Here is a 41,393-nt window from a genome sequence, read left to right as displayed (position 1 = left end):
GGGCCGGATGGCGGGGTCCGGGCGGCGGTGTTCAGTCGGCGCCGAACTCCGCCCTGAGCCTGGCGAAGGCGGCGTCGGTGCCCTGCAGGGCGCGGTCGATGTCGGCGTCGGTGTGGGCGGCCGACAGGAACCAGTTGTGCCAGGGATGCAGGTAGACCCCTTCCCGCAGGCAGGCCGAGGACCAGAACATGCCCTTGTCCAGGGTCGTGTCGCCCTCGAAGGAGAGCCACGGGATCTGCACCGGGCCGGTCTGGTTGACCACGAACCCGTGGGAGGCGGCCTGCGCGGCGAGGCCCTCGCGCAGGCGGGTGCCCGCCCGCTCCATCAGCGCCACGCCGTCGATGTCGCGCAGGGTCTCGATGGTGGCCTTGGCCGCGGCCATCGGGGCGGCGTTGAACCAGAACGAGCCGGTCGAGTAGATCGTCTGGGCCGGGCCCCGCAGGGAGTCCACTCCGGTGACGGCCGCGATCGGGTGGCCGTTGGCCATGGCCTTGCTGAAGGCGTACAGGTCGGGGCGGACGCCCAGGGTCTCCCAGGAGCCGCCGAGGTGGAGCCGCCAGCCGCCGCGCACGTCGTCGATCACCAGCGCGGCGCCGATCCGGTCGGCCAGGGCCCGCAGACCCCGGGCGAACTCGGGGGCGGCGAGCTCCTGGTCCTCGAAGGAGTCGTGCTTGAAAGGCGTCACGATGATCGCGGCGACGTCGCCCTCGGCCCGGGCCGCTGCCTCCTCGGCGCCGGCCAGGTCGTTGTAGGTGTACTCGATCAGGTCGGCGCGCTCGCTGGGCGTGGTGCCCGACAGGCTGGGCGTGCACCAGGGGTCGGCCCCGTGGTAGGAGCCGTGGGCCATGAGCACCTTGGTCCGGCCGGTGGCGGCCCGGGCGACCATCAGCGCCTGGGTGGTGGCGTCGGTGCCGTTCTTGGAGAACATCACCCAGTCGGCCTGCGGGATGGTCTCCACCATCAGTTCGGCGAGCTCCACGTAGACCGGGCCCGGGCCGTTGAGGCAGTCGCCCGCGGCGAGCTGGGCGGTGACGGCGGCCTCCACCGCGGGGTGGCGGTGGCCCAGCACGACGGGGCCCCAGGAGCACATGAGGTCGATGTACTCGCGGCCGTCCGCGTCGAGCTGGCGGCACCCCTGGCCGCCGACGAAGAACTGCGGGTATCCGGGGCCGTGCAGGGCCGCGTTGAGGTGGCCGTACATGCCGCCGGGGACGACCCTGGCAGCCCGCTCCCGGAGGTTGGCGTCGATGGACATGTGTGTCGTCCTCATCAGTGTCGGCGAGTCGCCTTGCGGCGGGCTCGGTGGTTGGTAGCCGTACGGCGGGTGAGCGCCTGTGTGTCCCCTTTCAGGTGGGGACAGTCGCGGTYCTCAGGTGGGGGCAGTCGCGGTTCTCGGGTGGGGGCAGTCGCGGTCGGAGAGGCCGGGAGCCGCGTGCGGCCGGCACGTCGCCCGGCGTGCCCGGCGCGTTTCGAGGGCCGGCCGGGCAGTGCGCCCAGGCCGCCTGCTCAGCCGCTCGCCCGCAGCTCCGACGCCCCGTCCAGACCGGCGTCGGAGCCGAGTCCTCCCGCGACCCGGGCGGCCACCGCGGTGCCGAGCCCGGCGGCGGCGAGGACCTCGCGGCCGTCGACCAGGCCGGCGATGAACCCGGCGCAGTAGGCGTCGCCGCAGCCGGTGGTGTCCACCACCGGGACGTCGAGGGCGGGCACCCGCGTGATCCCCGAGGCGGTCGCGATCAGGCTGCCCTCGCCGCCCAGCGTGACGAGCACGGCCCGGGGCCCCTCTTCCAGCAGCGTGAGCGCGGCCCGTTCCACGTCGTCCGCGCCGCTCATCATGAGCGCCTGCTCCTCGTTGGGCAGGAAGTAGTCCACGTGGGGCAGAAAGCTCCGCGCTCCTTGCATCAGATCCGGCATATTGGACAGTAGGTCCATCGTGATGATCGTGCCCGCCTCCCGCGCCTCGGCCAGGAGTGCGAAGAAAGCCGGGTCGTGCAGGCCCCAGGTCACGTCCATGCCGCCCAGGTGCACGACCCGCGCGCCGGTGACGCGCCCGCGGTCGAGGTCGGCGAGGGACAGGCCGAGGTTGGCGCCGGGCACGTGGAAGGACGGGCGCCCCCCGTCCGGCCGGATGGGCAGGATCGAGGCGGCGGTCTGCTCGCCGCCCTTGCGGACGATCCCGGTGACGTCCACCCCGCGCCGCTCCATGATCATGACGAGGAAGTCGCCGAGCTCGTCGTCGCCGACCGCTCCCACAGAGGCGACCGGGACGCCGATCCTGGCCAGGGTCACGGCGGTCCCGGCGGCCGCGCCCGCCGCGGTGATGCGGATCTGCTCCAGCAGGTGGGTGTCCTGTCCGGTCGGGATCGATTCCACGGGCCGGGCGAGCACGTCCACGATGTGCACCCCGAGGGTGACGACGGTCATAGCGAGTCCTCCTCATGTCTTCAGCGGATAATAGACGGGCGCCCGAATACCATGTCAACGAGAAAGCAGAGGGAGGGGCCGGATGCCGAAGATCGTCGACCACGGAGAGCGGCGGGAGGAGGTCGTGGAGGCCGCCCGCCGCATCATCCTGCGCGAAGGCATCGAGGCGGCCACGACCAGGGCCATCGCCAAGGAGGCCGGCTACTCCAACGGCGTGCTCACCCACTACTTCGCCGACAAGGACGACATCATGCTGTCGGCGCTGCGCTCCTCGCACCGGCGCATCGTCGAGCGGCTGCGCGGCAAACTGGCCGGGCGCGGCGGGCTGGCCGCGCTCCGTGAGCTCCTGCTCGACAACCTGCCGCTGGACGACGAACGCACCCGGGAGAGCGGGCTGGAGATCGGCTTCTGGAGCCGGAGCCTGACCAGCCCGGCGATGCTGGAGGCGCAGCGTGCCGAGGCCGCGGAGCTGCGCTACCTGGTGCGCAGCCTGCTCGGCGCGGCCGCCGAGGCCGGGGAGATCACCACCGGGGAGGACCTGGGCGACGTCGCCGAACGGCTGCTGGCCCTGGTCGACGGGCTGAGCGTGCGCAGCCTGCTCTATCCCGACCGGCTCGGCGCCGAGCGCCTGGAAAGGCTGCTCGGCGCCGAACTGGACCGGCTTCAGACCACCAGCGCGTAGAGGCGGTCGGCGAGCCCTCCGGCGGTGGGCCGCTTGGCCGCGTCCCCGATGCAGACGTGGACCAGCTCCGACAGCTCGGGCTCCAGGCCGGCGTGGACCGACGGCGGCGTGCTGTAGACCTTGCGCAGGGTCAGCAGCGGGTCGTGGACGGGCAGCTCGCCGTACAGGCCGGCGCCGGTCACCGCCCAGTGCAACGTCGCGCCGAGCGACCACACGTCCCCGGCGGGGGTGGGCGTCTCCCCCTGCAGCAGCGCCGGGTCGGTGAACTCCACCGAGCCGATGTCGCCCATCCCGGTCACCGTCGCCCCCGGCGTCAGCACCTGCGACAGGCCCAGATCCGAGAGCTTGCCCCCGGCGTCGGTGAGCAGCACGTTGCCGGGGCGGATGTCACGGTGCACGATGCCCTCCTCGTGCAGCGCCTGCGCGGCGGTGGCCACGCAGGCGATCGAGCGCAGCGCCCTCTCCCGCGACGGCGGCTCCGCGGGCCGGCCCAGCGAGCCGGCGGGGAGATACTCCATCGAGTAGTAGAAGACACCGCCCTGCTGCCCCGCGTCATAGAGCGTCACCAGATAGGGGGAGCGCACCGCGGCGAAGGCCTTCAACTCGCGGGTGGCCCGCCGGAAGGCGTCACCTCCGGTGCCCCCCACCACCTTCACCGCGACGTACTCCGCCTCGACCGGTAGCCGGCCCGGTTTCCTCGCCAGATAGAACTCGCCGTGATTACCCGCCCCCAGCGAGCGGACGAACTCGTAGTCGGCGATGCCTTCCACCAACGTCTCCCCTCCATGCCTCACGACGCTCGCGGCGACATCCCACACGCGGTAACGTCGCCCTGGTCATTCTCGGGGCTTTTCTTTACTTACGGAAAGCGTGCTCGAAAGTGCTCCACGTAGATCTGCTCCTGCTCGATCTGGTGATCGTCCTCGCCGCCGCGCGACTGCTCGGAGCGGTGGCCCGATGGCTCGGCCAGCTGCCGGTCATCGGCGAGATCGTGGCGGGCATCCTGCTCGGCCCCACCCTCCTCGGCCCGCTGATCGGCGACCGGCTGTTCGGCGCGGAGATGCGCCCCCCGCTGCAGGCACTGGCCAACGTCGGGCTGGTGCTGTTCATGTTCGTCGTCGGCCTGGAGCTGGACCAGAAACTGGTCAGGGGCAAGGGCCGGATCGCGGTGACCGTGGCGCTCGGCTCCACCGTGGTGCCGTTCGTCCTGGGCTGCGTGCTCGCGCTCGGCATCGCGGGCGACCACGTGGGCGGCGACAGGACGCTGCCGTTCGTGCTGTTCATGGGGGCGGCGATGTCCGCCACCGCGTTCCCGGTGCTGGCACGCATCCTCACCGACCGCGGGATGCAGCGCATCACGCTCGGCGGCCTGTCCCTGGCCGCGGCCGCGGTGATCGACGTGCTCGCCTGGACCGTGCTGGCCGTGGTGGTGGGCATCGCCGGCGCGGGTGACGCCGAGGGGCAGTGGAAGGTCCTGCTCGCCGTCCCGTACGCGCTGGTGATGTTCCTGGCGGTCCGGCCGCTGCTGGCCCGGCTGGTGCCCGCCTACGAGAAGGCCGGACGGCTGACGCCGAGCCTGCTGTCGCTGGTGCTGATCGGCCTCATCGGCTCGGCCTGGGCCACCGAGTGGATGCACGTGCACTTCATCTTCGGGGCGTTCGTGTTCGGCGCGGTGATGCCCCGCGAGGGCGCGGAACGGCTCAACCACGAGATCCTGGAACGGCTGGAGCAGCTCGCCGTGCTGTTGCTGCTGCCGATGTTCTTCGTGGTGGCGGGGCTCAACGTCAACCTGCGCGCGCTGGACCTGTCCAGTCTCGGCACGCTGGCCGCGATCCTGGCGGTGGCGGTCGGCGGCAAGCTGCTCGGCTCCTACGCGGCGGCGCGGGCGCAGCGGCTGCCCAACCGGCCGTCCTGGGCGGTGGCCGTCCTGCTCAACACCCGTGGACTGACCGAGATCGTCATCCTCACCGTCGGACTGCAGAAGGGCGTGCTCGACGACGAGCTGTACTCGCTGATGGTGGTGATGGCCCTCGTCACCACCGCGATGACCGGCCCGCTGCTGCGCAGGATCTACCCCGACCGGCGCGTGGCCCGCGACATCGCCGAGGCCGAGCGCGCCGCCCTCGGGGTGGCCGTCGCCCACCGGGTGCTGACCGTCGTGCCGGGCTCTCCCGCCGAGCAGGCTCCGCTGGTGGAGCTGGCGTCCGTCCTGGCCCGGGCCGCGTCCCCGTCGGAGGTGGTCCTCGCCCACCTGCGGCCCTACCCTCAGGGGCGCCTGGAAGTGGGCAGCGGCCTCTCCTCCGAGCTGGCCGAGCTGGCCGAGACCCTCCACGACCTGGAGGGTCTCGCCGGCACCGTCCGCGCCCACGGCCCGGAGGTCAGGGTGGTGAGCCGGTTCAGCGGCGACGTGGCGGCCGAGCTGCCCGAGCTGGTCACCGGCGCGCAGCCCGATCTGGTCGTGCTGCCGGCCGATGCCAGCGGCTACGCCGGGATCCGCGACGGCGCCGTCTGCCGCGTGGTGACCGTCTCGCCGGCGGCCGCCTCCGGCCTCCGGGGCTCCCCCGCCCGGACCGCCGCGGCCTCCCCGGACTCCTCCGATCCCGCCGGATCCGCGGCGGGGCCGATCACCGTGCATCACGGCTCCGGCGGCGACGCCGCCGCCCATGTGGCGCTGACCCTGGCGCTCCTGCAGGACCGCCCGCTGGTCGTCGCCGGCGGCGGCCGGGCCTCCGCCCTGGCCCAGCGGCTGGCCAGGCTCGGGGTGGCGGCCACCTCCGGCGCGGTCCCGGCCGGCGCACTCGTCGTGGCCCCCGACGCCGGCACCGCCGTGGACGGTGCCCACCTGCTGGTCCGCGCCGAGCAGGACGCCGACCCGGTGGACTGGGCGGCGGCAGTCTCCGCGCTGCGCGCCCCGGTCCCTCACCCCTGACCGGGGCGTCGCGGGGCCTCCGGGCGGCACGGGCGACACGGTGCCGGCCGTGCCGCCCGTGCCGCCCGGAAGGACGGGTCCGCTAGCGGTTGCGGTGCGACTCGTAGCGCATGGTGCGGGAGACGCCGATCCGCACGGTCGTGCCGGGCAGGATCGCCACCGCCTCGTTCGGCGGGATGTCGTAGAAGTTGGGGTCGCCCGGCGGCTGGATCTGGGTGCCGTTGACCGACCCCAGGTCGACCAGGTTGACGTCCCAGCCGTCCAGCGCCACCCGCAGGTGACGGCGGGAGACCGACCCGTCGGGGCTGGTGACCTTGGCGGGACGCACCGAGCCGTCGGCGACCTCGGGGGCCCGCTCGGGGTCGCGGCCGACCAGGTAGTCGGTGTCGAGGCGGAGCGTCATGCCGTCGTCGAGGAGCAGCACGCCCAGCGGCGGTCGCGGCCCCTTGTAGGGGACGAGCGTGCGCTGCACCAGGGCGATGCCGCAGACCGCGCAGTACGGCACGCGCGGGTCGTTGAAGTGGTCGTTCTTGCAGTCGACCCCGTAGACCAGCGGTCGCGACTCCGGCTGCGGCTCCGGCCCGGACGACGGCTCGGGCGCGGCCTGCGGACCGTCCGGGGTCAGCAGTTCGTACTCGAACGGCTGGTCACGTGCGTCGATGGGATCGCCGCCGATCCCGCTCGCCCTGGCCGTCTCCACCTCCTCCTGCGGGACCGGCCCGGAGGGCGGCCCCTGCGGGGGGACCGGCACGGGGTCGGGCTGCCACGCCGGCGGCGCGGAGAGCTGGGGCTCCGGGACGAGGACGGGCGGGTAGTGCTCGGGAGAGCTCATCGGGTAGGGCGCCGGCGGTGCGCTGTCCGCCGGGGGCGCCGACCACTCGGGGCGCGCGGAGGTCGGCGGGAGCGACGGCTCCGCCGGGGAGACGACCTCCGCCCGGGGGGCGGGCGGCTGCGGCACGGACGGCTGGACGGCCGGCGGAGCGGGCTCCGTCCGGGGCACGGGCCGCTGGACGGCCGGTGGCGCGCCGCCCTCGGTCAGGTCGCACCAGACGCCGCCGCCGACGATGACACCGCCGTCCAGCCGGGCGAGCGGGTGCGCCTCGCCGGCCTCGGGCAGGCGCAGCTCCACGCGGGTCACCGGGCCGGGCACCAGCCGGTCGGACCAGGTGAGCGCGTCACGTCCGGCCAGCTGGACCTCGCCGCCCGAGCCGGTGACCGACGCGTAGGCCGGGCCGCTGACCAGCACGGCCACTCCCCCGGTGACGGGGCCGGCGACGGCGCACGCCACGGGCTCGCCCATCATGACGGCCAGCACCTGGGCGACCCGGCGGGCCAGCGCGCGGCCGTCCCCGCCCGAGGCGGCGGTCTCCCTCAAGGCCCCCAGCAGGTCTTCCACGACGGCCTCGGCCGCGTCACACACCAGCAGCAGACCACCCACGTGGGCGACCAGCCCGTTGCCCGGAAGCGGACGCACCACCCCGAAACCCTCGTCGGTCATGAAACCTCCTTCGCCGGCTTCATGACCAAGGTGCTGTGCTGAGTCGTTGTCTCGCTTCGCTCGGTCACAAAACTCTCCCTCCCCGAAAACGCCATCGGATGAACGGCACGCGCATCGGACCGTTCGCCACCAGCCACACGCATACCCAGACGATGATGAAATGCGTCCAGAACGCGGCCGACGGCACCGGATCAATGAAATCGACTGCACCGGACCGTAGCAAAAAGTACAGCAGAAGACCTTCGGGAACGAGCGTCAGCAAACCGAACAGCGTCGGCCAGTCCTTCTCCCACCGGAACTGCATGAGGAAGTGGTAGACGAGCTCCCAGGCGATCCCCAGCACGGCGACCGCCGCGAGGACCAGGAACCCGTTGACGTAGCGGTCGCCGAGCGCCCCGGAGGAGCCCGGAAGCACCGGCACGATCAGCAACGTGATGACCGCGCCCACGGTGGCGAGCAGGAAGAGGCGCGTCTGGATGCGCCCGGCCAAAGTCGGAACCACAGGGGGTCGCTCCTTACACCGGCGAGTTGAAGGCCCATTTGAACCACTGCGAGGTCGACCGGAACGGCCCCATCCTGCGGACGAACCCCCGCCTCGCCAGGTCGTCGGCGATCTCCTGGGCCGCGATCTGCAGGCCGAGGAAGGTGTCGACGCCGGGGAAGTAACCGCCGAGCGTCGCGGAACCGGAGGCGTAGAGGACGCCGTCGCCGCTGGCCGTCCCCTTCACCTCGAAGTGGCGCTCCACCTCCAGCCGGCCGACCGGGTTGCGGTAGGCCCCGCCGTGCCGGAGCAGGTCGTCGTAGATCCGGTGCTCGGCGATGTCGGCCTCGAGACCGGTGCAGTCGATGATGTAGTCGGCCACCGGCTCGCGGACGATGCCGTCGCTACTGCGCACGTAGCTGACCAGCCGGCCGTCGGAGCCGCGTTCCACCCGGTCCACGGTGCCCTGCACGGGGTGGTAGTAGCCGCCGCTGCGGCCCGCCCGCATCTGCTCCTGCCAGCGCCGGCAGTAGGGGGTGTTGGTGCCGCCCATCTCCTTGTACTTCGCGGCGCGCTCGGCACCCTCCAGCTTGCGCATCTGCGCCTTGAGCTGGCCTCCCCACACCGACTTGGGGTAGTTGAAGCCCTGGTAGGCCCAGCCGTCGCCGCCCTTGCGCCGCGCCCAGACGTGCGGGCCGTGGGAGCCGGTGACGAAGGTCCGGAAGATGTGGACGATCTGGGTCTGCAGCCGGAACTTCTCCCGGTCGTCGAACAGGCGCTGCAGCACGCGGGAGGCCACGATGCCGCCGCCCCGGATGACCACCGTGCCGGGGCGGGTCTTGAGGAACTCGTAGACCTGCTCGTGCGGCTCGTAGGCGTTCACCACGTGCTGGTAGTCGCCGTGCTTGGTACGGAACTCCTGCAGGTCGGGCAGGAACTTCAAGCCGGGGTAGCCGATCGCGATGTGCACGAAGCGCGAGCGGAAGATGACGCGCTTGGTGGGAGCCGAGCCCTCGGGCGGGGTGACCACGGTGAAGTAGCCGCCGCCGGCCCGTCGGCGGACCATCCGGACCTGGCCCTTGACCAGCATGTCCCAGTAGTCGATGCGTTTGGCCTCGCGCTCCAGGCTCTGGAAGACCGTGCCGGCGCGCGGCGTCCAGTAGTCGTTCAGGAGCGGCTCGGTCAGCAGCTGCCACAGGTAGGCCGGCGTCTTGTCCGTCCAGGTCTCCTGCAGCGCGTAGGAGGGGAACCCCCAGATGTTGTCGGGCCGCGAGGCGGAGTCGGAGCGGATCCGCTCGGAGCGGGGGATCTGCGAGCACCTGGTCAGGAACTCGTAGGTCTGCCACGGGGTGTCGATGTTGGACACCACCCGCATCTGGGAGGCGGGCACGCCGTAGATCCGCAGGTAGTCCAGGGTGACGAAGGAGCCCATGCCCCCGCCGACCGTCAGGAACGGGATGTCGTACATGGGGATGCCGGCGGCTGCGACCAGCTGATCGCTCCATTCGGACGTGCCGAGCAACTCCGGAGTGAGATCACCGGCCGAGGCCGGCACGTGGGGGGGTGCCAATGGATGCGTCCCTTAGCTACATGGCCAACCGGTTCGGTTGGCCAGAACATTAGTCGTGGCGCGCACCGAAAACGAGTGGGCAGAACGGTACGTTCTTCCCCCGGCACCGCTGTTCCGTCCCGGCACACGTTCAGTGTGACGCGCGAAACCCCTCGGCGGTTCGCTCAGACCCCGCTGAACACCCGGTTCACGTCCGAGGTGGCCAGCACCCCGAAGATCTCGCCGCCGCGCTCCACCAGGAGGTATTCCCCGGCGGGGGTCTCACGCATGGCGTCGATCAGGGACTCCCCCGACAGGTCGGCGGCCAGCACCAGTGACGGTTCGAGGCCGCGCGCCAGCGAACCGGCCGTCACCCAGGGGCGGCGGTTCTCCGGGGTGGCCTCCACCGCGACCTCGTTGACGATCCCGGTCGGGCGGCCCTCGTGGTCGACCACCACCATCGCCCCGGCCTGGGCCTCCGCGGCCCGGCGCAGGGCCTCGGCCAGCGGCACGTCCCCGGTCACCGCGATGGCCCGCCTGGCCAGGGCTCGGGCGTTCACCTGCGGGATGCGGGCGCGCACCCGGGCGCCGCGCAGCGCCTGGGTGGCGCCGAACCAGATGAAGGAGGCCAGCAGCACCGACCAGATGAGCTCCCAGCCCGGCGTCTGCCCGCTCATCAGCGCCAGCCCGACGGGCACCGCGACCATGACGACGGCCAGCACGCGGCCCACCCAGGCCGCGGCGATCGTGCCCGAGCCCGAGCTCCGGGTGATCTTCCAGACGCCGGCGCGCAGCATCCGCCCGCCGTCGAGCGGCAGCCCCGGCAGGAGGTTGAAGACCCCGACGATCAGGTTGGAGAACCAGAGCTGGAAGGTCAGCACGCCGAGGACGGTGCCCGGGTCGATGACCATGGAGGCGGCGAAACCGATCGCGGCCAGTCCGAGCGAGAGCAGCGGCCCGGCGAAGGCCACCATGAACTCCCGGCCGGGGGTCTCCGGCTCGCGCTCGATCTCCGAGACGCCGCCGAGCAGGTAGAGGGTGATGCGGCGGACCGGCAGGCCGTACATCCTGGCGACCACGCAGTGCGCCAGCTCGTGCAGCAGCACCGACACGTACAGCAGCACCGCGAAGACGAACGAGACGAGATACGTCACCGGGACGCTCAGCTCGGGCAGCCGGCCGGTCACGATCGGCTGGTAGGTGAAGGTGATGAACGCCGCCACGATGAACCAGGTCGGCGAGACGTACACCGGGATGCCGAACGGCCGCCCCATCCGCAGTCCCGGGCTGTTCTGACGCGGGCTCTCGCTGCTCACCGCTGGCTCACCACTCCTCGTTCACTCCGCCTTCAGGCCTTGATGCTACGCGCCGTCGAGGCGCCCGCAGACGCCGCGAGCCCACCTTCGGCCCAAACTGTCGCCACTGTGACCTACAGTGCGGACATGTCACTGACCGAGCCCACGATCATCGGAGCGCTGTCGCCGTCTCGCGCCGGTGACTTCATGACGTGCCCGTTGCTCTACCGCTTCCGGGTGATCGACCGGCTGCCCGAGCCGCCGTCGCCCGCCGCGGTGCGCGGCACGATGGTCCACTCGGTGCTGGAGCGCCTCTACGACCTTCCCGCCGCCGCGCGTACGGTCGCCGCGGCCCAGGAGCTGCTGGAGCCGCAGTGGGACAGGCTGCTGGCCGAGGATCCCGCCTACGGCGGGATGTTCGCCGACGACCGGGAGCGGGCCCAGTGGCTGGCCCAGGCCCGCTCCATGCTGGAGCGCTACTTCACCCTTGAGGACCCCACCTGCCTGGAGCCCGCCGAGCGGGAGCTGTATGTGGAGGCGGTGCTCGACAACGGCCTGATGCTGCGCGGTTACATCGACCGGCTGGACGTCGCGCCCACCGGCGAGGTGCGCGTGGTCGACTACAAGACCGGCAGCGCGCCGGGGCAGGCCTTCGAGGCCAAGGCCCTGTTCCAGATGAAGTTCTACGCGCTGACGCTGTGGCGGTTGCACGGCTCGGTGCCGCGCCTGCTGCAGCTGATGTATCTGGGGGGCGGCGGCGAGGTGCTCCGCTACGCTCCGGACGAGGCCGATCTCCGTGCCACCGAGCGCAAGGTGCAGGCCCTGTGGACGGCCATCGAGCGGGCGATGGAGACCGGCGAGTGGCCTCCCCGGCCCAGCCGCCTGTGCGACTGGTGCAGCTACCAGGAGCTGTGCCCGCAGTTCGGCGGCACTCCCCCGCCGCTGCCCGAGCGGCAGCCGGGCGACACCGTGCGCAGCACCCGCCGCACGTCCAGGGCGGCGACCGACGAGCTCTGAGCGGCCCGCGGGTGCGGGACTCCGCAGGCGGTCATGGGGGGCGACGGCCGCCGCCTCCCCAGCCCCGAGCGCCACGGAGGCGGCGCCCGGTCCCTCTTCACGGCTCGGGGGCCCGCGGGTCATCCGTGGGGATGAGGGCGATATCCCCCCGTAGCAGGGTGGCTGCGGGAATGGGACGCCTAAATTGATTGTGTGCGCAACACCCCAGGCGGCCTGCGGGCCTGGCTCCACGGACACCCGCTGATCTCCGACACCGCCCTGGCGGTGGTGCTGGCGGCCGCCGCCGTGCCGTGCGCCTACGTCACCTCCCTGTCCGGCTTCGACGCCCCGTCCGGCGCGGTCAGGCCCGACGCGCTGGGTCTCGCTCTGATCGTGGCCGGCTGCCTGTCCACGGCGCTGCGCCGGCGCATGCCGTTCACGATGCTCTTCCTGGCCGGTGTCACGGAGATGACGCTGGCGTCGCTGAACCGGAGCGGCTCCCTGCTCTGGGTCGCCGCGCTGGTGCTGGTCTACACGATCGCCGCCCACCGCGGCCTGGCGCTCAGCCTGTGCGCGCTGGTGCTGAGCCTCACCTGCCGCGCCGTCTTCGCGGTGACGGCCGCCGGTCCCGGCGACCGGACGGCGCACCTGTTCGTGGCCCTGCTGACCATGACCCTGTGGATCGCCGGGCGCGGCGTCCGGCTGCGCCGGGCCTATCTCGCCGAGCTGCGCGACCGGGCCGGGCGGATGGAGCGGGCCCGGGAGGCCGACACGCGGGCGGCCAGAGCCGAGGAGCGCTCCCGCATCGCCCGCGAGCTGCACGACGTGGTCGCCCACCACGTGAGCGTGATGACCGTCCAGGCCTCCGCGGCCCGCCGGGTGCTGGCCACCAACCCCGACGGCGCCCGTGAGGCACTGTCGGCGATCGAGGAGATGGGCCGGACCGCGATGGCCGAGATGCGCAACATCGTGGGCGTGCTCAGGACCGACGCGGGGCCCGCCGAGCGCAACCCCCAGCCGGGGGTGCAGGAGATCCCCACCCTGGTCGACCAGATGCGCGAGGCGGGCCTGCGGACGCAGCTGTGGATCGAGGGCCGGGGAGTCCCGTTGCCGCCCGGCGTCGACCTGGCCGTCTACCGGCTGGTCCAGGAGGCGCTGACCAACAGCCTGCGGCACGCGGGCCCGCAGGCCCGCGCCTGGGTGACCGTACGGCAGGAGCCGGGCGAGCTGGCCGTCCAGGTCGAGGACGACGGTCACGGCTCCGGCGCCCCCGGACCGGCCGCCGACCGGACCGGCCACGGGCTGGTCGGCATCCGCGAGCGCGTGGCCCTCTATGGTGGGATCCTGAGGATCGGCCCGCGTCCGGAGGGCGGATTCGAGGTCAATGCCCGGTTTCCCCTCAAGGACGTGTGATGACGATCAGAGTGTTACTGGTGGACGACCAGCCACTGCTGCGCACCGGTTTCCGTCTCATCCTGGAGGCCGAGCCGGACGTCACCGTGGTCGGCGAGGCCGGGGACGGCAAGGCCGCCCAGGACCAGTCGCGGGCGCTGATGCCCGACGTGGTGCTGATGGACATCCGGATGCCGGGCGTGGACGGCATAGAGGCGACCCGCCGGATCGTGCGGGAGGCCGTGGGCGCGGCCCACGTGCCCAAGGTCCTGGTGCTGACGACCTTCGACCTGGACGAATACATCGTGGAGGCGCTGCGCGCCGGGGCCAGCGGCTTCCTGCTGAAGGACGTGCCGCCGGACGAGCTGGTGCAGGCCATCAGGGTGGTCGCGGCGGGGGACGCCATCGTCGCGCCGAGCGTGACCCGGCGGCTGCTGGACAGGTTCGGGGCGCGCCTGCCCTCGGCGCACCAGCAGTCCACCCCGGCCCGCCTGGACCGGCTCACCGAGCGTGAGATGGAGGTGCTGCGGCTGATCGCCCGGGGCATGTCCAACGCGGAGATCGCCGCCGAGCTCGTGGTGAGCGAGACGACGGTCAAGACCCACGTCGGCAACGTCCTCACCAAGCTCGGCCTGCGCGACCGGGTCCAGGCCGTGGTCCTGGCCTACGAGACCGGCCTGATCACCCCGGGCGCCATCCCCTAGGCTCCCGGCGGAGGGATCCGGGATACCCAGAACCGCGTCACCGTCCGGCGGGGACCGGACCGGCGTCCGGGAATCGAGATCATCCGGCTCGCGGGCCCGGCCGGAGGGATCCGGGTCAGAGTCCGGCGAGGATCCGGGCGATCACCGGCCGGGTGTCGGCGCGTCGCCAGGCGACGGCGGTGGTGCAGCGGCATCCGTCGGAGAGCAGGACGAACACCACTCCGGCACGGGCGTAGTGGTCGTCGGTGCTCTGCGAGAGCAGGGCGATGCCCTGGCCGGCCGCGACCAGCTCCAGGGTCTCCTCGATCGCGCGGGACTCCACCTCGCCCGCGATGTCCCCGACGCCGATGGAACCCGGGTGGCGGAAGGCCCGCCAGACCGGGTCGGGGCTGCGGGGCACCACCCAGACGCGGCCCGCCAGGTCGGCGGGGTCGACCGCGGCCAGCCGGGCGAGCGGGTCGCCGACGGGCACGGCGACGGCCCGCCGGTCACTGCCGAGGACCAGCACCTCCAGGGCGTCGCCGGTGCTCAGCGGAGGCCACACCACGGCCAGGTCGCTGGTCCCGGCCAGCAGGCCGCACGACGGGTCGTCGAAGTCGAAGCGGCGCAGCCGTAGCTCCCTGCCGGAGGCACGCCGTACCGCGTCGAACAGCCGGGAGGTGCGCGCGCCGGCCGCCTCGCCCATGAATCCCACGGTCAGCTCGGAGGCGTCCCCGGCCAGCAGTGCCTCCAGCTCGTCGGCGGCGCTCGTCACCGCCGACGCGTGGCCCAGCACCCGGCCGCCCAGCTCGGTCAGGCGCACCCCGTCGCGGTCGCGGATCAGCAGCGGCCGTCCGGCGGTGGCCTCCAGGCGTTTCACGGCGGCGCTCACGGTCGGCTGGCTGACCCCGAGCGAGATGGCCGCGTCCCGGAACGACCCGGTCCGGGCCACGGCGACGAACGCCCGTACGGCCGGCAGCGTAACGTCCATCCAGCAAGGATAGCCATCGCCTATCGGCATAGCCGCAAACTATTGAACGCGGCCGCCGTCCCTGCCGCACGATTCACCCATGACAGATCAGCCGGACGCACGGGCGTTCGAGACCGGGCCGGAGGATCCGGCCGGTCCCGCCGCCACGCGGTCGGATCTCGGGCTCGCGCTGGGCGCGGCGGCCGGGGCGGCCACCTATTCGGCGGTGTTCGGAGCGGCGGCTGTGGAGCAGGGCTGGTCCGCCTGGGAGGCGGTGCTGGCCAGCGTCGCGGTGCACGCCGGGGGCAGCCAGATCGTCGGGCTGTCGGCGCTGGGCGGCGCCCCCGGAGCGCCGGACGGCGTGTCGCAGGCGACCGGGGCGGTGATCGCGGCGGTGATCGCCGCGTCGCTGGTCAACCTGCGGCTGACCGCGTTCGGGCTGGCGCTCGGCGACGTCTTCCGGACCCGGTGGGGCCGGTGGCTCGCCGCGCACCTGGTCTCCGACGAGTCGGTGGCGGCCGCGGTCTCGCGTGGGACCCCGGCCACGCGCAGGCGGACGTTCCTGGTGGTCGGGTCGCTGCTGTTCACCGGCTGGGTGGGCGGCACGGCCGCCGGGGCGCTGCTCGGCTCGGTGCTGCCCCACGGGGCGCGGCAGACGGTGGWCGGCGCCGCCGCGGCCGCCTTCGCCGCGCTGCTCGTCCCTCTGCTCCGCACCCGCCGCGAGGCGGCGGTCGCCGCCGGGGCGGCCGCCCTGGCGCTGGTGGCGTCGTGGTGGCTGCCGCCGGGCCTGCCGGTCCTCGTCGCCGCGCTGGCCGCCGTCCCGTTCGCGGTACGGCCGGCATGAACGTCGTGCTGTTCGTCGCGGGCCTGGCCGTCGTGACCTACCTGCTCCGGCTGGCCGGGGTGAGCGCAGCCGCGCGGGGTGGAGGAGACGGGCGCCGGAGCCTGTTCACCGCGCTGCTGCCGGTGGCGCTGCTGGCTGCCGTCGTGGTCGTCCAGGCCGCGCCGGGCGGCCGCCCGGCGGCCCACCTGGTCGTCGCCGCCGCCGTGGCGGGCGTGGCAGCCCGCCGCCTGGGATTCCTGCCCGCCATGCTCCTCGGCACCGCCGCCGGAGCGCTTGTGACCATTGGAGGACTCGTATGATCATCCGCGAGCTGACCCCTGACGACCTCGAGGCCTGCCTGCGGCTCGCGGCGGACCGGCAGTGGTCGCGCGAGGAGCGCAAGTGGCTGTTCCTGCTCCAGGGCGGGGAGGGCTACGGAATGGTGGATCCCGGCGGCGAGCTGGTGGCCACCGCCATCCTGACCCGCTACGGCACCCGCACCGCCGCGATCAGCATGGTGCTGGTGGCCTCGCGTCACGGGCGCCAGGGGCTGGGAGGCCGCCTGATCGGCCACGTGCTGGACCGGGCGCGCGGCGCGACCGTCTTCCTGAACGCGACCGCGACGGGCCGCCCCCTGTACGAGCGGCTCGGCTTCCGGGTGACGAGCCCGGTCGCCATGCATCTGGGGACCTTCACCGGGCAGGCGTCCGGCGCGTCCCGACCCGCCTCCCCCGAGGATCTGAAGGCGATCGCCGACCTCGACGCGGAGGTCCTCGGCGCCGACCGGTCGGCCCTCCTGACGAGGCTGTTCGACTTCGCCGAGCAGATCCGGGTGATCGAGGACGGAGGAGTGGTCACGGGCTACGCCGGTATGTGGCGCAATGTGGGCAACACGGTCGTCGGACCGGTGATCGCCGCGGATCCGGCGGACGCCCGGCGGCTGATCTCCGACCTCGCCTCCCAGGTCGGGGGCCCGGCCCGGATCGAGGTCGAGGAGAGCCGCCGGGAGCTGGCCGAGTGGCTGACCGGGCACGGCATGGCGGCGGGGATGAGGACCTCGGACATGGTCGCCGGCGCCGAGCCGCTCCCCGGCGACCGGACCCGGTTCTTCGCCCCGGTCATGTCCGCGCTGGGGTGACGGGACGCCCGCCCTCCCCCCGGCTCTTCACGGCATCGGGGGGAGGCGCCGCCGACGGAATCCGTCGGCGATCGGGTCAGGCGGAAACGGCTTCGGCGGCTTCCTGGGGAACGTTCTCCGGGAAGTGGCAGGCCACCTGGTGACGGGTGGCCAGCTCGACCAGCGGCGGCTCCTCCACCTTGCAGATCGCCTGGGCTTTCCAGCACCGGGTGTGGAAGCGGCAGGCGGGCGGCGGGCTCAGCGGGCTGGGCACGTCACCCTGGAGGCGGATGCGCTCGCGGTCGTTGCGCCGGGCCGGATCGGGGATGGGGACCGCGGACATCAGCGCGTTGGTGTACGGGTGCATGGGCGACTCGTACAGGTCTTTCCGGTCGGCCAGCTCGACGAGCTTGCCCAGATACATGACGGCGACCCGGTCACTGATGTGCCGGACCACCGACAGGTCGTGGGCGATCACCACGTAGGTCAGATCCAGCTCGTTCTGCAGGTCCTCCAGCAGGTTCACCACCTGCGCCTGGATCGACACGTCCAGCGCCGACACCGGCTCGTCCGCGATGATCATCTTCGGCTTGAGCGCGAGGGTGCGGGCGATGCCGATCCGCTGGCGCTGACCGCCGGAGAACTCGTGCGGGTAGCGGTTGTAGTGCTCGGGGTTGAGCCCCACCAGCTCCAGGATGTCCTGCACGGCCTTCTTGGTGCCGTGCTCGGTCTTGATGCCCTGGATCCGGAACGGCGCTCCCACGATCGCCCCCACGGTGTGGCGCGGGTTCAGCGACGAGAACGGGTCCTGGAAGATCATCTGCATGTCGCGCCGGAGCGGGCGGAGCCTGCCCTGCGACATGTGCGTGATGTCCTGCCCCTCGAACAGCACCTTGCCGCCGGTCGGCTCCAGCAGCCGGGTGACCAGCCGCCCCATGGTGGACTTGCCGCAGCCCGACTCGCCGACCACGCCCAGCGTCTCGCCCTTGAAGACGTCGAAACTGATCCCGTCGACCGCCTTCACCGCGCCGACCTGCCGCTTGAGCAGCCCCTTCGTCACCGGGAAGTACTTCTGCAGGTCCTGGACGGACAGCAGCGGCTCATTAGGAGTGGTCACGTGGTCTCCAGCATCGGCTTGATCTCGTTCTCCCAGAGCGACCGCCGCTCCTCACGAGGCATGTGGCAGCGCACCAGGTGACCGCCCTCGGTCTCCAGGAGAGCCGGCACCTCGGTGTCGGCCTTGCCCTGCGTCCGGTCGGAATAGGGGCAGCGAGGGTGGAAGGCGCAGCCCGGCGGGATGTTGATCAGTGAGGGCGGGGAGCCCTTGATCGGCATCAGCCGCTCGGTGCGCTCCCGGTCCAGGCGGGGCATCGACCCCAGCAAACCCCAGGTGTAGGGGTGCTCGGGACGGTAGAAGATGTCCTCCGCCGCGCCGTACTCGATGCACTTGCCGCCGTACATGACCAGGATGTCGTCCGACAGCTCGGCCACGACGCCCAGATCGTGGGTGATGATGATGAGGGCGGAGTTGAACTCCCGCTGCAGATCCCGCATCAGGTCCAGGATCTGGGCCTGCACGGTCACGTCCAGCGCGGTGGTCGGCTCGTCGGCGATCAGCAGCTCCGGGTCGCACGACAGCGCCATCGCGATCATCGCGCGCTGGCGCATGCCGCCGGAGAACTCGTGCGGGTAGGCGTCCACCCGGCGGCCCGGCTCCGGGATGCCCACCCGGCCGAGCATGTCGATCGCGTGCTTGCGGGCGACCTTCTTGCTCACGCTGTGGTGGATCCGGTAGGCCTCCACGATCTGGTCGCCGACCGTGTAGTAGGGGTGCATCGCCGACAGCGGATCCTGGAAGATCATCGCCATCTTCTTGCCGCGCAACCCGCGCACGTGTTCCTGGGAGGCGCTGACCAGCTCCTCGCCGTCCAGCCAGATCTCACCGGAGATCCTGGCGTGGCCGCCCTTGTGCAGCCCCAGGATGCCCAGGCTGGTCACGCTCTTTCCGGAGCCGGACTCTCCCACGATCCCGAGCGTGCTGCCCCGCTCCAGAGAGAAGGTCAGCCCGTCGACGGACTTGACCAGCCCGTCGTCGGTCGGGAAGTGGATCTTCAGGTCCTTCAGTTCAAGGAAGCTCACGCCAGCCTCACCCTCGGGTCGACCACCGCGTAGAGCAGGTCGACGATCAGACTCGCGACGACCACGAACAGCGCCGCCAGCAACGTCACACCCATCACCTTGGGAAGGTCCTGGTTGACGATGGCGTCGATGGCGTACTTGCCCAGGCCGGGCAGCGAGTAGGCGCTCTCGGTGAGGACGGCGCCGCCGATCAGCAGGCCGAAGTCCAGGCCGAAGACGGTGAGGATGGGCGTCAGGGCCGCCCTGAGGCCGTGCTTGGTGACGACGGTGCTCTCGCGGAGCCCCTTGGCACGGGCGGTGCGGATGTAGTCCTCGTTCATCGTCTCCAGCATGCCCGCCCGGGTGAGACGCGCGTATGTGGCCGCGAACAGGAAGGCCAGCGTGATCCACGGGAGAAGCAGGTTGTAGGCCCACTGGCTCGGACTGTCGAGGAAGGTGGTGTAGTGGCCGCCCTGCGCCGCGAAGGAGAACGGGTTGCCGTAACTGAACACCAGCAGGGATACCAGGCCGGTGAAGAAGATCGGCAGGGAGACTCCTGCCAGTGCGACGGTCATGGCCGCCCGGTCGAAGACGCTGCCTCTGCGCAACGCGGACAGCACGCCGATGCCCACGCCCATGATCACCCAGATCACCGCCGCGCCGATCGCGAGCGACAGCGTGATCGGCAGGCGGTTCATGAGGTCGGGGAAGACCGGTTGCCGGGTGATGAACGAATACCCCAGGCAAGGGGCCGGGCACTCCTCGACCCCGGGGCCGTAGTCGTACTCAGCGCCCGCGACGATCCCCTTCACGAACCTGCCGTACTGCACGACCAGTGGATCGTTGAACCCCAGCCGTTCGGCGGCCAGCTTGGCCGTCTCCGCCGTGGCCGTACGGCCGACATACCGGCTGGCCATGCCCTCCGGAGTCGCCCCCGCCAGTTGGGGCACGAGGAAGAAGATCGCGAAGGTGGCCATGCTCACGATGAGGAGCATGATCACTGCGCCGATCAGGCGTCTGATGATGTATGTGACCACAGTGCCCGGCCCAGGTGGCCGCCGGAAGGATTGCTCCCGGCGGCCACCGCTGCCTTCACCTGCCTAACTACTCGTTGTATGAGAAGCGGTGTTACTCGACGCCCATCGCGACGTAGTCGTACATCTGCTGACCGTCACTGATGAAGACGTTGGTCACACCCTTGCCGCGGACCAGCAGGCTCTTGGCCCAGACACCCGGCAGGATGACCGCCTCTTCCATGACGCGCTTGTCGATGGCGGCCCACATCGGCTCACGCTTCTTGGCGTCGGCCTCGAGCAGGGACTCGTCGAGCATCTTGTCCACGTCGGGGATGCGGACGCTGACGTTGGAGGAGCCACCGGTCTCACGGATGACCCGGCTGTCGACCATCTGCTGCAGGAAGCCGTAGCCGTCGGGGTAGTCCGAGCCCCAGCCGTTCACGGCCAGGCCGAGCTTGTTCTCCACGACGAACGGCGGCTTGCCGGCGTACAGCGAGAAGTAGTCCGCCTGCGGGTACGGCTTCAAGGTCAGCTTGATGCCGACGCGGGCCAGCGACTCCTGCAGGGCCTCGGCGGTCGCCTTCTCCTTCGGCCGCTCGGCGCGGTAGGCGATGTTGGTCTCGAAGCCGTTCGGCTGGCCGCAGGCGGCCAGGTGCTCCTTGGCCTTGGCCACGTCGCCCTTGCCGTCCGCACCGCTGGGGTACAGGTCGATCTTCGCGGCGCCCGGGACGCTCGGCGGCATGAGGCTGGTCGCGATCGCGCCACCGGAGAACTCACCGCCGTAGGCGGCCTGGTAGCCGGTCTTGTCGGCCGCGTACTGGACGGCCTTGCGGCAGTCGATGTTGTCCAGCGGCTTCACCGTCGGGCTGACCGAGGTGTACCAGAGACGCTGCAGCGTCGGGTTGTCGGCCCGCGCCTTGAGGGCGGGGTCCGGCAGGATCTTGCTCATCGCGGCCGGCTGGACACCGGTGCCCGCGACGTCGACGTGGATGTCACCGGAGAGGAGACGGTTGTCGAGGTCGTCGGCGTTGACGTTGGTCTGGACCTCGATCCGGTCCGGCAGCGCCGGGCGGTTGGGGTCGGTCGCCGCGTCCCAGTTCGGGTTGCGGACGAGGGCGAAGCCCTTGCCGATCTCGTTCTTCTCGAACATGTACGGGCCGGAGGAGATCACGTGCTCGCGGTACTTCGCGCCCGTGTCCTTGGCCTTCGGCACCGGCATGGTCGGCGACATCTGGGTGATGTAGTCGAAGCCGCTGTAGGCCTGCTTCAGGTGGAAGACGATCGTGGAGTCGTCCGGCGTCTCGATCGCCGAGCTGAAGTCGACGTCCTTCGACTTGTAGACGCCCTTGTAGTCCTTGGGCCAGTTGAGCATCTCGTTCAGGTAGGTGGGACCGTTCGGGAAGGTCTCCTTGTCGAACGCGCGCGCCACGGCGTAGGCCACGTCCTTGGACGTGATCGGGGTGCCGTCCTCGTACTTCAGACCCTCACGCAGCGTGTAGGTCCAGGTCTTGAAGTCGGCGCTCGGCTTGCCGAGGTCCTTGGCGAGGTCGGGTGCGACGGTCGCGCCCTCGGCGCCCGGCGCGGCCTTGAACACCGTCAGCGCCCGGCCGTACAGGCGCATGAAGTTCCACGAGTAGCCGTAGTAGGTGTCGGCCGGGTCCAGCGAGTCCCAGTCACCGGAGTTGACGAACTTGAGGGTGCCGCCCTTCTTGGTCGAGGGGTTGAACACCTTGCTCATCGCGGCGTTGAACTCGGCCTGGGCCGGAGCTGCCGACCCGCCACCGGCGCCCGCGCTTTCCTTGGGCGAGTCGGTGCTGGTTCCACCGCAGGCCGACAGGCCCAAGGCGAGCGCCGCGGTGACCGCGAACGTCGCGACTGCGGGTTTTCTCTTCATCTGTTACTACACCCCTTGTGGATAGGAACCAGGGAAACTACGGGGATCGAGAAGCGTCAACGGCCGCGCGGGTCCAGTGCGTCACGCAGGCCGTCTCCGAAGAGGTTGAAGGCCAGCACGGTCACGAAGATCGCCAAACCGGGGAAGATCGCGAAGTGCGGCACCGTGTAGAAGCGCGCCGCCTCGGCGAGCATGCCGCCCCAGGTGGGTGTCGGCGGGCGGACGCCCACACCGAGGAAGGACAGCGCCGCCTCGAACAGGATGTTGGTCGGGATGACCAGCGTCGCGTAGATCAGGATCGGCGCGATCAGGTTGGGCAGCAGCTCACGGAAGATGATGTACGGCCCGCGGGCGCCGAGGCTCCTGGCCGCGTCGATGAACTCCCGTTCTCGCAGGGAGAGTGTCTGGCCTCGGACGATCCGGCCGATGTACGGCCAGCTGAAGAATCCGATGATGAACACCAGCAACGATACGCGCAGGGTGTCGCCGGACATGCCGAACGCCTGGTCGGGGACGACGCCGGCGAGGGCGATGGCGAACACCAGCAGCGGGAAGGCCAGGAAGACGTCCATCGCCCGGCTGATCACGGTGTCGACCCAGCCGCCGAAGTAGCCGGCGACGACACCGAGGACGGTGCCGATGACCACCGAGAGCAGGGTGGCCAGGAAGGCGATGAGCAGGGAGATCCGGGCGCCGTAGACGATCCGGCTGAAGATGTCGCGCCCCCAGAGGGGCTCGACGCCGAACAGGTAGTCCCAGCTCATACCGCCGAACGCCCCGGTGGGCGTCAGCGTGGACTGGTCGATCTTCTCCCGGTGGAACTCCAGCGGCGGATGGCCGAGGAACTTCACGATGAGCGGCGCGAAGAGCGCCACCAGGACGAGGAAGACGATGACTCCCGCTCCCGCGAGAGCGATCTTGTCACGCTTCAGCCTCATCCAGGCGATCTGGCCGAGGGAGCGGCCTTGGATGGCCTTCCGATCCGCGCCCGCGAGCACGGCTTCGGGGTCCGCCTCCGTAGCCGAGCCAGGAACATCGAGCGGTGCGGTCATACAGTGGCCCCCTGGATCCCAGACGACGTCGTCCGATTGGACGCGTCCCCGGGTCGGGGGCGCGCGCCCTGAAGTCTACGAGTCCGTTTCACGGTCCCGTGACGCAGAATCTATGGGCTGATCTGCGCTGACTAGTCCCTTGGGGCGGTATGTGGCTTAACTGTGATTCACGTGCAATTCATTTGTTTTGATCTTGAGGCGAATGTCCCGAAGCCATCCCCCTTCTGTCTCGGATTTGTGACATTGCACTGATAGGTAACTCAGCGTCACCCGATCCCACGACGCTTGAGGATGTCCTCGATATCGGAGAAGTCGTCGTCCGCGGCCGGCTTCCGGGCGGGCGCGGGCTTCTGGGCCGGCGTGGGCTTCTGGGCCGGCGCGGCTTTGCGCTGCGGGAGTGGCTGCGTGGCGCCCCCGCCGGCCGTCACGGGCCCGCCCGGCGCCGCGGGCGTGCCCGCCACGGGGGTCCGGGGCTCGGCGGACGCGGCCGTACGGCGGCCGCGCAGCACCCCGGTGACCATGAACAGCACCAGGGAGAGCCCGGTCACGGCCACTCCGGCCCACACGGTGGGGTTGAGGACCACCCCGGTGAAGAACCCGACGATCGCCGTGCCGATCTGCCACAGGGTCGGCAGCGCGCCGGTCAGGAAGGCCGCGAGCGGCAGCAGCGACCAGGCGACGCCGCGCAGCCCCGCCACGACCCCCCGGCGGCGCATCAGCAGGAAACTCAGCACCAGCCCCACACCGGTCACCCCGGCGCAGAGCGGCAACCACGCGATCTGGTTGAACGACATAGCGGACCGCCCCTCGTATCGGCTTACCCATCCATCCTGGCACGCCGTGGCGGAACGGCTCCTCCTCCCCAGGGAGGGATCATCCCCTAGGGGCCGGGAAGGGGCCGTCCCCTAGGTGCGCGGCGGCGACGGCCGGTCTCGGGGCTCTCCCGGAGGGGCTCAGCGGTCCGCGCCGCGGGCCGCCAGCGCCCTGAGGACGTCGACGTCGACCTCGTGCAGGGAGGTCACGACGAGGCGGCCGGGGGCGGCGGGGATCGGCAGCACGCTCGGCACGGCCACCACCCGGCAGCCGGCGGCGGTGGCCGCGCTCACCCCGTTCGGGGAGTCCTCCAGCGCGACGCAGCGGGCCGCGGCCACGTCCAGCAGCCGGGCGGCCGTCAGGTAGGGCTCCGGGTGGGGCTTGGTCCTCATCACGTCGTCGCCGGTCACCACGTGGTCGAAGTTGTCCCTGCCGATGCCCTTCAGGCACGCCTCGGCGATCGGCCGCACCGAGGAGGTCACCAGGGCGGTGGGCAGGCCCGCCCGCCGTACCGCCGCCAGCAGCTCGGCGGCGCCGGGCATCATCTCCACGCCGCCGGCGAGCCTGTGGATCATGCCCTCCAGCATCCAGGCCGCCACGTCGTCCGGATGGGCGCTCGCGCCGGAGGCCGTGAGCATGTAGGCGACGGTGGACGGCATGGAGCCGCCCACCAGGCGCTCCTGGTCGGCGGGCCCCCAGTCGCCGCCGAGCCGTTCCATCACCTCGGACTCGACCTGGAACCAGATCTTCTCGCTGTCCACGAGAAGCCCGTCCATGTCGAACAGAACCGCGTCCATTACCCCGAAAACCCCTTACGGTCAGACGTTGAAGTAACTGGCCTCAGGGTGGTGGACGACCAGCGCGGAGGTGGACTGCTCGGGGTGGAGCTGGAACTCCTCCGACAGGTTCACGCCGATCCGGGAGGGGTCGATCAGCTCCATGAGCTGGACCTGGTCCTCCAGGTTGGGGCAGGCCGGGTAGCCGAAGGAGTAACGGCAGCCGGTGACGTTGACCTTCAGCATGTCCTCCAGCGACTCGTCACCGCCGATCCCCAGCTCGGTGCGGACCCTCGCGTGCCAGTATTCCGCGAGCGCCTCGGTGAGCTGCACCGACAGGCCGTGCAGCTCCAGGTAGTCGCGGTAGGCGTCCTTGGCGAACAGCTCGGCGGCCGCCTCGGAGACCCGGTTGCCCATGGTGGCCACCTGGAGGGCGACCACGTCGACCTCGCCGGAGTCCTTCGACCGGAAGAAGTCGGACAGGCACAGGTGCCGGTCGCGGCGCTGGCGCGGGAAGGTGAACCTGGTCCGCTCGTTGCCCGCGTCGTCGAGGATGATCAGGGAGTCGCCGTCGCTGACGCAGGGGAAGTAGCCGTAGGCGACGGCGGCCTCCAGCAGGCCCTCGGTCTGCATCCGCTCCAGCCACATCCTCAGGCGCGGCCGGCCCTCGGTCTCGACGAGCTCCTCGTAGGAAGGCCCGTCGCCGCCGCGCGCGGCCTTGAGGCCCCACTGGCCCATGAACGTCGCCCGCTCGTCCAGGAACGCGGCGTAGTCGGCCAGCGGGATGCCCTTGATGATCCGGTCCCCCAGGAAGGGGGCCGTCGGGACGGGGTTGTCGGCGGCCACGTCGGACCGGGCGGGCAGCTCCGCCTCCGGGGTGCGCACCAGCGTCGCACCGGTCTTGACCCGCCGCTCGCGCAGCGGCGGCAGGACGGCGCCGACCTCGCCGCGCTTGACCGCCATGAAGGCGTCCATCAGGCGCAGGCCCTCGAAGGCGTCGCGGGCGTAGCGGACGTCTCCCTGGAACAGCTCGGCGAGGTCCTGCTCCACGTAGGCGCGGGTCAGGGCGGCGCCGCCGAGCAACACCGGGAACCGCTGGGACATCCCCCGGGAGTTCATCTCCTCGAGGTTCTCCCTCATGATGACCGTGGACTTCACCAGCAGCCCGGACATGCCGATGACGTCGGCGTTCTTCTCCTCGGCCGCCTCCAGGATCGCCGACACCGGCTGCTTGATGCCGAGGTTGACGACCTCGTAGCCGTTGTTGGACAGGATGATGTCGACCAGGTTCTTGCCGATGTCGTGCACGTCGCCCTTGACGGTCGCCAGCACGATGCGGCCCTTGTTCTCCCCCTCGACCCGGTCCATGTGCGGCTCCAGGTAGGCGACGGAGGTCTTCATGACCTCGGCCGACTGGAGCACGAACGGCAGCTGCATCTGCCCGGAGCCGAACAGCTCGCCGACGGTCTTCATGCCGTCGAGGAGCACGTCGTTGACGATCTCCAGGGCCGGGCGCTGCGCCAGCGCCTCGTCGAGGTCGGCCTCCAGGCCCTTGCGCTCGCCGTCGACGATGCGGCGCTTGAGCCGCTCCCACAGCGGCAGGCCCAGCAGCTCGGCCGCCCGGTCGGCCTTGACGGAGGCGGCGTCCACGCCCTCGAACAGCTCCATGAACCGCTGCAGCGGGTCGTAGCCCTCCCGGCGGCGGTCGTAGACCATGTCCAGGGCCACCTGGCGCTGCTCGTCGGGGATGCGGGCCATCGGCAGGATCTTGGAGGCGTGCACGATGGCCGAGTCGAGGCCCGCGTTGACGCACTCGTTGAGGAAGACGCTGTTGAGGACGATGCGCGCGGCCGGGTTGAGGCCGAAGGAGATGTTGGACAGGCCGAGCACGGTCTGCACGCCCGGATAGCGCCGCTTGAGCTCGCGGATGGCCTCGATGGTCTCGACGCCGTCGCGGCGGGTCTCCTCCTGGCCGGTGGCGATGGGGAAGGTGAGGGCGTCGATGATGATGTCCTCGACGTTCATGCCCCAGTTGGCGGTCAGGTCCTCGATGAGGCGGGTGGCGATCCTGAGCTTCCACTCGGCGGTGCGGGCCTGGCCCTCCTCGTCGATGGTCAGCGCCATGACGGCCGCGCCGTGCGACCGGACCAGCTTCATGATCCTGGTGAAGCGCGAGTCGGGGCCGTCGCCGTCCTCGTAGTTGACCGAGTTGATGATCGCCCGGCCGCCGATCATCTCCAGACCGGCCTCCAGCACCGCGGGCTCGGTGGAGTCGAGCACGATCGGCAGGGTGGAGGCGGTGGCGAAGCGGAACGCCAGCTCCTTCATGTCCCTGACGCCGTCGCGGCCCACGTAGTCGATGCACAGGTCGAGCATGTGCGCGCCGTCGCGGGCCTGGGCCCGGGCGATCTCGACGCACTCCTCCCAGTTCTCGGCGAGCATCGCCTCACGGAAGGCCTTGGAGCCGTTGGCGTTGGTCCGCTCGCCGATCGCCAGGTAGGAGGTGTCCTGGCGGAACGGCACGTGCTGGTAGAGCGAGGCCGCCCCGGCCTCGGGACGCGGGCGGCGGGGGCTGTGCTCGTTGCCGCGCACCCGCTCCACCACCTTGCGCAGGTGCTCGGGGGTGGTGCCGCAGCAGCCGCCGACCAGCGACAGGCCGAAGGAGCGGGTGAAGTTCTCGTGGGCGTCGGCCAGCTCGTCCGGGGTGAGCGGGTAGTAGGCGCCGTCGGAGGTCAGCTGCGGCAGGCCCGCGTTGGGCATGCACGACAGCTGCACCCGGGCGTGGCGCGCCAGGTAGCGCAGGTGCTCGCTCATCTCGGTGGGGCCGGTGGCGCAGTTGAGGCCGATGACGTCGACGCCGAGCGGCTCGATCGCGGTGAGCGCCGCGCCGATCTCCGAGCCGAGCAGCATCGCGCCGTTGGTCTCCACGGTGACCTGGGCGATGACCGGCACGTCGCGGCCGGAGTCGGCGATGGCCCGCTTGGCCCCGATGACGGCGGCCTTGACCTGGAGCAGGTCCTGGCAGGTCTCGATGATCAGGGCGTCGGCGCCGCCGGCGACGAGCCCGGCGGCGTTGTCGTAGTAGGCGTCGCGCAGCACGCCGTACGGCTTGTGCCCGAGGGTGGGGAGCTTGGTGCCGGGGCCGATCGAGCCGAGCACGTAGCGGGGGTGGTCGGGGGTGGACCAGTGGTCGGCCGCCTCGCGGGCGACCCGGGCGCCGGCCTCGGACAGCTCGTGGGTCCGCTCGGAGATGTCGTATTCGCCGAGGGCCGCGAGGTTCGCGCCGAAGGTGTTGGTCTCGACGCAGTCGACGCCGACCTCGAAGTAGGCGTCGTGCACGGCCCGCACGATGTCGGGGCGGGTGGCATTGAGCACCTCGTTGCAGCCCTCGTGACCCTCGAAGTCGTCGAGGGTGACGTCGTGCGCCTGCAGCATCGTCCCCATGGCCCCGTCGGCGACCATCACGCGCTCGGCCAGGACTTCACGGAAAGACGGTCTGCTAGTCATGAGAGAAAGCTTACTGGGAACCGTCCAGGCGTTATTCTCTCTGATTGTTCTTGTGGCAATTGCACTCATCGTCCAATTACCCTGCGAGGCATCCGATGGCGTCCTACCGCACGATTGTCGTCGGCACCGACGGCTCCCCCTCCTCCTTCCGCGCGGTCACCTCGGCGGCCTCCCTCGCCGCCGCGACCGGCGCCACCCTGATCCTGGCCTGCGCCTACGCCCCCATGCGCGAGCGCGAGCGCAGCGCGGCCGCCGACGCCCTGGGCGAGCTGTCCTACAAGGTGAGCGGTTCCACGCCCGCCGACGACGCCCTGCGCGCCGCCCGGGAGCACGCGGTGGCCGCGGGCGCCCGGACGATCGAGCTGGCCGCCGAGGAGGGCGACGCGGTGGACGTCCTGGTCTCCCTCGCCGGCAGGCGCGAGGCCGATCTGCTGGTCATCGGCAACCGGGGGCTCAACAGCCTCGCCGGGCGGCTGCTGGGCTCGGTGCCCTCCAGCGTCTCCCAGCGGGCGGGCTGTGATGTGCTGATCGTTCACACCACTTCGGGAAGGTGACGAAAAGGCCGCCTCAGCGCATAGGCTTAGCCGGATAGTACGGCGAGGCCAGAAGGAGGCGGCGCGTGATCGAACTCGAAGGTCTACCCGAGCTCGTCGACCCGGTGCTGATCGCCGCGTTCGAGGGGTGGAACGACGCGGGCGAGGCCTCGAGCGGAGTGATCGCACACCTCGAGGACGAGTGGAAGGCGACCCCCCTGGTCTCCATCGACCCGGAGGAATACTACGACTTCCAGGTCACCCGTCCGATCGTCGAGATGGGCGAGGGGCTGACCCGCTCCATCACCTGGCCGACCACCAGGCTGTCGGTGGCCCGGCCGCCGGGCGTGGACCGCGACGTGGTGCTGCTGCGCGGCATCGAGCCCAACATGCGGTGGCGCGCCTTCTGCGAGGAGATCGTCGTGGTCTGCCGCGAGCTGGGGGTGGAGCTGGCGGTGCTGCTCGGCGCGCTCCTCAACGACTCCCCCCACACCCGCCCGGTGCCGATCGTGGGCTCGGCGACCGACGAGGGCCTGGCCCGGGCGATCAACCTGGAGCTGAGCCGCTACGAGGGGCCGACCGGCATCGTCGGCGTCCTCCAGCACGTCCTGGGCACCGCCGGGATCCACGCGGTCTCCCTGTGGGCGTCGGTGCCGCACTACGTCGCCCAGCCGCCCAACCCCAAGGCCACCCTGGCGCTGCTCAGCCGGATGGAGGACCTCCTCGACATCCCGATGCCGCTGGGGGACCTGGCCGAGGAGTCACGGGCCTGGGAGCACGGCGTGGACGAGCTGGCCTCGCAGGACAGCGAGGTCGCCGAATACGTCAAGGAGCTGGAGGAGCGCAAGGACGCCGCCGAGCTGCCCGAGGCGAGCGGCGACGCCATCGCCGCGGAGTTCGAGCGCTACCTGCGCCGCCGCGACCGTGACGGCGACAGCTGAAACACACAGCGCATAGTTACCATTGTTCGCCCCCTTTTCCGGGGCTTCCGGGCAATAATCAGTGCCCACCCGGTCCGTCCGGGTCGCACCAGGTTGGGAGACCGGCCTGCAACGATTCCACACCCAGGAGAAACACGGCTCTGTAAACACCGGTGATCGGCCCATCACCATGCCGCACATTGTCCATGTGACTGCGCACGTTAGGGCGACCATGGCGATTCCACAGCTCGACCCATACCAGAAAGCCCAGGAGACGCGACGCCGCGTTCTTGAGCTGGCCGTATTCATGAAGCGCGAGGACGGCGGGAACGCCTCCTCGCGTCCGCGGGGCACCGCCCAGCCCGGACAGGCGGTCGACATGTTCCTCGCCCTGCTCCAGGACCGGCTCCCGGTCTGGCTCCGCATCCTCGACGACCTGATGCACCTGGTCGGCAAGGGGCGGGTCAGCGACAACCTGCTGCCCATCGCGCGGGCCGGCATCGACTACTACTCCGAGGTCCAGTCGGCCGCGCTGCCCGTCTTCACCTCCCCCTCGGTCACCGTCCGCTTCCGCGAGGCGCTGCGCGACAGCGAGCTGGGGCCGATGGCGGAGGTCGTCCCGCTGACCGAGTACCTGGCGGCCGAGCAGCGGGCGGGCCGGATCCCACCCGAGGTGGACCCCCTCGCCAGCGCCCGGCTGCTGCTGGCCGGATGCCTGCGCCACGCCTACTACGAGATGTTCGTCGGCGCCGACTTCCTGCCCTCGCGGGACGACAGCGCCGAGGAGATCGTCCGCGAGCTGCGGCTGGATCTCCAGCGGGCCTGATCGAAGCGGGCCCACACCAGCGCGGCCAGGTCGGCGTCCACTCCCAGCGGGGCGCTGACCAGGTCCGCGCCGGAGGACTCCAGACGGCTCTGGAAGAAGCCGGGGGCCAGCAGGTAGGACGCCACGGCGATCCGGGGCGCGGGACCGGACCGCAGGCGTTTCAGGACCTCCCCCAGCGAGGGGGCGCCCGTCGCGGCGAAGGCCGCCGTGACCGGGCGCGACAGCCGTACCGCGAGCAGCCGGGCCGCGGCCCGCGCGTCGGCCCGCGCGGCCGGGTCGGAGGATCCCGCCGCGCCCAGGACGACCGCGTCGGCGGGCCGCAGCCCCGCGCCCGCCAGCCGCCTGGCCAGGACGGCGGCGAGCAGCGGGTCCGGTCCGAGCGGGGCCGCCACCACCGCGTCGGGCCGGGCCCCGGCGACCACCGACGGCAGGTCGATGTGGACGTGGTAGCCGCCCGCGAGCAGCAGCGGCACCACGACCACCGGGCCCGGCAGGCCGGGGAGCAGGCCGGCCAGCGGGGGCGAGCTGATCTCCAGGAAGGCCGCCTCGACCCGGCTGCCCGGCCGCGCCCGCCGTACGAGATCCCGCAGTCCGGCGATCGTCTCCTCGCCTCGCGGGCTGCGGGTTCCGTGCCCGGCCAGGACCAGCGTCGTCACGCCCCCTCCCCGCCGGGCGGCCCGCAGGCGCCCGGCGCCGGGACGCGGCGGCCGGTGCGCGTCCTCACCCGACCTCGCCGCGGTCGCAGGCCAGGCGGTAGCCGCGCTTGACGACCGTCTCGACGATGCCGGAGGGGCCCAGGGCGCGGCGCAGGCGGGTGACGGCCATCTCGACGGCGTGTTCGGCCGAGTCCCGGGAGGGACCGCCGGGGAGCACGGTGCGCAGCTCGGAGCGGGCCACCACGTGCCCCGGCTTGTCGGCCAGGCGCTTGAGCACCGCCATCGGGGCGGGCGGCAGCGGCTTGAGCTCACCGTCCACGGCGACGGCGTGGCCGCGGATCTCCAGCCCGTGGCCGCCGGCGAGCAGGCGGGTGACGCCGTGCTCGGGCAGGTGCCGGGCGAGCGTCCGGGCCAGCGCGCCCAGGCGGGCACGCTCGGGCTGTACGGCCGGCACCCCGCGCGCCCGCAGCGGCGCCGCCGTGACCGAGCCCACGCAGGCGGCGACGACCGGCCCGGCGAAGGCCGCGACCAGGGCGTCCTCCAGGCCGTCGGCACGGGCCGCGGCGAGCATGGCCAGCACGGCCGGGGCGCTGGTGAAGGCCACCGCGTCCACCCCGCCGGAGATCGCCTGACTGATCAGGCGGCGCAGCGGCGCGGTGTCGCGGTAGGGCAGCCACCGGTAGACCGGCACCTCGATGACCTCGGCCCCCGCCTCGCGCAGCGCGGCCACGAAGCCGGTCAGCGGCTCCCCGTGCAACTGCACGGCGATGCGGCGACCGCGCAGGTCCTGGGCGAGAAGGTACTCCTTGACCTCCTCGCACGACTCGGTGGCCGGCGTCCAGTGGTCGTTCAGCCCGGCGGCCCGGACCGCCCCGCGCGCCTTGGGCCCGCGGGTCAGCAGCCGCGCGGCGGTCAGGTGCGCCGCCAGCTCGCCCGACAGGCCCCAGCCCTCGGCCGCGGCCATCCACCCCCGGAACCCGACTCCGGTGGTGACCACCACGTCGTCGATCGGGCCCGCCAGGCCGGCCCGGGTCGCGGCCAGCAGGTCGGCGTCCTCGGCCAGCGGCACCAGCCTGATCGCCGGAGCTCGCACCACTCTCGCGCCCCGGCGCTCCAGCAGCGCGCAGAACTCCTCACGCCGCCTGGTCGCGGTCACCCCGATCGTGAACCCCGCCAGCGCGTCGGGCGCCGTCTCGGGAGACCCCCCGGGATCGTCCAGAAGGGCGATGCTCATCCGTCGTCCACCACTCCTCGTCCACCACGTGGACGTCTCGTCCCTCGTCGGCCGTTCCATTCACCGCGCCGGACCGGCCCGGGGCTCGACCGCCGCCCGCCGTGTCCGGCTCTCCGCGTGGTCACCTCACGCCCACCTCCACCGTGCCGTCGGCGACCCGGATCGGATAGATCGGCACAGCCACCGCCGGATCGTCCAGGCACACTCCGGTGACCAGTGAGAACACCTCTTTGTGCATGGGCGAGGCGACGCTGGGCTCGCCCGCCCTGGTGCCCACGATCCCCCGCGAGAGGACCTGGGCTCCGCTGAACGGATCCTGGTTGCCGATGGCGAACAGCTCGCCGTCGAAGGTCCGGAACAGCGCGATCTGGTGACGGCCGACGAGCGCGCAGGCGCCGCGCTCGGGCAGCAGGTCGGTGTAGGCGCAGACCGCGGTCCAGACGGTCGTCGTGGCCTCGCTCAGGACGGTCATGGTGGAGCCCCCATTCGGGTTTCGTCGGTGGGTTCGTCGTGCCGGCGGCGCGGCCCGGAGTCGCCGGGTGGCCCCGGCTCCGGCCGCGGAGGGGATGTCAGGAGCGGACCACCTCCAGGGGGAGGAGGACGGGCTTGATCTGGTCCCGTTCGGCCGTGAAGGCGATCGAGGGGTCCGGGGTCGCGGGGGCGTTGACGAAGGAGACGAAGCGCCGCAGCTTGCCGGGATCCTCGATGGCGGTCCGCCACTCGTCGGCGTAGGAGGCGACGTGCCGGTCCATCTGGGCGTCCAGGTCGGCGCAGATGCCCAGCGAGTCCTCCAGGACCACCTGCCTGACGTACTCCAGGCCCTGGCTCTCCAGCCAGGCCGAGGTGCGCTGCAGGCGGTCGGCCGTACGGACGTAGAACATCAGGAACCGGTCGATGGTCCGGATCAGCTCCTCGGTGCTCAGGTCCGAGGCGAACAGGTCGGCGTGCCGCGGGGTGAAGCCGCCGTTGCCGCCGACGTAGAGGTTCCAGCCCTGCTCGGTGGCGATGACGCCGAAGTCCTTGCCGCGCGCCTCGGCGCACTCGCGGGCGCAGCCGGAGACGGCCGACTTCAGCTTGTGCGGCGAGCGCAGGCCCCGGTAGCGCAGTTCCAGGGAGATGGCCAGGCCGACGGCGTCCTGCACGCCGTACCGGCACCAGGTGGAGCCCACGCAGGACTTCACCGTGCGCAGCGCCTTGCCGTAGGCGTGGCCGGACTCGAAACCGGCGTCCACCAGCCGCTTCCAGATCAGCGGGAGCTGCTCCACCCGCGCCCCGAACAGGTCGATCCGCTGCCCTCCGGTGATCTTGGTGTAGAGGCCGAAGTCGCGGGCCACCTCGCCGATCACGATCAGCTTGTCGGGGGTGATCTCCCCGCCGGGGATGCGCGGCACCACCGAGTAGGTGCCGTTGCGCTGGATGTTGGCCAGGAAGTGGTCGTTGGTGTCCTGCAGGGCGGCCTGCTCGCCGTCGAGGATGTGCCCGTTGCCGAGCGAGGCCAGGATCGAGGCGACGACGGGCTTGCACACGTCGCAGCCGCGGCCGGTGCCGTGCTCGTCGATGAGCTGGGAGAAGGTCGTGATGCCGCGCACCCGGACGATGTCGAACAGCTCGGCCCTGCTGTGCGCGAAGTGCTCGCACAGGGCCTTGGAGACCTCGACGCCGGACTTGATCAGGATCTGCTTGAGCATCGGGAGGCAGCTGCCGCAGGTGGTGCCCGCCCGGGTGCAGCCCTTGATCCCGGCCACGTCGGTGAGGCCGTGGTCGGCGACGGCCGCGCACACCTGCCCCTTGGTGACGTTGTTGCAGGAGCAGACCTGCGCGTCGTCGGGAAGGTCCATGCTCGCCGGACCGCCGGTGAACAGCAGCTCGCTCGGCGCGCCCGGCAGGTCCCGGCCGACGAACGGTTTGAGGGTGTTGTACGGCGTGGCGTCGCCGACGCAGATCCCGCCGAGCAGGGTGCGGGCGTCGTCGCTGACGAACAGCTTCTGGTAGATCCCGCCCACCGGGTCCATGAAGGTCACGTCCAGGGCGCCGTCCATCGCTCCGAACTGGGCGACCTCCACGCCGAGCAGCTTGAGCTTGGTGGACAGGTCCGCGCGGGCGAAGGCTGCCTGGCCGCCGAGGATGCGGTCGGCGGCGACCTCGGCCATCGTGAAGCACGGCCCGACCAGCCCGTAGACCATGCCGTCGTGCAGGGCGCACTCCCCCACCGCGTAGATCGCCGGGTCGCTGGTGCGCATCCCGTCGTCCACGGCGATCCCGCCGCGGTCGCCGACTTCCAGTCCGGCCTGCCTGGCCAGCTCGTCGCGTGGCCTGACACCCGCCGAGAAGACCACCACCTGCGCCGCGATCGTCTCCCCGTCCGGTTTGACCAGTCCCGCGACCCGTCCGTCCGGCCCGGCGACGATCTCCCTGGCCCCGGCCTCGGTGTGCACGGTCAGGCCGAGGGCCTCGACGTGGCCCCGCAGGACGGCTCCGCCGCCCTCGTCCACCTGCCGGGGCATGAGCCAGCCGCCCATCTCCACGACGTGGGTCGAAAGGCCGAGCCCGCGCAGCGCGTCGGCGGCCTCCAGACCCAGCAGCCCGCCGCCGATGACGACGCCGCTGCCGGCCCCCGCGGCGGCCTCCCTGATCGCGTCCAGGTCGTCGATCGTCCGGTAGACGAAACAGCCCTCCAGCTCCCTGCCGGGCACCGGCGGCACGAACGGGCTGGACCCGGTGGCCAGCACCAGCACGTCGTACGGCTCCACATGGCCGTCGGCGGTGGTCACGGTCCGGCCGTCCCGGTCGATCCCGGTGACCCTGGAGGCCAGCCGCAGCACGACCCCCTCCGGCACCGGGTAGGTGAGGTCCTCGGCGCTCCTGCCGGTGAGATAGGAGGTCAGCGCCACCCGGTCGTAGGCGGCCCTGGGCTCCTCCCCCAGCACCGTGATCCGGCCGCCGAACCCCTTGGCGACCAGTGCCTCGACCAGCCGGCTGGACGTCGGCCCATGCCCCACCACGACAAGTTTCATACGGAGATGCCTTCCTGCTCGCACAGCCAGCCGACGATGCCCTCGACCACGTCGCGGCAGCCGCCGCAGCCGGTCGTGGCGCGTGTGGCGGCGGCCACCGCCTCGACGTCACGGGCGCCGGACTCCCAGCAGGCCCGGATCTGTCCCTTGGTCACGTTGTTGCACTGGCAGACCTTCGCCGCGTCCGGCATCCGGACCGGGCTCTCGGTGACCGCGCTGCCGGGCAGCCCGGGGAACAGCAGCCCGGACGGGTCCGCGGGGACCGGGGACCCGCGGTCGAAGAGCTGGGTGAGGGCGCCCACCGCGGCCGTCTCCCCGAGGAGGATCGCGCCGACCAGGCGGCCGTCGCGGATGACGAGTTTGCGGTAGGTGCCCCGGGCCCGGTGGCTGAAGCACACGACCTCGGCGTCGTCCTCGGTCAGGTGGGTCTCGCCCATCGCCGCCAGCTCCACGCTCCTGGCCTTCAACCGGGTCACCAGGCGCGAGCCCCGGTAGCGGGAGGTCTTGTCCGTCCCGGTCACGAGGTCGGCGACCACGGCGGCCTGCTCCCACGCGGGGGCGACCAGGCCGTAGACCGTTCCGTCGTGCTGGGCGCACTCCCCGATCGCGAAGATCGACGGGTCGTCGGTCCGCATCTCGTCGTCGACGACGATCCCGCGCGCCACCTCCAGACCCGCGTCCCCGGCCAGTCCCGTCACCGGCCGGACCCCGCAGGCGAGCACCACCAGATCGGACCCGACCGTCTCACCCCCGGCGAGCCGTACGCCGTCGCCGAGGATCTCCTCCACGACCGCGCCGGTCCGCACCGTTACGCCCAGCTCCGCGAGGGTCTCCCCCAGCACCAGCCCGGCCTCGGCGTCGAGCTGCCGCTCCATCAGGTGGCCGGCCAGGTGGAGCAGCGTGACCGGCAGTCCGCGCCCGGCCAGGCCGCGGGCCGCCTCGATGCCGAGCAGGCCGCCGCCGACCACCACGGCGCGCCGCGCCGCGCCGGCCGCGGCGAGGATCGCGCGGCAGTCGTCCAGCGTCCGGAACGCCATGGCCCCGGCCGCTCCGGGCACCGGCGGCACCACCGCCTCGCTGCCGGTCGCCAGCACCAGAACGTCGTACGGCTCGCGCCTGCCGTCGGCGGTGAGCACCGCCTGGGTCTCCCGGTCGATCGCGGTCACCTCGACGCCGAGCAGGGCCGTCACCGAATGGTCGGCGTACCACGCCGGGTCCAGCAGCCGCACCTGGTCGGGCAGCATGGTCCCGGCCACCACGTTCGACAGCAGCACCCGGTTGTAGGGCTGCCACGTCTCGGCGCCGATCACGGTCACCTTGACGTGCTTGTCCCGGGCGCGGACCTCGCTGACGAGGCGGGCGCCCGCCATCCCGTTCCCCACGATCACCAACCGGGTCATCCGACACGCTCCAGCTTCACTGCGCAGACCTTGAACTCCGGCATCCGCGACACCGGGTCGAGCGCGGGGTTGGTGAGCAGGTTGGCTCCGGCCCAGTGGAAGGGCATGAACACCGTGTCCGGCCGGACCGCGGGGGTGATCCTGGCGACGCCCTCGGCGGCGCCCCGGCGGCCGACCACCCGCAGCAGGTCGCCTGGCTCCACCTCCAGCCGCTCGGCGAGATCGGGGTGGAGCTCCACGAAGACCTCCGGGACCACCGCGTTCAGGGCGGCGATCCGCCGGGTCTGGGCGCCGCTCTGGTAGTGCGCGAGCACCCGGCCGGTCGTCAGGTAGAGGGGGTAGTCCCGGTCGATGTCCTCCTCGGGCGGCCGGTGCTCGACGGGCACGAACCTGGCGCGGCCGTCGGGGGTGGCGAAGCGGTCCAGGAACGGCCGGGGAGTGCCGGGGTGGTCCTCGGCCGGGCAGGGCCAGAACACGCCGGTCTCGGCGGCGATCCGCTCGTAGGTGATGCCCGCGTAGTCGGCGGTCCCCCCGGCCGAGGCCCGCCGCAGCTCGTCGAAGACCTCGCGCGGGTCGGCCGGGAACCCCTCGGCCCCGCGCAGCCGTACGGCGAGGCCGCGGAGGATCTCCAGATCGCTCCGCACTCCCGGCGGCGGCGCTGCGGCCTGACGGCGCAGCAGCACCCTGCCCTCCAGGTTGGTCATCGTGCCGCTCTCCTCCGCCCACTGGGTGGTGGGGAACACGACGTCGGCCAGCGCGGCCGTCTCCGACATGACGAGGTCGGAGACCACGAGCAGGTCCAGCGAGCGCAGCCGCCCGGTGACGTGCCCGGCCCGGGGCGCGGAGATCACCGGGTTTGAGCCGAACAGCAGCAGCGCCCTGGGGCCGGCGGCGGTGCCGAGGGCGTCCAGCAGCTCGTAGGCGGAACGGCCGGGCCCCGGCAGGTCCTCCGGCGCGATCCCCCACACGGCGGCCACGTGGGCGCGCGCGGCGGGATCGTCGATCCTGCGGTATCCCGGAAGCTGGTCGGCCTTCTGGCCGTGCTCGCGCCCGCCCTGCCCGTTGCCCTGCCCGGTGACGCAGCCGTAGCCGGATCCCTCCCGGCCCGGCAGCCCGAGCGCGAGCGCGAGGTTGATGAACGCGCTCACCGTGTCGGTGCCCTTGGCGTGCTGCTCGGCGCCGCGTCCGGTGAGGATCACCGCGCGTCCGGCGTCCGCGAGGATCTCCGCGGCCAGGCGCATCCGGGCGACCGGCACGCCGGTGATCCGCTCCACCCGCTCGGGCCACCAGGCGGCGGCCGAGGTGCGGACCCCGTCGAAGCCGCTGGTACGGCCGGCCACGTAGTCCTCGTCCACGTGGCCCTCGGCGATCACGATGTGCAGCAGGCCCAGGGCGAGCGCAAGGTCGGTGCCGGGGGCCGGTTGGAGGTGGAGGTCGGCCTGCCGCGCGGTCGCGGTGGCCCTGGGGTCGATGACGACCAGCCGGCCGCCCCTGTCGCGCATCGCTGTCAGGTGGCGGACGAACGGCGGCATGGTCTCGGCCACGTTGCCGCCCGCGATCAGGACCGCGTCGGCCCCGGCGAGGTCGGTGATCGGGAAGGGCAGGCCGCGGTCCATGCCGAAGGCGCGGTTGGCGGCCGCGGCGGCCGAGGACATGCAGAACCGGCCGTTGTAGTCGATCTGGCTGGTCCGCAGCACCATCCGGGCGAACTTGCCGAGCTGGTAGGCCTTCTCATTGGTGAGCCCGCCGCCGCCGAACACGGCCACGCCGTCGGGGCCGTGCTCTCCCTGGACCGCGCGGATCCGGGCGGCGACGAAGTCGAGTGCCTCGTCCCAGCCGACCGGCTCGCCGTACAGGAGCGGGGTGGTGAGCCGATCTCCACTGGTCAGCAGCTCACCGGCGGTCCAGCCCTTCTGGCAGAGACCGCCCGCGTTGGCGGGGATGTCCTTCCTCGGCGTGATCGTGACCGTCTCGTCCACGGCGACGCTCATGCCGCACTGCAGCGCGCAGTACGGGCAGTGCGTCGCCGTCGCCTTCACAGGCGTCAGGGCGGAGAGTGAGATCGGCACGTCTCCGATGGTGCTTTCAGGCGGTTTCACCGCTGGGTCCCCTCTGTTACCGATGTGCTACAAGCCGCTAACGACGTTCACATTCGCGGTGAGCCGGGTGTGAACCCCTCACACCCGGGCGGTCGCCAGGCTCCGCACCGGACCCGCCGTCCGCAGGTAGCAGGCCCAGGTCAGGAGCGCGCACATCGCGTAGAAACCGGCGAACGCGGCCAGCGCGGCGCCCGCTCCCCCGGTCGCGGCGATGGAGCTGCCGAATCCCCGGTTGATGAAGAAGCCGCCGAACGCGCCGATCGCGGAGACGATCCCGATCGCGGCGGAGGCGTCGCGCTTGCCGACGGCCAGGGCGGTGTCGTAGGCGGGCGTGCCGGGCGCGATCCCCTCGGTCGCCTTGGCCCGGAAGATCGCCGGGATCATCCGGTAGGTGGAGCCGTTGCCGATGCCGGTGGTGGCGACCAGGAGCATGTAGGCGCCGAAGAAGAGGGCGAAGCCGTGCTGGGTCACCCCCTGCCAGACCAGCGCCGCCGCACCCGCCATGGCGGCGAAGTTGACGAGCGTCACCCGGGCCCCGCCGAGCCGGTCCGACAGCCACCCTCCGACCGGGCGGATCAGCGAGCCGAGCAGCGGTCCGAGGAAGGCCAGGCCGACCAGGGACGCCTGCTCGGGGAACTGGCTCTTGATGAGCAGCGGGAACGCGGTGGAGTAGCCGATGAAGGAGCCGAAGGTGCCGATGTAGAGGACCGCCATGATCCAGGTCTGGGCCCGCCCGGCGATCTTCAGCTGGTCCCTCGGGCCGGCCTTGGCGGAGGTCAGGTTGTCCATGAAGAAGTAGGCGCCGAGGGCGGCGGCCAGGATGAACGGGATCCAGAACAGCCCGGCGGCGGCCAGCCCGAAGGCGCCGATCACCAGCGGCATGACGAGCTGGACGGAGCTGACGCCGATGTTGCCGCCGGCCGCGTTGAGACCGAGCGCCGCCCCCTGCTTGGACTGGGGGTAGAAGTAGGTGATGTTGGCCATGCTTGAGGCGAAGTTGCCGCCGCCCAGCCCCGCGGTGGCCGCGATCAGCAGGAACACCCAGTACGGCGTGCCCGGGTCGCCGACCGCCACGGCCAGCAGCACGGCGGGCACGAGCAGCAGCAGCGCGCTGACGACCGTGAAGTTCCGGCCGCCGAACCTGGCCGGGGCGAAGGTGTAGGGGATGCGCAGCGCCGAGCCGACCAGGTTGGGCAGCGCGACCATCCAGAAGAGCTGGTCGGTGGAGAAATCGTAGGAGCCGAGCTGCACGGTCACGATGCTCCACACCGTCCAGAGCGTGAAGCCGAGATGCTCGGCGAAGACCGAGAAGATCAGGTTGCGCCGGGCGACCTTCCGTCCTCGCGTCTCCCAGAAGCCCTGGTCGTCGGGCCGCCACTCGCTGATCCAGCGCTTCGCCATCGTTCCTCCTAGGTTTCCAAAAGGGGGATTGTTCGGAAGACCCTAGGAGGGGGGCGTTACGCACATTCACGCTCTGTGATGGTGCGCGGGTTACGTGTGACTAACCTCTGAAATACGCAATGCACAGGCCGCACAGACGTAACGTCCCGGAAACACGATGATTCCGCCGGTCACGGTTGAGGCAATGCGACAATGGGAATCGTGTGCATGTCCGTTCGTCGCCTCGGGGAGTGCGCGTGGCCGTCCAGCCGATCCGACCGTTCGCAGATCCAGTGCTACGGACCGTAGCCGAACCCGTGACCACCTTCGATCGCGAGCTGCGCGGCCTGGTCAAATCCCTCCAGGCGACCATGCGCGCCGGCACCGGTCGCGCGGGTCTCGCCGCCCCCCAGCTCGGCGTCCCGCTCCGGGTCCTCGCCTACGAGCTGGACGGCAGGGCGGGTCATCTGATCAATCCGCGCCTGGAGCCGTCCGAGCGGAAGATCGTGGCCGACGAGGCCTGCCTGTCCGCCCCGGGCCTGTGGTGGCCGCTGGAACGCTCCTACATGGTCACCGCCCGTGGCCGCGACATGTTCGGCAAGCCCGTCACCGTCCGCGCCCTGGGCATGCTCGCCCGGGTCCTCCAGCACGAGGCCGACCATCTCGACGGCATCCTCTTCATCGACCGCCTCCCGGCGGACGAGCGGGAACGCTTCCTCCAGACCGCCTCCTCCTGACCCCTGCGCCCTGGGCACGCCCGCCGGATCCCCCTGCGCGCCGGCTCTCCGTGGAAACATTTGCCCACCGTGCCGTCACCCTGTAGACTTCGATAGTTGCAGTCGTAGTTCTCGCCGGCGCTTGTCATCTCAAGCACCACAGGAAGACCGCCGACAGCGGGCGTTACAGTTTCTCCGGATGGTTTCCGCGGATGCATGGTAGGGTCCGCAACGCAGCCCCGAACCTTCGACCTGATGGTTCGGTGAGGCTCCCAATGAGGAGAAGTAGTTTTGTCTGAGGGCACTGTTAAGTGGTTCAACGCCGAAAAGGGCTTCGGATTCATCGCGCCGGATGACGGCACCGCCGATGTCTTCGTGCACTACTCGGCTATCAACTCCGGCGGCTACCGCAGCCTGGAGGAGAACCAGCGTGTCAGTTTCACCACCACGCAGGGCCAGAAGGGCCCGCAGGCCGACCAGGTTCAGGTCATCTGACCCGATCTAAAGGCTTCCTATCTGGGCCCGTACCGCTCCAGCGGTGCGGGCCCAGATTTTTTTGCCGCCGCGACCTGCCGGACCCCGGCTCAGGGCCGGGGTCCGGGG

At 71.6% G+C, this 41,393-nt stretch carries 36 protein-coding genes; 13 read left to right on the top strand and 23 right to left on the bottom strand.

Annotated elements, in window-relative coordinates; all coding sequences use genetic code 11:
* Positions 1–31 precede the first annotated feature (31 nt).
* Positions 32–1,255 carry an aminotransferase class III-fold pyridoxal phosphate-dependent enzyme gene (locus tag CA984_RS13305; protein ID WP_086571769.1) on the bottom strand — a complete coding sequence of 408 codons (1,224 nt, stop codon included), beginning with the start codon at positions 1,253–1,255 and terminating at the stop codon, positions 32–34.
* Positions 1,256–1,506: 251 nt separating this feature from the next.
* Positions 1,507–2,421 carry a carbohydrate kinase family protein gene (locus CA984_RS13300; protein WP_086571767.1) on the bottom strand — a complete coding sequence of 305 codons (915 nt, stop codon included), beginning with the start codon at positions 2,419–2,421 and terminating at the stop codon, positions 1,507–1,509.
* 82 nt (positions 2,422–2,503) lie between these two features.
* On the opposite strand from CA984_RS13300, the gene CA984_RS13295 reads away from it, so the two are divergent.
* Entirely contained in the window at positions 2,504–3,103 is a 600-nt protein-coding gene (locus CA984_RS13295; protein WP_086571765.1) for a TetR/AcrR family transcriptional regulator, read from the top strand.
* On the opposite strand, the gene CA984_RS13290 is transcribed toward CA984_RS13295, so the two are convergent.
* Complete coding sequence (locus tag CA984_RS13290; RefSeq protein ID WP_086571762.1) at positions 3,085–3,873, bottom strand: serine/threonine-protein kinase; 789 nt, start codon at positions 3,871–3,873, stop codon at positions 3,085–3,087. The genes CA984_RS13295 and CA984_RS13290 overlap by 19 nt on opposite strands.
* A 110-nt stretch (positions 3,874–3,983) precedes the next feature.
* Here CA984_RS13290 and CA984_RS13285 point away from each other — a divergent pair, with 110 nt between their 5' ends.
* The gene (locus tag CA984_RS13285) at positions 3,984–6,032 is read left to right on the top strand and encodes a cation:proton antiporter domain-containing protein (protein ID WP_086571760.1); all 2,049 of its coding nucleotides are present in this window, start codon (positions 3,984–3,986) and stop codon (positions 6,030–6,032) included.
* An 82-nt stretch (positions 6,033–6,114) separates the two neighbouring features.
* On the opposite strand, the gene CA984_RS13280 is transcribed toward CA984_RS13285, so the two are convergent.
* The 4 genes from CA984_RS13280 to CA984_RS13265 all read right to left on the bottom strand — a co-directional run bounded on the left by CA984_RS13280 (position 6,115) and on the right by CA984_RS13265 (position 10,834).
* Complete coding sequence (locus CA984_RS13280; protein WP_086571758.1) at positions 6,115–7,530, bottom strand: FHA domain-containing protein; 1,416 nt, start codon at positions 7,528–7,530, stop codon at positions 6,115–6,117.
* 64 nt (positions 7,531–7,594) lie between these two features.
* Positions 7,595–8,032, bottom strand: coding sequence for a hypothetical protein (locus CA984_RS13275; RefSeq protein WP_086571755.1), 438 nt, complete (start codon positions 8,030–8,032; stop codon positions 7,595–7,597).
* Between the two features lie 13 nt (positions 8,033–8,045).
* A complete protein-coding gene (locus CA984_RS13270) occupies positions 8,046–9,581 on the bottom strand; it encodes a hypothetical protein (protein ID WP_086571753.1) in 1,536 nt (511 codons plus the stop codon).
* A gap of 164 nt (positions 9,582–9,745) precedes the next feature.
* Complete coding sequence (locus CA984_RS13265) at positions 9,746–10,834, bottom strand: site-2 protease family protein (protein ID WP_086571751.1); 1,089 nt, start codon at positions 10,832–10,834, stop codon at positions 9,746–9,748.
* 168 nt (positions 10,835–11,002) lie between these two features.
* Between CA984_RS13265 and CA984_RS13260 the strand changes: the two genes are divergently transcribed.
* The 3 genes from CA984_RS13260 to CA984_RS13250 all read left to right on the top strand — a co-directional run bounded on the left by CA984_RS13260 (position 11,003) and on the right by CA984_RS13250 (position 13,947).
* The gene (locus tag CA984_RS13260; protein ID WP_086571773.1) at positions 11,003–11,872 is read left to right on the top strand and encodes a RecB family exonuclease; all 870 of its coding nucleotides are present in this window, start codon (positions 11,003–11,005) and stop codon (positions 11,870–11,872) included.
* Positions 11,873–12,064: 192 nt separating this feature from the next.
* On the top strand, positions 12,065–13,264 hold the full coding sequence (locus CA984_RS13255) for a sensor histidine kinase (protein ID WP_086571749.1): 1,200 nt from the start codon (positions 12,065–12,067) through the stop codon (positions 13,262–13,264).
* Positions 13,264–13,947: a response regulator gene (locus CA984_RS13250; protein ID WP_086571747.1), complete on the top strand. Its 684-nt coding sequence runs from the start codon at positions 13,264–13,266 to the stop codon at positions 13,945–13,947. Before CA984_RS13255 ends, CA984_RS13250 begins: the two co-directional genes overlap by 1 nt.
* A gap of 115 nt (positions 13,948–14,062) precedes the next feature.
* Here CA984_RS13250 and CA984_RS13245 read toward each other — a convergent pair whose 3' ends face one another.
* Positions 14,063–14,917 carry a LysR family transcriptional regulator gene (locus CA984_RS13245; protein ID WP_086571745.1) on the bottom strand — a complete coding sequence of 285 codons (855 nt, stop codon included), beginning with the start codon at positions 14,915–14,917 and terminating at the stop codon, positions 14,063–14,065.
* Between the two features lie 79 nt (positions 14,918–14,996).
* Between CA984_RS13245 and CA984_RS13240 the strand changes: the two genes are divergently transcribed.
* Genes CA984_RS13240 through CA984_RS13230 form a run of 3 tightly spaced genes read left to right on the top strand, consistent with a single transcriptional unit; the run spans position 14,997 to position 16,857 of the window.
* A complete protein-coding gene (locus CA984_RS13240) occupies positions 14,997–15,740 on the top strand; it encodes an AzlC family ABC transporter permease (RefSeq protein ID WP_086571743.1) in 744 nt (247 codons plus the stop codon).
* Positions 15,737–16,039 (top strand): AzlD domain-containing protein, encoded by a 303-nt coding sequence (locus CA984_RS13235; protein WP_133061650.1) that lies wholly within the window; start codon positions 15,737–15,739, stop codon positions 16,037–16,039. Before CA984_RS13240 ends, CA984_RS13235 begins: the two co-directional genes overlap by 4 nt.
* Positions 16,036–16,857 (top strand): GNAT family N-acetyltransferase, encoded by an 822-nt coding sequence (locus tag CA984_RS13230; protein WP_086571739.1) that lies wholly within the window; start codon positions 16,036–16,038, stop codon positions 16,855–16,857. The genes CA984_RS13235 and CA984_RS13230 overlap by 4 nt, the downstream gene beginning before the upstream one ends.
* A 76-nt stretch (positions 16,858–16,933) precedes the next feature.
* Here the strand turns inward: CA984_RS13230 and CA984_RS13225 are convergent, their stop codons facing one another.
* The 8 genes from CA984_RS13225 to metH form a co-directional block, all read right to left on the bottom strand.
* The gene (locus tag CA984_RS13225; RefSeq protein WP_086571737.1) at positions 16,934–17,953 is read right to left on the bottom strand and encodes an ABC transporter ATP-binding protein; all 1,020 of its coding nucleotides are present in this window, start codon (positions 17,951–17,953) and stop codon (positions 16,934–16,936) included.
* Entirely contained in the window at positions 17,950–18,975 is a 1,026-nt protein-coding gene (locus CA984_RS13220) for an ABC transporter ATP-binding protein (RefSeq protein WP_086571734.1), read from the bottom strand. Before CA984_RS13220 ends, CA984_RS13225 begins: the two co-directional genes overlap by 4 nt.
* Positions 18,972–19,991 carry an ABC transporter permease gene (locus tag CA984_RS13215; protein WP_086571732.1) on the bottom strand — a complete coding sequence of 340 codons (1,020 nt, stop codon included), beginning with the start codon at positions 19,989–19,991 and terminating at the stop codon, positions 18,972–18,974. The genes CA984_RS13220 and CA984_RS13215 overlap by 4 nt, the downstream gene beginning before the upstream one ends.
* Before the next feature lie 91 nt (positions 19,992–20,082).
* Complete coding sequence (locus tag CA984_RS13210) at positions 20,083–21,864, bottom strand: ABC transporter substrate-binding protein (RefSeq protein WP_086571729.1); 1,782 nt, start codon at positions 21,862–21,864, stop codon at positions 20,083–20,085.
* A gap of 56 nt (positions 21,865–21,920) precedes the next feature.
* Positions 21,921–22,916 carry an ABC transporter permease gene (locus CA984_RS13205; protein WP_086571727.1) on the bottom strand — a complete coding sequence of 332 codons (996 nt, stop codon included), beginning with the start codon at positions 22,914–22,916 and terminating at the stop codon, positions 21,921–21,923.
* Between the two features lie 266 nt (positions 22,917–23,182).
* The gene (locus tag CA984_RS13200; protein ID WP_086571726.1) at positions 23,183–23,710 is read right to left on the bottom strand and encodes a cellulose synthase; all 528 of its coding nucleotides are present in this window, start codon (positions 23,708–23,710) and stop codon (positions 23,183–23,185) included.
* 159 nt (positions 23,711–23,869) lie between these two features.
* A complete protein-coding gene (locus tag CA984_RS13195; RefSeq protein ID WP_086571724.1) occupies positions 23,870–24,526 on the bottom strand; it encodes an HAD family hydrolase in 657 nt (218 codons plus the stop codon).
* Between the two features lie 21 nt (positions 24,527–24,547).
* Complete coding sequence (gene metH / locus CA984_RS13190) at positions 24,548–28,012, bottom strand: methionine synthase (protein ID WP_086571722.1); 3,465 nt, start codon at positions 28,010–28,012, stop codon at positions 24,548–24,550.
* A gap of 95 nt (positions 28,013–28,107) precedes the next feature.
* Between metH and CA984_RS13185 the strand changes: the two genes are divergently transcribed.
* The 3 genes from CA984_RS13185 (at position 28,108) to CA984_RS45475 (ending at position 30,291) form a co-directional block, all read left to right on the top strand.
* A complete protein-coding gene (locus CA984_RS13185; RefSeq protein ID WP_086571719.1) occupies positions 28,108–28,566 on the top strand; it encodes a universal stress protein in 459 nt (152 codons plus the stop codon).
* A gap of 65 nt (positions 28,567–28,631) precedes the next feature.
* Positions 28,632–29,486 (top strand): PAC2 family protein, encoded by an 855-nt coding sequence (locus CA984_RS13180; protein WP_086571717.1) that lies wholly within the window; start codon positions 28,632–28,634, stop codon positions 29,484–29,486.
* A 187-nt stretch (positions 29,487–29,673) separates the two neighbouring features.
* Positions 29,674–30,291 (top strand): hypothetical protein, encoded by a 618-nt coding sequence (locus CA984_RS45475; RefSeq protein WP_133061649.1) that lies wholly within the window; start codon positions 29,674–29,676, stop codon positions 30,289–30,291.
* On the opposite strand, the gene CA984_RS13170 is transcribed toward CA984_RS45475, so the two are convergent.
* The 7 genes from CA984_RS13170 to CA984_RS13140 all read right to left on the bottom strand — a co-directional run bounded on the left by CA984_RS13170 (position 30,195) and on the right by CA984_RS13140 (position 40,095).
* Complete coding sequence (locus tag CA984_RS13170) at positions 30,195–30,947, bottom strand: sirohydrochlorin chelatase (RefSeq protein ID WP_086571712.1); 753 nt, start codon at positions 30,945–30,947, stop codon at positions 30,195–30,197. The genes CA984_RS45475 and CA984_RS13170 overlap by 97 nt on opposite strands.
* A 64-nt stretch (positions 30,948–31,011) precedes the next feature.
* Positions 31,012–32,181, bottom strand: coding sequence for a uroporphyrinogen-III synthase (locus CA984_RS13165; protein WP_086571711.1), 1,170 nt, complete (start codon positions 32,179–32,181; stop codon positions 31,012–31,014).
* A 121-nt stretch (positions 32,182–32,302) separates the two neighbouring features.
* On the bottom strand, positions 32,303–32,653 hold the full coding sequence (gene nirD / locus CA984_RS13160) for a nitrite reductase small subunit NirD (RefSeq protein WP_086571709.1): 351 nt from the start codon (positions 32,651–32,653) through the stop codon (positions 32,303–32,305).
* Between the two features lie 97 nt (positions 32,654–32,750).
* Positions 32,751–35,195 (bottom strand): nitrite reductase large subunit NirB, encoded by a 2,445-nt coding sequence (gene nirB / locus CA984_RS13155; RefSeq protein WP_086571707.1) that lies wholly within the window; start codon positions 35,193–35,195, stop codon positions 32,751–32,753.
* Positions 35,192–36,595 carry an FAD-dependent oxidoreductase gene (locus tag CA984_RS13150; protein WP_086571705.1) on the bottom strand — a complete coding sequence of 468 codons (1,404 nt, stop codon included), beginning with the start codon at positions 36,593–36,595 and terminating at the stop codon, positions 35,192–35,194. Before CA984_RS13150 ends, nirB begins: the two co-directional genes overlap by 4 nt.
* Positions 36,592–38,664 (bottom strand): molybdopterin oxidoreductase family protein, encoded by a 2,073-nt coding sequence (locus CA984_RS13145; RefSeq protein ID WP_207620849.1) that lies wholly within the window; start codon positions 38,662–38,664, stop codon positions 36,592–36,594. Before CA984_RS13145 ends, CA984_RS13150 begins: the two co-directional genes overlap by 4 nt.
* A gap of 108 nt (positions 38,665–38,772) precedes the next feature.
* A complete protein-coding gene (locus CA984_RS13140) occupies positions 38,773–40,095 on the bottom strand; it encodes an MFS transporter (RefSeq protein WP_086571703.1) in 1,323 nt (440 codons plus the stop codon).
* 203 nt (positions 40,096–40,298) lie between these two features.
* Between CA984_RS13140 and def the strand changes: the two genes are divergently transcribed.
* Entirely contained in the window at positions 40,299–40,811 is a 513-nt protein-coding gene (gene def / locus CA984_RS13135) for a peptide deformylase (protein WP_341351708.1), read from the top strand.
* 270 nt (positions 40,812–41,081) lie between these two features.
* Positions 41,082–41,285 (top strand): cold-shock protein, encoded by a 204-nt coding sequence (locus CA984_RS13130; protein ID WP_086571699.1) that lies wholly within the window; start codon positions 41,082–41,084, stop codon positions 41,283–41,285.
* Positions 41,286–41,393 lie beyond the last annotated feature (108 nt).

Origin of the sequence: Streptosporangium minutum, from assembly GCF_002149035.1 — a bacterium.
GTDB classification, from domain to species: Bacteria; Actinomycetota; Actinomycetes; order Streptosporangiales; family Streptosporangiaceae; genus Streptosporangium; species Streptosporangium minutum.
Note: the sequence above shows the minus strand (reverse complement) of the source record. Positions and strands in the feature narration are given on the sequence as shown.

Excerpts from the sequence above, each read along its gene's own strand:
- nirB (WP_086571707.1), bottom strand. The coding sequence starts at position 35,195 with ATGAAACTTGTCGTGGTGGGGCATGGGCCGACGTCCAGCCGGCTGGTC.
- CA984_RS13235 (WP_133061650.1), top strand. The coding sequence starts at position 15,737 with ATGAACGTCGTGCTGTTCGTCGCGGGCCTGGCCGTCGTGACCTACCTG.
- nirD (WP_086571709.1), bottom strand. The coding sequence starts at position 32,653 with ATGACCGTCCTGAGCGAGGCCACGACGACCGTCTGGACCGCGGTCTGC.
- CA984_RS13265 (WP_086571751.1), bottom strand. The coding sequence starts at position 10,834 with ATGGGGCGGCCGTTCGGCATCCCGGTGTACGTCTCGCCGACCTGGTTC.
- CA984_RS13210 (WP_086571729.1), bottom strand. The coding sequence starts at position 21,864 with ATGAAGAGAAAACCCGCAGTCGCGACGTTCGCGGTCACCGCGGCGCTC.
- CA984_RS13305 (WP_086571769.1), bottom strand. The coding sequence starts at position 1,255 with ATGTCCATCGACGCCAACCTCCGGGAGCGGGCTGCCAGGGTCGTCCCC.
- CA984_RS13205 (WP_086571727.1), bottom strand. The coding sequence starts at position 22,916 with ATGACCGCACCGCTCGATGTTCCTGGCTCGGCTACGGAGGCGGACCCC.
- metH (WP_086571722.1), bottom strand. The coding sequence starts at position 28,012 with ATGACTAGCAGACCGTCTTTCCGTGAAGTCCTGGCCGAGCGCGTGATG.
- CA984_RS13140 (WP_086571703.1), bottom strand. The coding sequence starts at position 40,095 with ATGGCGAAGCGCTGGATCAGCGAGTGGCGGCCCGACGACCAGGGCTTC.
- CA984_RS13250 (WP_086571747.1), top strand. The coding sequence starts at position 13,264 with ATGACGATCAGAGTGTTACTGGTGGACGACCAGCCACTGCTGCGCACC.
- CA984_RS13150 (WP_086571705.1), bottom strand. The coding sequence starts at position 36,595 with ATGACCCGGTTGGTGATCGTGGGGAACGGGATGGCGGGCGCCCGCCTC.
- CA984_RS13245 (WP_086571745.1), bottom strand. The coding sequence starts at position 14,917 with ATGGACGTTACGCTGCCGGCCGTACGGGCGTTCGTCGCCGTGGCCCGG.
- CA984_RS13185 (WP_086571719.1), top strand. The coding sequence starts at position 28,108 with ATGGCGTCCTACCGCACGATTGTCGTCGGCACCGACGGCTCCCCCTCC.
- CA984_RS13165 (WP_086571711.1), bottom strand. The coding sequence starts at position 32,181 with ATGAGCATCGCCCTTCTGGACGATCCCGGGGGGTCTCCCGAGACGGCG.
- CA984_RS13295 (WP_086571765.1), top strand. The coding sequence starts at position 2,504 with ATGCCGAAGATCGTCGACCACGGAGAGCGGCGGGAGGAGGTCGTGGAG.
- CA984_RS13260 (WP_086571773.1), top strand. The coding sequence starts at position 11,003 with ATGTCACTGACCGAGCCCACGATCATCGGAGCGCTGTCGCCGTCTCGC.
- CA984_RS13230 (WP_086571739.1), top strand. The coding sequence starts at position 16,036 with ATGATCATCCGCGAGCTGACCCCTGACGACCTCGAGGCCTGCCTGCGG.
- CA984_RS13280 (WP_086571758.1), bottom strand. The coding sequence starts at position 7,530 with ATGACCGACGAGGGTTTCGGGGTGGTGCGTCCGCTTCCGGGCAACGGG.
- CA984_RS13200 (WP_086571726.1), bottom strand. The coding sequence starts at position 23,710 with ATGTCGTTCAACCAGATCGCGTGGTTGCCGCTCTGCGCCGGGGTGACC.
- CA984_RS13195 (WP_086571724.1), bottom strand. The coding sequence starts at position 24,526 with ATGGACGCGGTTCTGTTCGACATGGACGGGCTTCTCGTGGACAGCGAG.
- CA984_RS13300 (WP_086571767.1), bottom strand. The coding sequence starts at position 2,421 with ATGACCGTCGTCACCCTCGGGGTGCACATCGTGGACGTGCTCGCCCGG.